The organism is Pseudoalteromonas sp. CO342X (assembly GCF_004208915.1).
Lineage (GTDB): Bacteria > Pseudomonadota > Gammaproteobacteria > Enterobacterales > Alteromonadaceae > Pseudoalteromonas > Pseudoalteromonas maricaloris.
Genome location: NZ_SGPH01000020.1, coordinates 1 through 57,671, shown reverse-complemented (window position 1 = coordinate 57,671; position 57,671 = coordinate 1). Strand labels below are relative to the sequence as shown.

Sequence of the window (57,671 nt, the reverse complement as noted above, 5' to 3'; positions counted from 1 at the left end):
CAACGCCATTGGTCGCGGTAAGAACCGTCGAGTCGTGATCCAAATTTCAAGACCTTGATGTTGGGGTTGGGGTTTTTGTAGTTGGTTGTCGGTTAGTTGGGTTGTGGGTTGTTGGGTTAAGTTGTCGGCTTAAAAGCCGACCTACAAGCCGACCTACAAGCCGAGACACGGTGCTGATGTTGGTTTTATTCTAATACCGTACTACATGACGCTTTTAATGCATCGGCATGACTGAGCTGATTGTGATATGTGATGGTAATGGGCTGTGCGGTGTTTATCTCATAAGCCAGTGCTAAATCTAATTCTACGCTTTTACTTTGCCCGGCATTTAGGGTCATAAACTCATTAGCTGAGGGCGCGAGTCGTTTCGCCATGGGTCCTTGATAATTAAGCGACTTACCATTTTGTGTTACCTCTAAAAATTGGCTCCACCAGCCTTCAAAAGGGGTATGCCAAATTAGAAACTTTTCATCATTATGGCCTGCGTTGGTAAAAGTGAAATTAATGGGGTAGGTCATACCTGAGTCAGAACCCTTACTCACACTGCATTGAATGTTACTTTGTGCATTCATCGTTGCCTCTGATTTGGTGGTTGGGGCGGTGTCGTTGCAAGCTTGGAGCAGCATCGCAGCGGTGATCATCATTAGGGGTTTCAACATACTGTTTTTGAGCCTGTTGCCACGCTCATTCCTTTTTTATTTTCAACGTAAATACTTTGCACTATGCTGAGTATTACAGTCGAATAACGAATCGCATACTCTCATGACCAAAAATAATAACAAAGAGTTCAATTCTTTTGCATCGTTTTACCCTTATTATCTCGCGGAGCACAAAAACAAAACCTGCCGTCGCTTACATTTTATCGGCTCAACCTTAGTGCTCTTTATTTTGCTCTTTGCGTTGGTTTTTGCACATTGGTCTTTATTATGGCTGCTGCCAATCGCGGGTTATGGTTTTGCTTGGGTAGGGCATTTCTTTTTTGAGAAAAATAAGCCTGCGACATTTCAATATCCGCTGTATAGCTTGATGGGTGACTGGGTCATGTACAAGGATATTATCCGTGGTAAAGTACCTTGGTAAAGGAGACTCAGTAGATAATAAAAATGAATGTAAAACAAAGTGTTATTGCTATGAGTTGTGCCGTTTTACTGGCTGGTTGCCAAAGTGTGTCGGCCACTGGCACACGCACGCTAGCAACTTTTAGTGTAGATAATACCCAGTGCTACGACCGCAAGGCGCAATCTAGTTATTTTGCCGTTGATTCCCATCACCATTTTCAGCCATTTCGGGGAGATGCGGTCCCGTTTGATAAGCTCGTTACTTGGGCAGAGCGTGTGGGAGTGGTGTTTATCAACGTTTATGGCATTGGTCAAACCTACGAGCGAAAGCCTGATTGCTTTGGTGAGCGTGGGTGCTACAGCCAGTTGATTTCACCCAGCATTCAAAATGACTTTAAAAATGCGAGCAATTATCTTAAATATGGCGCAGATAACGTGCATATTACCTTGTCTATGACCTTTGCTGACTTGCATAAACCAGAGACTATTTTGCCAAAAATGGCACTACTCGAAGACGAGTTTGGTGACTTATTTCGTTGGATGGGAGAAGTGAATTTAGTCAAAGCGGCGCATTTTGGTAACGGCCATCAAGCGGTAGATAAAGAGACTATCGCCAAGTGGCAGCCATTTATGGCTGTGCTAGAAGAAAAGCGTATTCCGCTTGCACTGCACGCTGACTTGGGCGATAACAACACGCCACTTAAATACTTACCTTTGCTTGAGGAAGTATTAAAGCGCTACCCAGAAAACGATATTATTTGGATGCACATGGGAATATCAAAAGAGTTAAGCCAAATTGACCCAGAGCTGCACATAAACACCATGGAGCGGTTATTCTCCCAATATAAAAACTTAAAGGCCGATCTGTCATGGCGGATTTTGTACGACTATTATTTTAGCGACCCGAAAATTCAGGGGCAGTATGTTGAATTTATTAATGCCCATGCTGAGCGCTTTTTGCCAGGCAGTGATTTCGTCGCCAGTAAAAGTAAACGCTTTTTCGATTATTTAGAAGAAGTCGATATCAATAGTCGAATTCTCGCCTCTCTTGACGACAATGCTTTTCGCCGGATCGCCTTAGGTCAAAACTACTTTTCGCTATTAGATTTACCTTATCGTGCGCCTGAGATTTGTATTATAACGTCTCCTTGAGCATGGATAGCACATCGTTTACGTCTAGCTTCATCACTTTATCGGTGTTCGCGAGCAATTGATCCGCGAGGTCTTTTTTATGGTGATGGAGCTCGACAATTTGTTCTTCAATCGTGCCTTTGGCAATTAAGCGATAAATAGTAACGGGGCGTGTTTGTCCCATTCTATGTGCGCGGTCTGACGCTTGCTCTTCAACCGCAGGATTCCACCAAGGATCCATGTGAATAACATAATCTGCAGCGGTAAGGTTCAGGCCAGAGCCGCCGGCTTTGAGGCTAATTAAAAATACCTCGCCTTCACCTTTTTGAAAGGCATTCACGGCCTGCTGACGTGCTTTGCTTGAGGTGCTGCCATCTAAATACTGAAACTGGATCCCGCGTTTTTCCAAGCGAGCTTTGATAAGTTGCAAATGGCCTACAAACTGACTGAATATAAGTGCCTTGTGATTGTTCTCTTGCAGCTCGGTCAGAAGCTCATCCAATGCCGCTAATTTTGAGCTGGTTATCTGACTTTCTGCCATTAACAGTTTTGGATGACAACAGGCTTGGCGCAAGCGGGTTAGTGCTGCCAGCATTTTAAAGCGCTGTTCGTTGGCACTGTCTTGCTGTGTTGACTGTGAAATTTCGTCAATGGCGTTTTGGCGCAGCGCTTCGTAAAAGGTTTGTTCTTCTTGGCTCAATTGAATTGGTACATTGATCTCAGTACGTGGTGGCAATTCGGTTAATACCTGATGCTTCATACGGCGCAGAATAAAAGGCTGGATCAGGTGTTTGAGGCCTTTACGGGCACGGTGTGCTGCGAGCTTATCTTCATTGGCGTTTTCAATGGGGGCGGAAAACTTTTCGCTAAAGCGTTTGAGGTTACCGAGCAATCCCGGGTTTACAAAACGAAAGAGTGACCAAAGCTCTGTGAGGTTATTTTCTATTGGGGTCCCAGTGGTGATCAGCTTAAACTTGCCTTTGAGCGCGCAGGCGGCTTGAGTACGTTTTGCTAAAGGATTTTTTAGCGCTTGGGCTTCATCGGCGACAATGGTTTCAAAAGCGATAGGCTTTAAGATATCAACTTCGCGCTGTAGCAGGCCATAGCTTAATATCACACAATCCAGTGGTTGCAAGTTGCTCAGCATCTCAGCTCTGGCATCAGAATGTGGATAGTCAGAAAAGAGTTTCACCGACAAGGTTGGAGTGAACTTTTGGATTTCCTGTTGCCAGTTGAAGCAGACAGATGTTGGCGCGATGACAAGCGTTGGGCCGACATTGGCTCGGGCCAATATCATCGCCAGCGCTTGGATGGTTTTACCCAATCCCATATCATCGGCAAGGCACGCACCTGCACCCCAATGGGCAAGTCGCATTGCCCAGTCAAATCCCGCCTGCTGGTAGTCGCGCAGCTCGGCTTGTAATGTTGAAGGAAGCGTTGGAGTCAATGCGACGGCTTGCTGCATTTTTTCGTTTTGCTCTTCCCAAGCCGGCAAGGTTTTCATCCGCATTCCAGTGGTGGCTTCAGCAATTAACGGCGCAGCTAGCGGGTGAAATTTTCCGCCTTCGGTCGCGTTATTGAGCTGGTCAAGTTGCGCTTTTAAGTCACTTGAAAGGGCGAGTACTTGCTCACCGTCCAGCGCAATAAATCGGCCATTGCTGGTGGCAACCATTTTGAGAAGCTGTTTAAGTTCGATAACTTGGTCATTACTTACTTGTAGCTCGCCGGTCATGTCGAACCATTCATTTTTCTTGCTCATGGCAAGTTGCAAATGTTGGCTTTCGAGCTTGCTACTGAGCTTAACCTTTTTGCCTTTAGGCCATCTGAGTTTTAGTGCCATAGGGCAAGGCTCTTGATTAATCACCAGCTCGAGTTCTTGCAACACCTCTAGCGCTGCATCCATTTCAGCTAAACTTAAGCGATTATCCGTCATCTCCAAAAATAGCGGGCAGTGCGTATCTAACTCATCCAATCTTTGCTGCTCAAGTAACAAGTTCCGGGTGGTGGATAAGCGTTTACCATCGATTTCGGCGCTGACAGTGGCAATACCGTGTCCCGGATGAAAAATCGGCCCTTTTTCGCCAAAGGGCATGACCACACAGTGAAAATCGAGGCCTTGATGATAAGGCTGAATGTTAATAACAAGCGCCGATTGCGCCTCGATACTATCCAGCCCAGTATCTATATCTGCTAAATCAGACTGTACATTGAGATAAGGTGCGATGGCTTTAATACTCGACAGCACTTTTTGTTTTGCACTGGCAGGCACAGTTAATCCGGATTCACCAATAATCTCAGCGACCTGTATATGTGATTGGTTAAACACAATAAACTCGTAGTGATGCTCAGCTTGCTGAATAAATGAGTAGGTTTGCGGTTGACCAAAATAGCTGGGTAAATTTGGAATAGAGAGTAGCAGATCATCGCCATGTTGACGGATGTGTAACTCGGGAGATTTCTCGGCAATGGTAATGGCTTGTTTTAAGTCTTCTTCATGGTATAGGTTGGTGGCGCCGACTGCGGCTTTTAACGCGGGAATTCCAGCAAGGGCGTAGTCCGCACGACTATTGTAGCCATTACCTGACTGTGGTGCGATGGCATCGATCAGCTTTTTATCAGACTGGCTGATATAACTAAATTGTTCCGGGTGCTGTTTCAGTTGTTTGCAGGAAATCGGCTTACCTTTTCCCCAGCCTGTTTTACCCCGTTTTTGCTCGCGTGCTAAAAACTCAATATCAAAGCGACCTTGCCTAATTTGCCAAATCAGGCGAAATTGTTCGTCAACTTCTTGGCTGGTATTTGCGTTCGGGTTTAGCGCGATAAGCTTGTCCAGTGCCAGATCCCACGCCGTCTTTTTGGCAACGAGATGACTAACATTCAGCTCGGGATTAAACGCAAGCGGGTATTGCTCACCGTGCTGCGCTAGCATCAACTGCTTTGCAAGCCCAGTAAACAGAGGTAAAGAGAGCCGCTCAAACGTTGCGATGCAGTCGTCGAGACTGGTAAGTGTTTTGGCATCTAAGCTTTGATTACACCAGAAGTGTGCAAAGCAGTCGAGTAAGCGACCTAAGTAATAGTCAAAAACATGAGATTTCTTCAGACTTGAATAATTTAAATGGGCGCTGCTGTAGCTACTGTTTTGCGACAAGCTCTCCGCGCAGTATAACAGCACGTTATTGGCAAAGAAGTTGTTATAAGGTGCTTTGCTGTCTTGGCTTTCAAACTCAAGCTGTTGCGAGAGGGTGTCAAATAATGCGGCATCATGGCTATTGGCTTGTTGCAATAACGCCAACTTATGAAACAAACCCAGTGTTCTACCTAGGTACTGTTTTTTACGTTTGGTGATTTTGTCTTTTGCTTTTAGTGCTTGTTCAAAACAAACGATAAGGTTGTCGTGTTGTTGTAAAAAAGCAATGCTCGCCATAATTTGTGCACTATAAGCGGTTTGGATATTGGCTACCAACGCCTGAGCCTTATCCAATTGCAGGGTATAGATTTGATATTCTGCTAATAAACAGGTCAGTAGCGGGCTCTGTGTCTTGGCTTGAACCTGTGTGAGTATTTCAAGTGCATAGCTAATGCTGTGACCACTTTGTTGTAAGGTATAGAGCAAGGTTGCAAAAGCTTGATATTGCAAGTCATCAGCAAGCGCCGAAAATCCTTCAACTGAAAAAGGATAAAAATACAATGGTAATAACACTTGGTTGGTCTTATGGCACACCGCCTGTGGGTCTTTCGCCAGTCCTAAATGATTGCGGGCTTTTGGTAGTTGATTGATAAATAAAAAGTCTCGAATGAGTCGCTGTTCATCGGCAAATTGGCGCTCCCATTCATAAGCATTCAATACAGGGATAAACTCTTCAGCAGCGTTAAGGATTGCTAAAAACTGGCCGTCAGCCATGACTCGTTGGCTTAAACTGGTCGCGAGTTTTAGATTTATTTGCACTCCATCTTCGTTAAAAGTCACCAACCCGTCTGAGCGCCATTTCATAATTTGGCTATGACTTACACCTTGTTCAAAGTCATTTTCAGGGATGATCTCTTTTGCCACGAGTGCTTGAACTAGGCGTTTGAGTTTGATTGCTGAAACTGGTTTATAGACGACCGCCAGCACACTCAACAGCGTTTGCTCGTGCACAGGTAGGTTATGCACTTGATTGATTAGCGCTGTGATTTCTTTGTTAATTGCTGGTGGAAAGTCAAAATTCATCGTTTGGTTGTAGTATTCAATTTAAGACACTGAAAACTACCATAATTTAGTCTGAACTGCCATGAAGATAAACAAAGTCAAAGTTCATTTTTCGGTTATGGTGGTTCATTCAATACACTGAAAACTAGTACTATATTTAGTCTGAACAGCCATGAGGATAAGCAACAAGAAAGACTGAGAGGTGAGGGAGGCGATGCCTCCCTATTGGTTAGCCTAGCATGTTATAGAGTAATGCAGAAACCGCCAGCAAGCCGACAAATAGCACAAAATAAGTGCCAATGTGGCTTTTGTATTTTTGTAGTGCCGGTACTTTAAACACGGCAATGGTTGGCATGATAAACAAAATCATCGCAATGATTGGACCTGAGATAGCCCCCATCATGTCCAAAATACTTGGGTTTAATACGGCGCATACCCAAATAGCAACAAACATAAATACCACGCCTAGCTTGTCAGCAAGCTTATAGCTCATGCTCGTTTGCTTGGTTGCAAGGCCGTTAAAGCTTTCACGTGCACCAAGGAAATGGCCTAGGAAAGACGAAGTAATCGCGATAAATGCCACAAGAGGGCCAAGCATTTCAATAAATGGATTGTTATACACGTTAGCTAAATAGGATAAAACAGACACGTTCGCCGATTTTGCTTCTTCCATTTGCTCTGGTGTTAAAGAGAATACGCAGGAGAATACGAATAGCAAAACAAACACTATCAACATAATGGAGGTCGTACGAAGAATCGCTTCTGATTTTTGAACTGCCTCACTTTTGTAGTGACGACGCTGTACGTTAGCAAAGCTAGAAATGGCGGCTGCATGGCTAAATGAAAATACTACGATAGGAACGGATAGCCAAAGTAACTCGGTTAAGCTCGCAACATCAGGCGTGCTTACCACTGGCATTTGCCAGTTAGGCACTAAATAGAGTGACAAAAATAGTAATACCCCAACCAGCGGGTAAACCAAAATAGCAAAAGCACGCAGTAGCAGTTTTTCGCCGCCTAGCATAATGGCAATCATCCCGGCAACGAGCACACCAGAGAGTAAAATACGAGACGGTGACTCAAAGCCAAGTTGATTGACGATAAAGCTGTCGACGGTATTGGTTAGGCCAACACCATAAATAAGCAAAATAGGAAAAATAGAGAAAAAGTAAAGTAAGGAAATTAAACGGCCAGCACCTGCGCCGAAGTGCTCTTCTACTACATCCGTAAAATCGGCATCTTTTTGCTTTGATGAAAGGACGAACCGGGCCAATCCTCGGTGTGCTAAAAAGGTCATAGGGAAGGCAAGCACGGTCATGATTAGTAGTGGCCAAAAACCACCAATACCAATGTTAATTGGCAAGAATAAAATACCTGCGCCGACCGCAGTGCCAAATAAACTTAACACCCAATGGGTGTCATGTTGGGTCCAGCGCCCATCACTGACGGTATTCATCTCCATCGTCGCTTCAGAGGAATTACTCATATACTTGTTGTCCTGGATTTAGAATTATAATCGGGCGCATCATATAAAAAATGACGAAGTGTTGCATGTATAAACCGTCTACTCCGAGGAGTTATGCGGTGAAATTCGTTTGTTTGACTAAAGCTTGCTCAAGATGTGGTGGGTTCCTAACCGGTTTTTGTAAATCTAAGTCTGCAAATGTTCTTAATTGTTACCACTGGCAATGAATTGCTAGCCGACTTATAAATAAATTTTTATTCTAGTTTGCAAAGAGAATTAAAATAACCAAGTGGAAAAGTATGTTCAAGCTAAACTCTCTATTGCTCGCTTCAACTTTGTTGGGCAGCTTCGCTGCTAATGCAACGATTGTCGAATTTCAAACTTCTCATGGTAGCTTTCAGGTCAATCTATTTGATGAAAGCACGCCTAAAACCGTGGAAAACTTTTTGAAATACGTAGATAACGGGCGTTATTCTGATACCGTAATTCACCGCGTTATTCCAGATTTTGTTGTGCAAGGTGGCGGCTTCAAATATGAAGGAGACGTGCCTCTTGACGCCATCGCTACTTACGATGCTGTAAAAAATGAACCTGAGTGGTCTAACGTAAAAGGCACTATTGCAATGGCAAAGGTAGCAAATAGACCTGACAGTGCGACAAGCCAATGGTTCTTTAATTTGGTAGACAACAGTAAAAATTTGGACGTTGACAACGGTGGCTTCACAGTTTTTGGTCAAGTGACTGGTGATGGCATGGAAATATTAGAAGCGATAGCAAAAATTCCTCGTTGTGGTAATGTGCCATTAGTTAACTTCACTGATGAACAGTGTAAAGATAGCAATAGTGAGCCGGGGGCAGCTAACTTTGTGACCATAAACGCAGTTACTGTGCTGGATGATGACCCCAAATCAGCTCAAGGCTTAAGCCCAAAAGCAAATACCTTGATTGATCAAGTGCCTGATAAGCCTTCAACTGACTCTGATTCATCTGGCGGTTCAATGTTTGCCGGCCTTATGTTACTTGCTGGTATTTTCGGATTTAGACGTAGATTTCATAGGTAACCAAATCAGTTTGGTTGCAGATGCTAACGATAGCATCACAGTCCCTAGTTAACCTGATCTCAGGTTAATAACTTGGAAGCGCACTTCGGTGCGCTTATTTCTGTGTTATTAAGTTATTGTTTTCGTTATTCGTCTTCGCCAAACAGTGCAATCGCTTTTGTCGTTAAACTATACTGATCACGGCCATCCGCTTGGATAAGCCCTTCATTGAGGTGAGTGGTTACAACATCTTCGAGTAGTTGTTGATCCACATGCGGGAGTGAAAAAGTGTGGTGATTGATATCGCACGATTCTGGAAAGCTTGCTTTCAGCTTAGACAGCAACATTATCGAATACATATTCTGTAAACGTTCCATAGCCGACCCTTTTATTATTCCAATTTTTGCGAGAACAATCCTAACAGTAAAATTGCGGGTTTGTCTATTTTTTGTGCTAGTTTGTGAGGGGGAAAAGATCCGATGTGCTTAAGAAAATACAAAGGGCCAATTTGGCCCTTTACAGTCTAATCTTATACGGCTTCAGCCGCTTTCTTCGCGAGGTATTCGTCGTACGTACCATGGAAGTCGGTGATCTTACCGTCTTTTATTTCCCAAATGCGCGTTGCAAGTGATGAGACAAACTGGCGGTCGTGCGATACGAAGAATAACGTACCTTCGTATTGTTCAAGTGCCAAGTTGAGAGACTCGATTGATTCCATATCCATGTGGTTTGTTGGTTCGTCCATTAGTAGGATATTTGGCTTATGCATCATGATCTTACCAAATAGCATACGGCCTTGTTCACCACCTGAGATCACCTTAACTGACTTTTTGATGTCGTTTTGAGAGAACAGCATACGGCCAAGGAAGCCGCGTACGACTTGCTCATCATCGCCTGGCTGTTGCCACTGTTCCATCCATTGGAAAAGATCCAGATCTTTTTCAAATTCGTCAGCATGGTCTTGCGCATAGTAACCAATATTGGCGTTTTCTGACCATTTATACTCACCTGCTTGCGGCGCTTTACGGCCTGCTAAGGTGTTGAGTAGTGTCGTTTTACCGGCACCATTTTCACCGATGATGGCAACTTTCTCGCCAACTTCAACAAGGCCATTTAGGTCAGAGAATAGGGTGTCGTCATAACCTTGTGATAGCGAGATAAGCTCAAGTGCGTTACGGAATAGCGGCTTTTCCTGCTCAAAGCGAATAAATGGATTTTGACGACTTGATGCTTTAACTTCTTCCAGTTGGATCTTGTCAATTTGCTTAGCACGAGATGTCGCTTGCTTCGCTTTTGAGGCGTTTGCAGAGAAGCGCGAAACGAACTGCTGTAGCTCAGCGATTTGCGCCTTTTTCTTAGCATTGTCTGACAACAGGCGCTCGCGAGCTTGCGTCGCAGCAAACATGTATTCATCATAATTACCTGAGTAAATACGCAGATCGCCATAGTCGATATCCGCCATGTGTGTACACACTGAGTTTAAGAAGTGGCGGTCGTGCGAGATGATGATCATAGTACAATCACGTTGATTCAATACGTCTTCCAACCACTTGATAGTATAGATATCCAAGTTGTTGGTTGGTTCGTCTAGGAGCATGATATCTGGCTCTGCAAATAATACCTGTGCAAGTAGTACACGCAATTTCCAGCCCGGAGCAACTTCTGACATCAAGCCATAATGTTGCTCGGTTGGAATACCCACACCGAGGAGTAATTCACCCGCTTTTGCTTCTGCGGAATAGCCATCCATTTCAGCAAATTGCGTTTCAAGGTCGGCAACACGCATGCCGTCTTCTTCGCTCATTTCTGGTAATGAGTAAATGCGATCGCGCTCTTGCTTGATTTCCCACAGCTCTTTATGACCCATGATCACTGTGTCTACAACCGTATATTGCTCGTAGGCAAATTGATCCTGATTTAGCTTAGCAATGCGCTCGTTTGGATCGTAGTTTACGTTACCTGCACTTGGTTCTAGCTCTTTGCTTAGGATTTTCATAAAGGTGGATTTACCGCAGCCGTTAGCGCCTATTAGGCCGTAGCGGTTGCCGTCACCAAACTTAACGGAAATATTCTCAAACAGTGGTTTTGCACCAAACTGCATAGTGATGTTGTTACACGAAAGCATAAATTTGACTCATTACTGACAATTGCGGCGATCCTATCATTTATGGGTGACAAATGATGTAAAAAGTTTGGCTAACTCACACATTACTTTTGCGGCTGATATAGCAAAGACCTAGACGTTGAAAACTTATCGCCATAAGACGTTTTGTTTACGATTTTATTAAGTTTTATTTACTAATTGGGTGGTTAAATGTTAGCCTGTTTTAATGCGAAAGGATGATATAAAAAACTAACTCTGGTGAACAAGGATGAAAATAGTTGAAGAAAAACATAATTGGTTGATTGACCAACAAATCGATGAGCTGGAAGTCTTACCACCCCATACCACAACCGCTCATTTACCGTCAGAAATTAGAACGCAACTAAAGCCTCATGCCAGTGATTGGATTGTATTGCAACAAAGACATAATTGGCGCCATGTTAAGCGTGACGAATTTACTCGTGTTTTTATAAAGACCAAAAAGGGCTTACAAAGTGTAAGGTCTGGCAGTGCTGCCGGTTCTAGAGAGCAGCTAATCATCGTTAAACGCAAGTCTTATTTCAAAGCAGAGATTAGAAACAATGCCTTTACAAGCAGTGGTGGGATTGATCCTAATCAGCCCATTGGCGCAAGCCAATTAGACCCGTTAACACCGGTTGAACAGGTATTGGCCTCGATTAACGTCGATAAATCACCTGAGGTGGCTGAAAAGCGCATATTGGTGTCGCTGGAAGGGGAGTTGGCGGTGAGTTTTGTGATCCAAGGTGCTAATACTCCCACATTGTCCAGAGCCTCTGAAGGGGCAACACAAACGCCTCTGATATTCGGCAAGTTGAGTGAAGATGGTCGCTATAGCCTAAAAGCAAAAATCTTAGGTGTGCCGGAGCAGGTGCTTTTTAAAAATGTGCCATATGCAGACCTACTTGATATAGAAAAAGTAAAAGCACTTAAGATTGGCGCTGAGGGCGGAGTGCAGCTGATTAAACACAGAGTGTCAGGTGAGGGTAATATACACCTATATTTTATTAGCGAGCCTCCGAGTATCGGGATTTTCTTTGATGGTACAGGCAACAACAAGTACAACGATATTTTGGACCCCTTTGATGATAAAGAGCCGACGAATATCGCTAAGCTCCACGAGTTGTATGAAAATGAAGGTAAGTTTACCACTTCTTCATATATTGAAGGAGTTGGCACTTCGGCTGGAAAGAAAGATTCGACCATCGATCTGGCAATTGCATACTCTTTTGACGAAAGGCTAGTTGAAGCGGTGTCAGACTTGGATAAGTTCATAAATAACAATGGATTAATTGAGCTTTGTAACACTCTATTGGTTGATTGTTTTGGCTTTAGCCGTGGCGCAGCGGCAGCACGAGCGTTTGTTAATCTGATTAATGAAATGAGAGAAAAGCAAGATACTAAATTAGCGAATAAAGAGGTGGTATTTCGCTTTGTTGGTATTTTCGATACCGTTGCGTCTATTGGAGGGGATGGAGATAATGATCATGGTGAGCTGTATGCCAGAGATGAGTTAGACGATGCAGCTAGACTCGATCTCAATCAGGCCAGCGCAGGGGCTGTATATCACTTAACGGCTTGGGATGAGCGACGTGATAAATTCCCACTAAGCTCATTAAAAAATAAAGGCGGTAGTTTGTTTGCTAATCATAAGGAAGATTATCTGCCAGGCGTTCATTCTGATATTGGGGGCGGGTATGCCCCTATCAGTATTGATATTGAGTATCCTTTAAAGCGTATTCGTGGTATTCCCGGAAATAAAGAGCATGAAGCAAAAGTACAACAGGCAAAATTGGCAATTGAACATAAATATCAGTGGCCTGGCATTAATGTGGATATGGTCTACCGCTTTAAAAGGCTAAGATATGGCGCAAGTCGCTCGGGAAGAGACAAGGATTTTTACACCACATACCGGCCTGTTTGGAGACGTAAAATAGATAATACCCTTGCCCATTATGGACTGCACCAAATGTATAACGAGGCGATTCAACATGGCGTCCCGCTAAAAGAAATGACGCGTCTTCAAAGTATCTATCCTTATGAACTTAGCAACGAGGTCGCAACTTTGGTACCTAAAGCTCTTAAAGCTGGGCCAGCAAGCCAAGCTTGGCAGAAGTTATACGAGCATTATATTCATATTAGTTCTCGGTTTTCGGGAGCTGTGGATAAAATGGCTCATGGTGCTGAAAGAAAGGCAAAATACGCCACTGAAAATGGACAAAGGGAAATGTTTTACAATAATGCAAAAGCGCTACCGCAGGTACAAATTTGGAAAGCGTATAAAAATGGAAATAAATCAATTTGGAGGAAAGGATGATTAATAGGCTCTATACCGTTTTACTGGCAGTAATACTGCTTTGCAGTTGCTCTTCACATTCCGAGCTAGAAAAATTACATATAGGTATTTCCGCTTATGAAAACAGTGACCTGATGGTAAAGCTGATATTTGACGATAGATTTTCCCCTCCCGCTGGTGCTATAGGCTGTTGCTGGGGTAACGCTCAAAAGAAAGGTGTGTTTTGGGGAGCTGAGATTCCACATAAAGTTCAAGCAGAATGGTGGGATTATAAGCAAGGCAGGCATTATCGTGCTGTGTTTATAGTACAGCGAGACAAGGCATACAAAATCGCGGGTAATTTACCGAGTGTGACTTATTACACAGGCAAAACGGAGACCGATGTTGATCCTTATATCATCTTTGGGTTTGGTGAAAAGGGAGAAGTAAAAATGTGGATTTCTAATTCTCAGTTTGCTAGTGGAGTTAAAGGACGCATTTTAGAAGAAATTGGTTCAGCACAGGCGACTTGGGAGCCCTTTGAATTAACCGATGAGATGTTTAATTAGATAAGCGCCCACAATCCAAAGTTAAGATAAAAACAAATAAGACAAGGGATGTTCGACTTAGAGGAAAGGATGAACAATAAGTTCTATACCGTTTTACTGGCAGTAATGTTACTTTGCAGTTGCTCTTCACATACCGAGCTAGAAAAATTACATATAGGTATTTCTTCGTACGAAAAAAGCGATTTGATGGTGAAATTGATATTTGACGAACAATTTTCTCCCCCTGCCGGTGCGGTAGGCGGTGGTTGGGGAAATGCCGTAGGAAGTGGGACATTTTGGGGAGCCGAAATCCCATATAAAGTAAAAGCGCAGTGGTGGGATTATAAGCAGGGAAAACACTATCGTGCAGCGTTAACTGTACAGCGTGACAAGGCGTACAAAATCGCGGGTAATTTACCTAGCATTACCCATTACACAGGCGAAACAGAAACCGATGTTGAGCCCTATATTATCTTCGGTTTTGGTGAAAAGGGTGAAGTAAAAATGTGGATTTCTAATGCACCGTTTGATGGCGTGGAAGGACGCATTTTAGAAGAAATTGGTTCAGCGCAAGCGACTTGGGAGCCCTTTGAATTAACGGATGAGATGTTTAATTAGCTGAAGCAAATTCCCGCTGTTTAAGCATATGATAGTAAGGTAGGAGATCACGGTAACGAACCGTTTTTTGGGCGTTTCGCTTGTGAGAGGGAAGTTTATCACTCTTCGTCCGCCCGGTATGTTAAGCAAAGTGGTCGCATCAAGTTAAATTGTCGTTCTATTTCCTGTACTAGTTCGCTTGCGTGGCTTGTGCAGGAAAGCGGTTCGCCGACGATGACATCGCAATTAAATGGTACAAATAGGGCTTCTCCTTTGGGTAAGGAGCGGCCAAGTCCATGCATCATAACGGGGTAAACGAGCACCGACTTATAATCACTAATGAGATGAAAAATGCCTTTCTTTAACTGCGCCATTTTTTCAGGTTCGCCACGAGAACCTTCAGGAAAAAAAATTAAGATTTCATGCTTTTTTAACGCTTCATGGCATTGTTCAAATAGCTGTGCTTTGCGTGTCACTTGTTTTCGATTTAAGGGAATGATGCCAATGACATGGAGTGCAAACCAAGCAATAATTCTATTGGCGAGAAAATAATCGGCAGCGGCTACGGGTCGAACTTTATGTATCATCCTTAACGGAAACAAACTCATTAACACCATGGTATCCAAATGGCTGTTGTGGTTTGGCGCGAGGATCGCAGGCCCATGCGTTGGTAACTTATTGCGATTAACAACGTTTAGCCCAAGCGCGATTAACACGACCGGTTTTATTATCAATCCAAAGAAAAGTATTTTTACAATACGTGCAAACATAGTCTAATAATGCAAATAGTATAGGTAATGGAAGAATAGTGGTGAAGTGTAAAGTAGGCTGTCCATCCTATCTAAAATACCACCATGACCGGGGATCATGACCCCTGTATCTTTAATTTGTAAATCGCGCTTCACACTTGAAATAACTAAATCACCAAAAAAGCCAGTAACGGCTATGAGGATCCCAGCGCCTGCGCCTTGCAAAGTCGATAGTGGGGTAAGTGCTGGTGCTACAAAACAAGATAATGTGGCAGTAGTAAATACGCCACCAATAAAACCTTGCCATGTTTTGTTGGGGCTCACTTTTGGGATGATTTTATGTTTGCCGAGTAGCTTTCCCCAAACGTATTGGCAAACGTCGTTAAATTGAGTCGTAAACAGTAAATACAATACCAGACCAATGGCACCCGCCTCACTGTTTTTGACCGGCAAAACTAACAAGTAGCCAAGGTGACTAATAGAGAAAACACACAACATGACGGCCCAGTTAAGGATCCCAGCTGACTTTATGAATCCTTTTGTATCACCGATGAGCACCATTCTAATAGGGATAAATAGAAAGATATAAACAGGAATAAAGATAATAAACATGCCATACCACTGAGTTGCAACCCAATAATATTGCAGTGGGATACTCAAATATAGCCAAAAAATAGCGCGTCTATCGGTTTGCCGTCTTGGCACAATGGACAAAAACTCTTTTAATGCGAGAAAACTTAAAAAGCCAATAAAGGCAAGTGCGAAATGTGTGTTGGAGGCTAGTACGACAAAAAAAGCGCCAATTATCCACCACCAAGATTGGATCCTGAGTTTTAATTCTTGATGATCCGTATCTCGTTGTATTTGGCTAATAACTAAATAAGCAAGCGTTGCGGTGATTAAAATGAGTCCCACCAACGCCATGGCATACAAAGAATGATCAGGGACATTAAACATCGTGTTTGTCCTCAAGATATTGGTAGGCAAGGATAGCTCGTTTACATACCGTGATGAATGAACCGACGCTAATGATAAGTAGTGACGTGTATAACACAGCCCCTTGTTGCCAGAATAGAGGCTCTATCGCTGTAAAAATACATGCAAATGTAAGTAAAGCCATTCGATGTTGTTTTGCCATAGGTCCACAAAAATTGGCAGGTGCTCCTGTACTCGTTGCCAAGGTTCTGACGTAAGCAGTCATAATCGCAAGTATTGCCGCACACCAAGCAATATCGACTGCGTAACTAAACTGTGGGAGTGCATAGCCCACAGCAACAATGACAAAAGCATCGGCAAACCTGTCTGGCATATCGTTAAAAAGTTCACCAGATGCGGTACTTTTCCCACCTTCCATAGCGACCATGCCATCGAACAAATTACACAATAAGCGAAATTGAATACATGTGGCAGCAAGCAGAGGCAAAAGCCAAATGAGTGGTCCAGAAGACAGTGGTAACAACACAAGACAGATTGCTGAGCAGGCTGCAAATAGCACGCTGAGTAATGAAATAGTGTTAGGAGTGATATTTTTATTGCTAAGCCATTTGGCAACGCGCTGAGCATATGTGCTTGAGCGTACCTTGAGTGGACGCCGACTTGATTTGTCTTCCACGATTTCCTTTTCCTTAGAATACGTATTCTTCAACTCTTTTGAAGAATGGATGATCTTTGCCTTTGTTTCGAGCCAGTATAAATGATCTATGGCAGGCCAACAAGATACCCTGAGAGGGGGTTACCTTTAGCACTTGAGACGATGTAAAGTGGATAGTCTGAGGAAGAATATTTACATTGGTTTATTAAATTCCACCGAAATAAATTGCTATTTGGCGCTATCTTGGGTCACATTACTGACCGCAATTAAAATAATATAACATTTAGGATTGGAATATGCGTATTAAAGCTATCTCCGCGGCCATGGTGTTGGCCTTTTCTCAGTATGTTGCTGCCGATGAAGGCATGTGGCAACCACATCAGCTACCTGAACTTGAATCTATTTTAAAGTCTAAAGGGCTAGAGATAGATGCTAAGTCAATTTCAAAACTCACTGAGTTCCCGATGAATGCGGTGCTTAGCTTAGGTGGTTGTACGGCGTCATTTGTCTCTCCTAAAGGTCTGGTGGTGACAAACCATCACTGTGCATACGGCTCTATTCAATACAATTCAACAACAGATAACAATATTCTTGAGAATGGCTTTTTAGCAAAACAGCCAAGTGAAGACTTGCCGGCGGCACCGGGCTCACGCGTTTATGTGACTAAAGAAGTGTCGAACGTAACGGATAAAGTTAATGCTGGGACGGACTCACTGACTGGTAAAGCACGTTTTGATGCCATTGACAGTAAGCGCAAGCAACTTGTTGCTGAGTGTGAGCAAGATGAAAGCTATCGCTGTAACGTTTACACCTTTCATGGTGGATTGGAATATTACCTCATTAAATCGCTAGAGATAAAAGACGTTCGTTTGGCATATACACCTGCGATGGGCGTGGGCAAATATGGTGGCGATATAGATAACTGGATGTGGCCTCGTCACACTGGCGACTTTGCTTTTTACCGTGCATATGTGGGTAAAGATGGTAAGCCAGCTGAGTTTTCTAAGGATAACGTACCTTATAACCCAGAGTCGTTTTTGAGTGTGAGTGCAAAAGGCGTGCAAGAGGGCGACTTTGTGATGGTAACGGGTTATCCGGGTCGTACCAACCGTTATCGTATTGCTTCTGAAGTAGATTATGTGTTTAACACGGTTTACCCCATGGTACGTAAACATAACTCTAAGTATGTGGCACTGATTGAAGAAAATGCGCCAGAAGGGTCGCAAGCTCGTATCGCTTATGAAAGCACCATTGCAGGTTACAACAATTATATCAAAAACTTTGGCTCTATGATTGAGAGCTTCAAAAAAGGCAGTATGTACAACCGCAAGCAGCAATTTGAGCGCGATCTGAGTGCATGGATTAATGCCGATGCAGACCGTAAAGCAAAGTATGGCGCTGTGCTAAATGAATTGAGCGAGTTGGTTGCTCAATCTCAAGCCCATTATGAGCGTGATATGATGGTTGGCTATATCCATCGCTCACAAATGATGTCTACTGCGCGTAAGCTTTATCGCTTGGCGGTTGAAAAGCAAAAGCCTGATGCTGAGCGTGAGAGTGGTTATCAAGAACGCGATATGCCAAAAATCAAAGCGGGGCTTCAGCGTATGACGCGCCGCTATGATGAAACAGTTGATAAAGCGATTATGCTTTACTTCATGGAGCTTTATGCAGCCTTGCCAAAAGAAGCGCGTTTAGCTGAAGTCGATAAGCAGCTTCAACTCGAAAGCGGCTTCAATAAAGCAAAGCACCAAGCGCTGCTAGATGAGATGTATGCTAACTCTAAGCTTGCTGATGAAAAAGCCCGTCTTTGGATGTTAGATTTAGAGCTTGAGCAGTTAAATCAGAGCTCTGATCCATTTATTCAATATGCAAAAGCGATTTTTGCAGTGATGAAGCAAATCGAAGATGAAGAAAAAGAATTGGCTGGTAAGCAGCAATCTGCACGTCCTGCCTTAATGGAAGCTATTATTGCTTACAACAAGTCGCAAAATAAGCCAGTTTATGCAGATGCTAACAGCACACTCCGTGTCACTTACGGTACGGTAGGTGGCTACTCACCGCAAGATGGCTTAGTGGCAACGCCATTTACTTCGCTTGAAGGGTTACTGGCTAAAAATACCGATGTTGAACCATTTAACGCGCCGAAAAAGCAACAGCAATTGATCCGCGAAAAAGTATATGGTCAATATACAGGGGGCATGAATACTGTACCGGTGAATTTCCTTTCTAACGTGGATACCACAGGTGGTAACTCTGGCTCGCCGACCTTAAACGGGAAAGCGGAGTTAGTAGGTTTACTGTTTGATGGTGTATATGAAAGCATTATTGGTGACTGGGATTACGATAAAAACCTAAACCGCTCAATCCATGTTGATTCGCGTTACATGTTATGGGTAATGGATAAGGTTGATAATGCGCAAAACCTGCTAGATGAAATGAAGATAGTAAAGTAGGTCGACAATCCCCCTTACGTTTAAAGGGTAGCCTTTAGGTTTATAGGGTACCCTCTAGATTAAAACGTTAGTCGGCCTAAAGGCCGACCTACGGGAGATATCAATTTTTCGAAAAAACAATGCCGGCCATAAAGCTGGCATTATTGTGTTACTTCGCCATTAACTGGCGGATATATTTCACCGGAGCACTACCAAAGCTTAAGAATTTTTCATGAAATGCTTTTAAGTCAAATTCCTTTCCTAGCTTTTGCTTTTGTGTTTCACGGAAGTCGTAAATTTCTCGATAACCAGAGTAATAGCTGGTTAATTGTACTTGGCTCAAGGTTGCACGGCGCCATTTACCTTCGGCTTCTGCACGCTCTTGGAAAGCTCCATTCATCAGCAGATCTAAGCCTTCTTCTTTGCTTATTCCTTTTACTTGGATACCGTAATCTAGGATGGTGTTACAGATCACACGTAGATTCCACTTGTAGTACATTAACCACATTTCAGGCTCAAAGTTACCATAGCCTTCTTCTAGCATCATGCGCTCAGTGTATACTGCCCAGCCTTCAATCATCGCGCCATTGCTTAAGATACTCTTCACCAAAGACGGGGATTCGTTAGAGTAAACCAACTGAGTGTAATGACCTGGCACGGCTTCGTGAATATTTAGGATCTGCAGGATCCAGTGGTTGTATTCACGTAGATACGATTCAGCTTGCTCGTCGCTCATTGAGTCCAGTGGAGAGACGTTATAATAGGTGTTCTCTTTTTTGTCGTATGGGCCCGGAGCACTGATTGAAGCACCAGCAAAGCCACGCATATATTCAGGCGTCTCGCGAACAACTAGTGGCTTTTCTGGGTCTAGCGTGATGAGATCTTTTTCCATCACAAACTTTTCAAGTTCTGGTATTTGCGCCTTGATTTCGCTCACAAAGTTTTCACGCTTTACGTGTTTGACCGAAAGGTGCTTGATAAGCGTGGCAATCGCATCAATGTCAGATTTTGGGCGTGGCTTGTCAGCAAAATACTTTGGCCAGAGTTGATCAACAATCTTAACCATTTCATTGGTAACACGGGCTTTGTCGGCCATTGCCTTTTCATACATTTGCTTGGCGGTGTAGCCAGACTGAATATCAAAGGCAAATTTTTCTTCGTACAGCTTCTCACCAATTCTAAATGAGCGCGCATTACCGTTTTCGCTTAACTCTTTTTCAAGGTTGCTAAGGTAAGATACATATCCATTGATGGCAGATTTCGCGGCAGCGAAGCGTTGCTTGAATAGGGCTTTTTCCTCGGCTGTTAATAATGAAGTCGCGAGTTTATCAAGCAACTCGTCGTTTAATACACTAAATGCGCCTTGGTTTTGTGCAATCGCAAGCTGAGTATATTCAAGCGTTGGATTGTTAATATTGTTTTGTGCTGCTTCATAATACGCTGGCACATATTGAAGACGTGCTAAAACGAGCTTGAGCTTTTCGTCATCCGTTTTAAAGCGGCTGTTGAGTATCGTCGCAAAGCCATAAGAAACATTGTAGTTTGACGGATTCCACTGCCAGCTTTTGAAGGTTTCAATATGCCAGATATCGCGTTTTAAGCGATTTTCAATTAAGTGATAATCGATTTTTTGACTATTGCTTAAGTTAGCAAGGTCGAACTGTTGTAACTTAGCCAGTTGCGCCTGAGAGAAGGCAACACTTGCATCACGAGTCGCTTGGGTTGGTACCGTGATAATATCGTCGTACTTGCCAAAGCCTGCCCAGAGCGACGCTTCTGGGTACTGTTTCCATAAGTCATTGATAAATTGCTGAGAAAAGTCAGCGAATTGTGCATTTGTTGCTACTGTTTGCTGTGAAGCTGAAGGCGTCGTCTCGACAGACGAAGGAGAAAGTGAGCAGCCAGTCAGGCCCATTGCCATGGCTAGCGCCATGCACAAGGCAGTCTTTTTCATTATTGTGTCCTATTTAATGGTTTTCGCTATCATAACAAGATTTTGCTTTATTTGCTTTGTCTGGCTCATCCAACCACACCGCACCGTTAGCCTCTTTGGCAACGATGTCATCGGGGTTGTAGATAGGGCATGATTTCATTGACAAACAGCCACAGCCAATGCAACCATCGACATAGTCTCTTAAACGTTGCATGTAAGCGATTTTTTCGTCTAGCTTTGCTTGCCAGGCTGTAGAAAGTTTGGCCCAGTCCGCTTTGGTTGGTGTTCTTGAGTCTGGCAGTGTATCAAGGGTTTCTTTTATCTCCCCTAGGGTTATCCCCATTTTTTGGCCAGCTTTAATAATGGCAATTCGACGCAACACATCCTTTTTATAACGGCGTTGATTACCGTTATTACGCCAACTGCGAATAAGCCCTTTGTTCTCATAGAAATGCAGTGCAGACACCGCTACGTCAGCTCTTTGGGCAACCTTACCGACACTGAGGTTCGGCTCGTCTCTTAATAATTTTTCAGTTTTCATAAATTAGTACTTTACCTTAACTTAAGGTGAGGTTTTAAGGTAGCACCCAATTTATTATTAGTGCAACTGGAATTGAAGATTATGAAAACAGTCGTTATTTACTCAAGCTCAAACCCCAATGGAAATACCTACCAATCTGCAAAGGCACTAGCAGCAGAAAAAAGAGCTGAGCTCATCTATTTAGACCGCTACAAAATTGGTGAGTATTGCTACAAACACTCTCACAGTGATGATGACTTTGTTAACCTTTTTAGATGGGTACTTGGTTTTGAGCACATCATTTTTGCATCCCCCGTTTATTGGTATGCAGTGACACCAAGAATGAAGGCATTTATCGACAGAATAACCGACTTTATGGACATAGAAGCGTTAAAGCCTGAGCTTAGAGCACTACGTGAAAAGCAGTTTTCTATCTTGTCGACCTCATGCCAAGAAAAAGCACCGGCACCATTTACTGAGATGCTGGTGGGGACCTTTGAATATTTGGGTATGAAATTACAAGAGCAGCGTCACGTCCATTATCCTTATGCTGATTAATCGCTGTGGATTTTGTTGGGTGGTTTATCCACTGAGAAGCTTTGTAACTGGTGTGTATTTAGAGGTGGGAAAGGGCTTTAAAGATCGCTGCATGAAGCAGCTCCTACTCTGGAGTAAAACCAGTCTGATATAACAGTGGTTTACCCGCCGAGCACTTTGTGACTGGCGCGCTAAACCCCTTGCTACCCAACATTTCTCAGCGGAAGTACGCACTTCCGCCTATGCGAATAGGTGCAAGGTCACACCTTAAATTCATTTACCATTTGTGAGAGTCGTTGTGACATTTCGCTTAATTGCTGGCTCGACGCTTTGGTGTGTTCAGCGCCAAGGGCGGTTTGGTTTGCCACTGTTGCGATACCACTGATGTTGTCAGTCATGTCAATAAGATCTTCGGATTGCTTTTCACTCCAGGTGGCGATATTAACGTTAATATCATTCACGGTTGCGATGGAGAGGTTGATTTGCTCTAGTGCGTGCTTACATTCTTGGCTCACTTTGAGGCTTTGCTCGGATGCTGCACGGCAGCTCTCCATTTCTTCAACGGTTGTGGCGACGCCATTGTGAAGTTTATCAATGATCGCTTGAATATCATCGGTAGATTGTTGCGTCCGCTGAGCTAGTGTTCTTACCTCATCGGCCACCACGGCAAAACCGCGACCTTGTTCTCCTGCTCTCGCAGCCTCGATGGCCGCATTCAATGCTAATAAATTAGTTTGATCTGCCACTTTTTTAATGACGTCAAGTACTGCACCAATCTCGGTTGATGAGCGTTGTAGTTCGAGCACAGCTTGTTGCGCTGAGTCGACGCTACGAGAGGCATGCGCTATGACTGCCACATTTTCGTCTACATGCGTCAGCCCTTGGGTCGTCAATGTGGTTGTCTCTGTCACTTTATCAAGCGCACGCTTTGACTCATTATTGACAGCTTGCGCCACTTGATTAAGCGATTGCATGCGGTTTTGCACTGATTCTGTTTCACTGTTTTGTTGTCCAATACCAGCTTGGATCTGCTCGGTAATACAGGATAACTCCTCTGCTTGGGAAGCCAAAGAATGGGTGTTTTCGTTGATATCATGCAGTACATCACGAAAATGCGAGTTCATTTTATTAAATGCGATAGCCATTTGGGCAAGCTCGTCTTTACCGTGGCTTTTCAGTGCAATGGTGAGGTCTTTTTGCGCTGAAATGAGTCCCATAGTGCGGGTGAGCTTATCCAGTGGCTTGGTAATATTTTTACTGATCAAGCTCGAGAGGAAAATAAGTAATATCGCATAGCCGAGCGTTTCAGCAGTCATCAACAAGAGTCGGTCATAAAACTGTTCTTCAACGTCTTGAAGGTAAATGCCTGTCCCAATTGCCCAGTTATAGTGCCCTAAGTTAACAATATAAGAAAGCTTGCCCTCAAGCTCCTTTGTCCCCGGTTTTGGCCATTCATATCGGGCAAAGCCTTGTTGATTTTGATTAGCAATGACGACGAACTGGCTGAATGCCTCGCGAATAAAGCGTTCATGATGGTGAGTCATTGAGGTGCCATTGAGTAGTGGCTTAATGGGATGCGTTACCATATTTCCGTGTAAGTCAAATAAGAAGAAGTAGCCAGCATCACCATAGCGTGCGGCATCAATGAGTTTTTTTATTTTTTCTTGTCTTTGTTGTGGGGAGAGTGAGGTCTCGGTGGCAACCATATTAAGTTGTGCAACTGTGGTTTCCATTAGGTTTTTTGCATTAATACGTCTTTCTTGCGTTAAGCTGTCTCGTAAAACGAGTGCTGATGAGAGTTGCACAAGGGCAATGATCACGACAGACAAAAGCAGACTGAGTCTGAGTTTATTGGGCACTTTCATCAAACCTAGGAGTTTATTCAGCTGCTTCATGAGTTCCTCTAGTAACAAAGAATTAGTTAAAATGACAGCGATGTCAGTTGGCGTGGATCATACTTAGAACGAACCAAAAATAAATAGCATGAACAAGAGATGAATAAGGCGTTAAGCCGTGCAGACGGCTATCTAATTGATAGTTAATAAAAATGTTAATATTTACGTTTTGTAAATTATTGTGAATGAGAACTATTGTTAATAAGTGTGTTTGAGAGTTTTGTCTTAGGGAAGGATGGGGGTTAGGGATAGATCAAGAAAATTTGATATAGATCATTGCAGATATCGCTTGAATCGAATAGCGACTTTGTTATACTCGCTGCGAATTTTCAGTTTAGACTGAAAGTTCTGAACTAATCAATTCTATCAAGATAAAAACATCAGGATAATCTGTGCCACTGTTAAGCTATGTTCGACATACTGCTACTACTGACGACACAACCTATCAAGGTTGTACGATCACGCGTGCGCAGTTATTCGGTCGTATTTTCAGTGTGCTAAGCGCATTGATGATGTTTAACACGGCATTATTATTCACTGGCATGCTAGGTGATGTAGCTGAATTAGAAGCACTTTTTGCAGATAATTCACTACCTGACTCTGTTTTGGTGATGCTTGGAGAGTTTTGGGCTCAGCCTATCTTGTCATTACAATTATTGATAGGTCTTTATTGGTTAGTTTTCCATACTATTTTGCCTACACGCGCTAGCGTTATCCTGCGTAAAACGGCATTCGCCTCTACTGAGGCTATTCAACCTCAACCGGTGCCTAGCGCACATGGTTGTCGTGCTCCTCCTTTTGGGTACCGCTGTCTGTTTGCGTAATCGCAATATTTGAGTCCAGTGCGTTTGATTTACGCGATTTGGATCTGCAGTCAGCAATTCAGTTTCAATTACATTAATCGGCTACTTACAGTCCTTTTAGGGCGAATTGTAAGCTTAGTAAATGTGATTGTCCGTTTACTGTATCGATTATTTGGTAAATGGTTAGTGACTGGTATCAAAGGAGCTTTTCCCTTCACTAATACATTTTCCCTGATGGATACAGTGCAATTCGAACTTGTGCAGCATAGCTTGCACAACTAGATACTCAGCGCGCTTGATAAATAAGCCGCAGCTTATCGTTGAAGGGTAATCAATTGAATAAACGTAGTGTTGTGAATTATGCGTTCGCTTCATTGGGGCTTATGCTCACCGGCTGTAGTGGTGGCATTTTAGATCCCAAGGGGCAAATTGGCATGGATGAGAAGTCCTTGATCATCATTGCCACTGTACTGATGTTACTCGTTGTAGTACCAGTTATTATTCTTACCTTATATTTTGCGTGGAAGTACCGAGACGGTCGTGACCACGAGATTTATGCACCTAAATGGGCTCACTCTAACAAAATAGAAGCCGTGGTTTGGACCATTCCGATTGTGATTATTATTGTACTTGGGGTGATCACTTGGCGCTCTACACAATCACTTGATCCGTATAAGCCGTTGGAAGGTAAAGGTGAACACCTCACAGTTCAGGTGGTATCGCTAAACTGGAAGTGGTTATTTATCTATCCTGAGCAAGGCATTGCTACAGTGAATGAGCTGGTGTTTCCAGCGAATGTACCAGTGGAGTACAAAATCACTTCCGAAAGCACCATGAACTCTTTCTTTATTCCACAGCTTGGCAGCCAAATCTACTCGATGGCTGGGATGGAAACGCAGCTTCACCTGATTGCTAACGAGCCGGGGACGTTCAAAGGCTTTTCTGCTAACTACAGCGGAGCGGGCTTTACGGGTATGAAGTTCGATGCCATTGCGACCAAAGATCAAGCAAGTTTTGATAACTGGGTTGCCGATGTCAAAGCAAACGGCGAAGCCTTAACCGCAGGTCGTTATACGAAACTGGCTGAGCCTTCGGAATATCACCCCGTTGAATATTTTGGCTCGGTAGAGCAGGGCTTATTCCACACCATAGTTATGAAGTACATGCAGGGCCATGGCGAAATGAGTTATTACGCCAAGCCAGAGCATGCTGCGCATCCACATCACGGCAAGGCTGAGGAGTAATTATGTCGTTGTTTGGTAAATTATCCATAGAGGCAATCCCTTATCACGAACCCATCATTATGGTGACGTTAGCTGTGGTGGCGGTTGTTGGTCTAATTGTGGCGGCAATGGTCACAAAACACAAAAAATGGGGCGTACTGTGGCACGATTGGATCACTTCAATCGATCATAAACGCCTAGGCGTGATGTACATTATCTTGGCATTAATTATGTTAATGCGTGGTTTTGCCGACGCCATCATGATGCGCACACAGCTGGCGATGGCAACAAGCGGCGCTGCCGGTTACTTACCTCCAGAACATTATGACCAAATCTTTACGGCACATGGGGTGATCATGATCATCTTTATGGCGATGCCATTTATGATTGGTTTGATGAATATCATCTTGCCACTGCAAATTGGTGCTAGAGATGTTGCCTTTCCGTTTTTGAATAATCTCAGTTTTTGGCTGACGGCGGGAGGGGCAATTCTGATCAACTTGTCCTTGGCATTTGGTGAGTTTGCAAAAACCGGTTGGGTGGCGTATCCGCCATTGTCTGAGTTGTCGTTTAGCCCAGGTGTTGGGGTGGATTACTATATTTGGGCACTGCAAATATCCGGGCTTGGGACATTGCTCACCGCCGTGAATTTCTTGGTAACCGTATTTAAGATGCGTGCACCTGGCATGACGCTAATGAAAATGCCTATTTTTACTTGGACTTGTACTTGGGCAAATATTCTAGTTGCGGCATCTTTCCCAATTCTTACTGCGGTGCTGGCGATGCTAACGCTTGACCGTTATATGGACTTCCACTTCTTCACCAATGAAGCCGGTGGTAATGCCATGATGTATATCAACCTGTTCTGGGCATGGGGTCACCCTGAAGTTTATATTTTGATCTTGCCTGCGTTTGGGATTTTCTCAGAAATTATTTCAACCTTTACAGGTAAACGCCTGTTTGGCTATAAGTCGATGGTGTATGCCAGCGGTGCGATTTCTATTTTGGGCTTTATTGTTTGGCTACATCACTTCTTTACTATGGGTTCAAGCGCCAATGTTAATGCTTTCTTTGGGGTCATGACGATGGTCATTGCGGTCCCGACGGGAGTAAAACTCTTTAACTGGTTATTTACCATGTATCGCGGTCGTTTGCGGATCACGGTGCCGGTCCTTTGGACGTTAGGGTTTATGGTGACCTTTACCGTAGGTGGGATGACTGGCGTACTGCTTGCAATTCCTGGCGCGGACTATGTGCTGCACAACAGTCTTTTCCTAATTGCACATTTCCATAACACCATTATCGGTGGGGCAGTGTTTGGTTATCTAGCGGGTTTTGCTTACTGGTTCCCTAAAGTAATGGGTTACAAGCTTGATGAGCGTTGGGGTAAAGCCTCATTCTGGTGCTGGCTGGTTGGCTTTTTTGTGGCCTTTATGCCGCTTTATGTGCTCGGCTTCTTGGGCATGACACGTCGTCTTAATCATACCAACACACCAGAGTGGAACATTTGGCTATACATCGCGTGCATTGGTGCCTTTATCATTATGTTTGGGATAGTTTTCCAAGTGGTACAGCTAGTGGTGAGCTACAAAAATCGCGAGCAATTGCAAGACACCACAGGCGATCCGTGGAATGGGCATACGCTAGAATGGTCAACGGACTCTCCTCCGCAGTACTACAACTTCGCGAAAACCCCTGTGGTTGACGATATTGACGCTTGGACAGAAATGAAAGAGCAGGGACAGGCATATCAAAAGCCTGCACATTATCAGCCTATTCACATGCCAAAAAATACCCCGGCTGGAGTGCTTATCAGCGCGTCATTGGCCGTGTTTTGCTTTGCCATGATTTGGCATATTTGGTGGTTAGCTGCGGTGGGTTTTGTCAGTGCTATCGCGGTATTTATTAAGCGTTGTTACACCAGCGACGTTGATTATTATGTTCAGGTTGACGAGATTGAGCAGATTGAGTCTGCCCACCTTTCTCGCGCATTACAGGAGGGTTAATTCATGAGTGCAATTACTCCCGCTACGCTGCATGCGTTAGAAGATGCTCACGAGCATGCAGATCATGACACAGGTTCAAATACCGTATTCGGTTTTTGGCTATATCTGATGACGGACTGTTTGTTGTTTGCTTCTTTCTTTGCCACTTATGCTGTGTTGTACATGAACACGGCAGGTGGGGTGTCTGGCAAAGACATATTCGAACTGGGTTTTGTTGCGGTTGAAACTGCGGCCTTACTGTTAAGTAGTATTACCTTTGGTTTTGCCATGATAGCGGCAAACAAACAGAAAAAGTCGCAAACCTTATCTTGGCTTGCGGTGACATTTGCCTTTGGTGCTGTGTTTATTGGTATGGAAGTATATGAATTCCATCACTTAATAGTACATGGTCATGGACCGCAGCATAGTGCTTTTCTGACTTCTTTCTTCTCATTGGTGGGTCTGCACGGCATGCACGTGACGGCAGGCTTGATTTGGATGACTGTGATGATGATTGAAGTGACACGCCGTGGTCTTAAACCACAAACGGTAACGCGTTTGAGCTGCTTAAGCTTGTTCTGGCACTTTTTAGATATCGTGTGGATCTGTGTATTTACCGTTGTTTATTTAATGGGGGCAATGTAATGAGCCATAGTGAATCTCAAGCGTTAGCACAGATGGATGTTCATGAGCATGAACACGATAGCCACGGTAGTGTGAAGTCGTATCTAATTGGCTTTGTGCTATCCGTTATTTTGACAGCCATTCCTTTTGCTGCCGTGATGAGTGGCAGCTTGTCATCTAGCACGACATTTTGGACGTTAGTGACAACGGCGTTAGTGCAAATTTGGGTGCACCTGAAGTACTTTTTACACCTGAACTTTGTTACGGAAGAAGGCAAGGCAAGCACGCTTTCCTTTATCTTTAGTGCGTTGATTATTGTGATGGTAGTGGGGCTGTCGGTCTGGATCATCTACGAATCGAACGCCATGATGATGTATTAACAGGAGAGTAGTCATGCTGCGTCGTTATTTTCAGGTGACAAAACCTGGGATCATTATGGGAAACTTGATTTCAGTCGCAGGAGGCTTTTTATTGGCCTCTCGAGGTGAAGTTGATTGGCTGCTATTTGCCTTGACTCTACTGGGGCTATCTTTAGTCGTTGCGTCAGGTTGTGTAGTCAACAATGTCATCGACAGGGATATCGATGCGGCAATGGCTCGCACTAAAACTCGCGTGACAGTAACTGGGGAAATTTCCTCAGTTGCTGCACTGTTACATAGTCTGGTACTCGGATTATCTGGCTTTGGGCTCTTAGCCTATTTCACCAATTGGATTGCGCTGGGTTTTGCCGCATTTGGGTTTTTTATTTATGTCGGTGTTTACAGCTTATACATGAAACGAAACTCAGTGTATGGCACGGTGGTTGGTAGCCTGTCTGGGGCAGTGCCTCCTGTAGTTGGTTACTGCGCAGTAAGCGGGGTGTTTGACTCTGGCGCTGCCATTTTATTATTGATGTTTTGTCTTTGGCAAATGCCGCACTCTTATGCCATTGCGATTTTCCGTTTTGAAGATTACCGGGCCGCGAATATTCCGGTGTTACCAGTCGCGCAAGGTGTTGAAAAGGCTAAGCATCACATTGTTTTGTATATCGCCATTTATGCACTGGTGGTGATGTTACTACCGCTTAGCGGTTATACCGGCATAGCATTTATGGCGGTGGCCTGTACAACCAGTTTTTGGTGGTTATTGATGGCGCTAAAAGGATACCAAAGAGACTTAGATTTACATGGTTGGGCGAGGCAAGTATTTGCATTCTCAATAGTTAATATCACAGTCCTAAGTATCGCGATGGCAATTGATAATCACAGCACAGTTTCTGCGATGCTGTACTGATCGCAGATTATCCCAAAGTAACTAAAATCCAAAGGCCCACGGGGCCTTTTTTCGTTCTTATCTTATTTGTTTTACGTCGCTTGCTTTTTACCCATTTTATCTCCATATCCAGCTTATTGAATAGATGAGAAGATAATAATGGATATAGGGATCACAGAAGTATTGTTGTTATTTACGGCGATTTTTATGGCGTCCTTTTTACTTTTTAAGGTCGTGCTATGGGCCAAAAAAATGCCAAAAGGCGCCTATCTATTTTTGGCTTTAATGCCGCTCATTTCGCTTTTCCCTATTCCACCACCCGTTTTTAAAAATGTCGCGAAAGCCAAACAAGAACAACGTAAAAAAGCACCCAAATCAGAACCATAATCTCACAGGAAAATAGTTTAATGTCAGCTTCAATATTTATTGTTAATCTTACTTATGTTACCGAAATTGAACAGGTAGAGCCGCTGCTCGCCCCTCACATCGCGTTTTTAGATCGCTTCTATGCCAATGGTACTTTTATCGCCTCTGGCAGAAAAATCCCACGAACTGGTGGGGTTATTTTGGCAAAGGCGAGTAGTGAAGCTGAGCTACTTGATATTGTTCGTCAAGATCCCTTTTATGTCGCCGAAGTGGCTCAGTATGACATTATCGAGTTTGTGCCAAGCAAGTTTGCATCTTGCTTTACAGAAGTAGAGAAATATCTTAATTCTTGAGTGCCCGCTTGGCCACGTCCATATCGTGACAGGTATAGGCCGTTGAAATAATCCCTTCGCTCAATAGAAACAAGCGCTCGACAGCGGCATCATCAGCGTCGTTGAGCGCTTGTTTAAGTAACGTTTTTACCGCAAGTTTGTGCCGCTGGCATAGTTGATTTATTGGATTGGTAAGCTCACCAAATTCTGCCGCCGTGTTGATAAAGTAACAACCACGGAAATCGCCCAGCATCGCCACTTTATTATTAATCCACTGATCTAGTGCTGAAAATAGCTGCTCTGTGAGCTGTTCATTCGTTTGAGCATTTTCAAGGCAACGAGATAACCAAGATATAAATAGGTGATGCCGCTGCTCAAGTGTTGCAAGCACCAGCGCCTCTTTACTCTCAAAATGGTTGTACAGGGTTTTTTTAGCAATGCCAGATGACTTTAATACTTCGTTAATGCCAATGGCATGAATGCCATGTTGATAAAACAGTCCCATTGCGCAATCGATCAGTTGTTGTCTTTTTGTACTCATCAGTCAGTCATGTTTATTAGCGTGATTATAGGTTGACAGAAGTAGACCAACTTGTCTACCATTTGCGTGGTAGACAAGTTGGTCTACTTTTTGGAAAGGGAAAGAATACAATGAGAGAAATACAGCTTGCTTTAATTGCTGGAGCAGGGGCGTTTATCGCAATTGCAATATTGGCGTTTAGTCAAACGATAAGTGCTGAGCATATTTTTTTAATGGCACCTTTGGGCGCAACGGCAGTGCTGGTATTTGGTGTGCCTGAAAGTCCACTTGCGCAGCCTAAAAATGTCATCTTTGGACATATCATTACCGCTACAATCGGGATTATTTTTGCGCAGTATATCGGTGTTAACGAATTCACTTTGGCATTAGCAACGGGGCTTGGCGTATTTAGTATGTTAGTAACAAAAACCACCCACCCACCGGCTGGCGCGAATCCAATACTGATCATGTTGGCACTAGAGGGCTGGAGCTTTTTATTTACGCCTGTGATTATTGGTGCAGTGGTGCTCGTGCTGGTTGGTAAAGCAACGTTAGCGGCTAAAATAAAGCTAACTACAATAACAGCTGCTTGATACTAATCACGCAATTTTCACTTTATTTAATATGCAGACTGCAATGGTCTGCTGTCCTCATAATACCAATCAAATTCACTTTCCAACCAATTTAAAAGGCTAAATACTCTATTCTATGTGTCAAAAGCTTCGCAACGAAATAACCTAAGGTTTAGGTAAAAAAATGGATTAACGTATTATTTTTTATCACATTAAATTATTTTTTTATCCAGCTGGAAAGGCATTAGTTATCCGAAGAGTAGTTACCATAGTAAAGTTTTTGCTGGGCCTATTTAGAGGTAACCGTATTGGTGGTTGCAAAGGGTGGAAGCCTTGCTAAGAGGCCATTTCCTCGTTGCAAAAGGGCTCGTTTACTTAATGTAATTGTTATAGACTAAGCTTTAGCAAACACTTTAACGATTCAAATATTTTTTAATTATTTGACGCCAAACAAACTTATAGTGTCGGTTGGTAAATAAGAATAACAATAAGCCTTACATGGAGTAGATGTAGTTTGGAGCGTATTCAATTTGGCGAGTTTCAGTTTGATACTGGAGCCTATGAATTAACATATCACGGGCAAGTTGTCGCACTTGATCCGAGAATGGTCGCATTGCTGGTTTTTTGCCTCGACAATCCCAATCGAATAATTACTCGGGATGAGTTACAAGATGCGATTTGGCAAGGTGTGATTGTAACCGATAACGCTATCAACAAATTGGTTGCTAATTTACGAAAAATCCTAAATGACGACCCTAAATCTCCACAATATATTCAAACTGTGCCTAAACTGGGCTATCGCTTTATTGCTTCAATAAGTAAGGTCGGTGATGTTAAAGGTCCTAATTATCAAAGATATTTGAAAAGCAGCTCTAATTATAATAATAAGGTACTTGGTGGCGCGTTGATCGGTTTACTCGTTATTGCTGTTTTCGTTTGGAACAGTATTGAAGATACTGAGCTGAGCTATGGTGAAAACAGCGTATTGACTCGGGTTTTGGGTGCCAAGCGTAGTTTGGTTGTCGCCCCAAAAGGGAATTCAGTGAGTTTTATCAATGATACTAGAGGTCATGGGAATACACTTTGGATGAAACATCTCGGTAATAATCACGATGATGTTGGTACTGAAGTGAGCAGTGGAGAGTACTACATTGAGTCTTTAATTGCGCAAACGTCGACGAGTCTTATTTTTAATGGTTATAACGAAGGTCAGTGCGGTTGGTTCAAAGCTCCTTTTACTGAACAGACAAACAGCATTGAGCGAGCACATGTTCAGCGGTTAGGCTGTGACAATCTCGTTGCTCACCGGCTTACCTATGCTACCAAGCAAGAGGCGATATGGTTGTTGGGACATGCCAGAAATCATGAGCATAGAAATACATTATATAAAGTTAATTTTGAAAGCGGGGTTGAGCTAGTCAACATTGCTTTGCCTCAAGATTGGCATTTTGTCTCTGTGGATTTAAAACCCGATTCAAATGATTTGTTATTAATAGCTCATAATAGCCAAGGCATCAGCCGCTTATTTGACTTTGATATCGAGTCGCAAACTTTATCCATGCTAGCTGATATCCAGCAACAAATTGAGTTTGGAATTTGGGGGCAAGGTGGTGATGATGTTGTCTATGTGTCGGCCTCCAAACCGACCCAATTACAACTGTTTAATACGCGAAATAACAAGGAACAAACGCTTGTAAGTTTGGGGGATCGAATTTGTTGTGAGTTAGCGCGCCATCCCAATGAAAAAGATTACATTTACTCAACTTACGACAAAAACATTGATCTAAATTGGCAAACAGCAGGTTTTGAGTTAGATAATAGCAACGGCAATGAGCGATTACCTGCATTTGCAAACGATCAAGTCGGGATCTACTTTGCTTCCAATCGTGCTGGTCATAGTTACATCTATTTTCAAGCTCCAGAACAACGAGCTACACCCATTTTTCCTATTGCAGAACATGCAGTATTGAGAGGCCTTTCTGTCTCTCCCGATGATAGGTTTGTGCTACTTAATCACGATAATCACCAATTGTGGTTGCTTGACAATGAAGAGAGAAAGGTAACACAGCAAACCTACTTAGACGGTTATGGCTTTGCCCAATCTTGGATTAATTCTACGTTATTTGCTATTACAGTGAAGCAAAATAAGACGCGTAAAGTTAGAGTCTACAACCGTCAACTACAATTAGTTGCAGAGCTCCCTTCATCATGGGTAAGGCTAATGGTTGATAAAACAGATAAAAAGTCTGTGTATGTGTACAATCAGCAAAGCGAACTTTATCGGTTCAACTTAGCTGATGTTCTCAATGGTCAGATGAAAAATGGGGCTTTACTTGGTGAAATAGCGCATTTTCACCAAGGTGTTATAGAAAAAGGCGTGCTTTATGCCGGTAACGATAAAGAGACAACACTCACTACCTATAAGATTCATGATGACTCGCTACAGCGATTAAGCCAAAAGCGTTTTGATGGTTATTACGGATTTGATGTTAGAGATGGTCAAATTATTTATGCCAGTGCTCGGGCATTTAGTAGTGATTTATACACTACCCGAGCACAGTAGAGAAAATAATATGTGATCCTTACCATCTATATGTGTAAGCTAGTTTTATCGCCGTCTCATCGGTGGTTTCTACACGTTCATGCCAGCCAGATCCTAAGTCGTAACCGCGATTGATGCTAGCGATATAGACAGCATTTGGAGATGGCTCGTAACGTAACCGACTAAATAGCGAGAAATTGTTAGTTTGGTTATTGTGTTGTAATAACGTATTCCAAGACCACTCAGTGTTAAATGCAACGTTAATTTTGAGCTGAGTGTTGAATAGCTGATCATTAATACCATCTCTTTCATAGTAATACATATTACGACTCAAGTTTAAAAATAGATGTCTGTTCGGGCGGTAGTTTAGGTCAAGACTGACTCGCTCTAGCTCAGCATCATAAAATTCTCCCTTAGTGATGCGGGAAGTGAAATAAATAGGTCTGCTATTGGCACTACTGAAGTAAATTTCGTTTTGGTTGTAATTATATTCCTTAGGCACAAAAGTGAGTTTATTCGTAAAGCTAAAGGGTTTTGTTAACATCCTTTGATAGCGATTGTGCGTGAAGAAGAAAAAATCATCACTTTTAAAATCGATTTGTAGCGGTCTTATAAAAATGCTTTGTCCTTCACGCTTACCTTGCGTGTCCTCCCATAAATAATAAAAGCCGGTAAATTGGTAGTAATTAACCTGCTCACCTAACCAACCTGATTGTGGTCGTATTCTGTAGTGACTCACCGTTTCATAGTATTTTAGATCTTTCCTGTTCACAAAACCTAAAGTAGGATTAAAGTTCTTTCCTACATACTGAAAACGGTTGCGCATGTAAAATGTATCATTGAGCAGGCGCATCGACGCACCGTAAGACTTATTATCTTCATTAGAAATAGCATTGTGTGACGCCGATTCCGCTTCCTGATAATAGGCATGTGCATCAACAGGAAACTGTTCAAATATATTTCCTTGATAACGATAGTCTGCACCGAATAGCGTGCTATCTGATTGGTCATTGGGGCTACCGTGCGTCACTATTGCGCCTATTTGATGTTTGTCTACAACTTGGTGAATGATACGGGCAACACTTAATTGAGTATCTTCTGACTGCATGGCATCTTGCTCTTGGTTTACGCTCAATATGCCTAGGCGGGTGTTACCAATCTGCCCGGTAAGCTTAGTACCCCAGTTGATGTCTAACAGACCGGATTGGCGACCTTGCCCAATGCGCCTTGAATAGAAAGGCATGCCATTTGAATAGGTATCATCCATGCCACCAAAGCGGAAAATTTGACTATCTTGCAGGAAAAAATCACGTTTTTCAGTAAAGTACTGACTAAACCTAGTGGTATTTAAAGGGACTTCGTCCACTTCTGTGCCAGAAAAATCAGTGTTGATAGTCAGCATGGCTGATAGGTTTGGAGTGAGCTTGTATAACACATCAAGTGCAGGAGTGAGCTCGCTTTTTTCATTATTAGTGCTTTTTAGTGCTAGGCTTGGTTTTAGCTCTAGGCCGATACCTTGCTTCAAGTTGCGAAGACCGCTGATTGGTGCCAGTTGATTAGTGTGCCAAGCATAATTGTTGGGGTTATTGACGTTCCAGTAAATCTGCGTGTTCGGGCTTGCTGTTCTATGCCTTAACTGCAACCCCCATAGTGCGGCATTTTGCTCAAATGAGATGGATTGCATTGGGATCGCAATCTCAACTGACCAACTGTTTGCTTCTACGGAAGTTTTGGCATGCCAAAGTGTTTTCCACTGTGCGATATAGCTGGTGCCATCAACAAGGCCATCCTCTTTTACTCCGGAGGGAGTGACGTGAAATAAATATGCATCGGATTTATCGAAATTTGTGTCGAGCACTAGACCAAAGTAATCTTCGTCCCACATATATTCACCTTGGGAGAGTACTCTGTCGGTCAATGTATGTTTTGGTTGGTAAATTTTTGCTGCCACGTAAAAGAATTCACTGTCATAGCTGACATATGCTTCGATATTATGAGTGGGCTGGTCTCCAACATTGGGTCTAAATACCACAAAATCCTCAATCAGCCTCGCATCTTGCCATTCATCTTTAGATAACTTGCCATCAATAATGGGCTTGATATTGGTTTTAGGTATATGTGTTTCGGGCTGAGTGAACTGTTGCCAATTTGCTTCACTATAAGAGGAAGTAATGCAGGATAAGACGCAAAGCGCAATCAAGTGGGGTTTCTGGCTAAAAGTACTTTTCATATTGTTTTTCTCATTACGATGGATAGATAAATGATGCAGCAGTCGCTGTATAAAGAAGTGATAAAGGCGAGAATTGTGATGACAAAAAGGTGATTTATGGTGATGAAAAGGTGTCTAGTTAATTGAAATCAATGGTAATAAATAGCAATGACAAAATTTCATTAAGCGCGTTTTTGGGTTTCGTGCTAGCATGGCTGCAACGGAATTACTTTGTCTGATTGACCAATTGATAGCATTACATCTCTTTAGTCGGCTGTTTTATGGGGTACGTAGTGCCAAATGTACGAAAGAAGGCCTCCACCTTAAGTCGAAATCTGCTGACAGTTTCATCCCCTTTAGCGCTATGACGGTTCCGCCAGCACCTCAGCGAGGTTGGCTTGCTCAAAAAGTCCTGATCAAACAGGGTCACGAGACCTATGTGTTAGGTGTTAAAAATCAAGGTGCAGATGAGTTAGTGCAACAATTGCAACGACTGTGGATCTTACACCATGGCAAGCACTTGCAAGTCAAAATTCGTAAAATTGAGCAGTTATTAACGCGTCGATATCTCAGCCATCATAATCAAACTCTAGTACGTCATGTTTGCAGTGCCTTATGGTCCAGCTGGCAGCACCTAGATGACAATATCGTGCCAAGTTCGTTAAAGTCTCAAGTGGCAACTGTACGAGAAATTGCACTTTGGAATGAGCGTGATATTGCTGAGTTTCAGTCTGCTTTTGTCGAACACTACTTGGCAAAAGACGCTAACTATTTTGACAGCGTTGAATCAAATCCCCTTACAGTAGCTCAGCGTAAGGCTTGTGTGATCCAGGATGACAGGCAGTTACTGCTTGCTGGCGCAGGCACGGGTAAGACAAGCGTTATCAAGGCCAAAGTTGGGTATCTTTTGCATCGTAAATTAGCTCAGGCGAATGAGCTGTTATTGCTTGCGTATGGTAATGATGCCGCGACGGAGATGCGTCAACGCTGTCAGCCTCTCTGTAATACCTTAAATTGCTCTACCTTTCATTCGCTTGGCATGCAGATCATCGAAGCGGTTACCGGGGCAAAGCCGACAATTTCAACTCTAGCAACGGATAAAAAACTATTTAAACAATTTATTGCAGACACCGTGCAGTCGTTGCGACAAGAAAGCCACTTTGAGCGAGACTTTGCGCTATTTCTGAAAAGTTCGAGCACACAGCAAGCGTCACAGGCGATAGACCTGATAAGTCAGGTATTACCTTTGATGAAGCATGCTCAAATAATGGGTGAGGTTGAGCAACTGCTGACGCAATTTAGCAATCAAATGAGTGTGATCATGCCAGTTCTTGCGGAATATCAGCTGTATTTAAGCAATGAGTCTAGCATCGATTTCGATGACATGCTGGAGCGGGCTATTTATTACGTAGAGTCTGGTCAGTTTATTTCACCGTGGAAGTTCATCTTGGTCGACGAATTTCAAGACATCTCCCGTGTACGTGCAAAGCTCATTCAGGTGCTGCTAGATAAAAAAGCTGGCTCGCAATTGTTCGCCGTTGGTGATGATTGGCAGGCTATTTATCGCTTTAGTGGTGGCGATATGCGCCTAACTACCGAATTTACTCGCTATTTTGGTAAGTCGACGACCACATATTTGGATAAAACATTCCGTTATCCTCAAACCATTTTAGATACGGCGAGTGAGTTTATTTGCCGCAACCCAGAACAAATAACCAAGCATATCACTTCTCATACCACCGGCGTAGCGGGGCAGGGTGTGGTAAAAGTTATGGTGGATGACGAATTGTCGCAGGCGCAACAACTGCTTAATCTTATCGAGCAGCGCAACGAAGGAAAAGCTTCCGTTGCCCTACTGGCAAGAAATCACAGAGCATTACCTGATAAATCAAAGATTGCGCAGTGGCGACAGCTCTATCCAGAACTTATTATTTCACATAACACCTTTCACGGTGCTAAAGGGACTGAAGCAGACTTTACGATAGTATTTGGTCTCAAGCATCGAAATTTTCCGTCACAGGTAAAAACGCCAGCATTTGTCGATGCGCTTTTACCTGCACAAGGGGCATTTCCCGACGCAGAAGAGCGGCGCTTATTCTACGTGGCGTTAACCAGAGCGAAGAAACAATGCTTTTTACTAGCGCCAAACGATGCACCTTCCTACTTTTTAGAGGAAATCGCATAATTATTAATCCCATGTTGATGGACTTGATCTTTTTGCGCCATGCACTCATACAATTACTTGTTGAATTAAAAAATAAGCGAGGAAAGGATGAGTACGGATCTACTAAAAGACGCGTTGAAAAGATTAAACCATATAGTCGAAAAAACAGGAATTAACGAGTCTACCTATCAAGCGTTAGCCCAGCCTCAAAGAACGCTGTCGAGCAACATTTCAATTCGTCGTGACAACGGTAAGCTTGATTATTTTAAGGCGTATCGTTGTCAATACAATGATTTGCTAGGCCCAACAAAAGGCGGAATACGCTTTCACCAAGAGTCTGATATGAGTGAGGTGCAAGCTTTAGCCCTTTGGATGACACTAAAGTGTGCGGCGGTTGGCGTGCCATTTGGCGGTGGTAAAGGTGCCGTAACCGTTGACCCTAAATCACTGAGTCCGATGGAGCTTGAGCGCCTTGCTCGAGCATATATTAGAGCTAATGCTGATTTTATTGGACCCGATCAAGATATTCCCGCACCGGATGTGTACACCAATGCCAGAGTCATGGGTTGGATGATGGATGAATACGAGAAAATCGTCCGTAAAAAAAGTCCAGCCGTGATCACTGGTAAACCGCTTATTTTTGGAGGGAGTGAAGGGCGAGAGTCCGCCACGGGTCGCGGTGCATTTTTAATGATAGAGCGGCTTAGTGAAAAAAATAATTGGAATAAAGCGGAACAAACAGTAGCTATTCAAGGCTTTGGTAATGGTGGCTATCACTGTGCAAGGCTGTTGCAGCAAGCGGGCTATAAAGTCGTTGCAGTAAGCGATTCAAAAGGCGGGATTTACTGTAAAGATGGCTTAGATATAGAAAGCATTTATCAAGAAAAGCTGCGCAATAAGGCGCTTAAAGCCGTGTACTGTGATGATTCGGTCTGTGAAAGCGTTGAACATAAAGTGCTGAGTAATGAAGAGCTGCTTGCGCTGGATGTGGACATTTTGGTGCCCGCAGCACTATCCGGCGCAATCACCCGAGATAACGCCAAAGCAGTATCGGCAAAGTATATTGTCGAAATTGCCAATGGACCGATTGAGGCGGACGCCGACGAAATCTTGCATGAACAGGGCGTGATAGTGATCCCTGATATTTTAGCTAATGCCGGCGGCGTTATCGTAAGCTATTTTGAGTGGTGTCAGAATCGCCAAGGTGAAGCTTGGGACGAACATACTGTGCAAGATAAATTGGCGCAATATTTATCGAATGCATTTGAAGCGGCGTGGCAGCTGCGAAGTGATGAAGGGCTTGAGATGCGAGATGCCGTATACAAACTGGCGTTAAAACGGATTGAGAGCGCCTTGGAAGCTCACGGGACACAATCTTACTTTGAAAATCGTGAGTAGTTTTTTAGATTGTGTCGATAAATTTTTTTTGCTGTACTGTTTTCGGGTGAGTCCACATAATCGCGCTTTTGTTTGGGGGCCGGTGATACACGAACCTGCTTAGGTGTTTTCACTTAACAATTCGTGTCAACAGCGACCCTCTTATTCCGCTACTCAAGGGGCAATTCGTATGCGCGGTTGGATCATTTACAAAGACTCTGCCAGTTTGTTAAAACCTGAAATTTATGAAATAGATAGATTGATGGCGGTGGCAAAGGAAGAAGGTATTGATCTTCAAGTTTACTCACCTGATCAATTCGATCTATTGGTAACCAGAGAAGATGAAGAAAGTATTCTAATCGATGGCCAGCCGGTTGCGTTACCTGACTTTGTTCTGCCGCGTATGGGGGCAGGCACGACTTACTTTACGCTTGCGATTATTCGTCACCTTGAGCGTTTAGGCGTACATTGTTTTAACTCTTCACAGTCTATCGAAACTGTAAAAGATAAGCTGTATGCGCAGCAGATCCTTGCAGAGCAAAACTTACCAACACCAAAAACCATGTTGGTTAAGTTCCCTGTAAATATTGAACTGGTAGAGAAGCAAATTGGTTTCCCGGTGGTGATTAAAACGCTATCAGGCTCGCAGGGCAGCGGCGTATTTTTGTCTAAATCACGCGGTGAATTTGATGATTTGATGCAACTCATTGAAGCGACAAATCCAAAAGCAAATATCATTTTGCAGCGTTTTGTAAAGTCGAGTCATGGTCGAGACTTACGTGTATTGACCATTGGTGGTCGTGCTGTCGCTTGTATGGAGCGTAATTCTGGCGGTAAGAACTTTAAGGCCAACGTAAGTTTAGGTGCAAAAGGTAGCCCACACCCGATCACCCCTGAAATCGAATGGCTAGCAACACAAACCGCTAATATCCTGAATCTAGATGTTGCTGGCATCGACTTATTATTCGATGAAGAGCATTTTAAAATTTGTGAAGCAAACTCAAGTCCAGGTTTTGAAGGGCTAGAACAGGCTGTAGACATTGATGTGGCGAGAGAGATTTTACACTTTATTCGAATTCGCTTAGGGATCTTTAATCGCACTGGTCAATCAAAGAAGAGCAGTAACGGCACTAAAGCGAGCAAAGAAAAAGCAGCGGAATAATACCGTTACGTCATAACACGAAAGGAGCTAGGTCAAGCTCCTTTTTTATTGCGTGAAGGGCTCAAGCGCGCTTCTTAGTGCGTCAAGCTGAATAGGTTTAGACAGAAAGTTATTCATGCCGGCTTCATAACAGGCTGCCTTATCGGACTCTGAAGTATTGGCGGTCAACGCAACAATATGTGGTCCTTGGTGTTTATCTTTAGCAAGCCGACGAATACTGCGAGTGGCTTCAAAGCCATCCATAATCGGCATGACGCAATCCATAAACACAATATCAAAGGCTTTGTTTTGGCATGATTTTACGGCTTGCTCGCCGTTATAAACTTTGTCGATGTGAGTTGCACCAAACTGATTCAGTAACTTTTCCATCACCAGTACGTTGATTTGATTATCATCTACAAGCAGGATTTTACATTCTGATAAGGAAATATGCTGCTCTTCAGTCTTTTGCTCTTGTACGTCGTTGGCCTCGTCTGCAAACTCTATTGGGAAGGTAACGATAAAGGTACTTCCTTTACCTAACTCACTTTCTACCTGTACTTCGCCTTGTAACAAATTACAAAGCTCAAATACGATTGAAAGGCCAAGACCAGTACCACCAAAATGCCGACTTACACTGGCATCGCCTTGGCTAAATGGCTGAAAAAGATGTACTTGATTGGTCTTAGCAATCCCTATGCCTGTGTCTGAGACACTTAATTGTAGAACCGGTGAAGTTTCACTTCCCAGCACGTCGGCATAAATATCGATACTACCCGTTGGTGTAAATTTGATGGCGTTACTCACGAGGTTTGCAATAATTTGTTTAACTCGAGTCGGGTCTGAATAGAGCCAATTTGTGCCTTGTTTATGAATATGGAAGTTGATTGCAAGCCCTTTTTCGCGACAGGCTGGACTGTACAGGCCAACAACTTGTTCGACTAACTGATGAAGATCAAACGCGGTATTGTCTAGCTTCAGGTTGTTACTATTTAACTTACTAAAGTCTAATACGTCGTTTATCAATGTGATCAACATATCTGCACTGTTGACTGCGACGCTCAGGTTACTCTTGATTTCTTTTATGTCGGTTTCTTTTCGGCACGCTTGCAGCATGCCGACTAAGCCATTCAGCGGGGTTCTTAATTCATGGCTGATTTTGGCGATAAATTCACTTCGAGTCTTAAGAAGTTGCTCCGCTTCTTCGCGCTTTTGCTCTAATGCAATACGCATTTTGACTTGTTCATCGATATCTTGAATGGCACCAAAAACCCTAACGCATTCACCATTTTCATATTCACCTTGACCGTGAGAGGCGACCCACTTTTCGTTGCCGTTGGCATCAATAATAATGGACTCTATGTCCCATTTGGTTTTGGAGGTGATGGCGTCGTCTATGGCTTGTTTAATGTTTCCTTGGTGAACGCCGGGTTTGTAGAAGCTGATGGCATTGTCGAGTGTTGGTGTAAAATTATCATCAACGCCATGAATGAATCGCGTTTGTTGGCTCCAATACACTTTGTTCTTTTTAAAGTCGACTTCCCATGAGCCAATATCAGCAAGACGACTCATCGCTGCTAATGCTTGTGATCGGTGTTGTATTTTTTTTAACGCCTTTTGCCGAGAAATTTCAACACCAATCCATTGACCTAATAAACTCACATAATCTAAGTGTTCTTGACTGAACGCTTGGGCTTTGGCGCTTGATGCGGAAAAGTTGACGGTACCATAGCGTTTACCATCAACAATAATCGGCGCACCAATGTAGCTTTCTAGGCCAAAGTTTGCGTAGCAAGGGTGAGTGGCAATTTCGCTGGTACCAGCGTGATGAAAAGACAGTGCGCTGTCAGCTTGTAAAGTGTGCCAGCAATAGGTGTTTGCCAGTTCAAAATCCGTACCTACCAACAAAGAATTATCTGGAGTGATCACATGCCTTACTGTGTATACATCAGCTTGGATTTCACTGACGATTGCAATATCAAGCTCAAATACATCGAGGCCAAGAGTCAGCAGCGCCGTCACTTTTTCTTCAAATGTGGTGTCTTGGTTTGTGGTGATGAGGTGTAATCGTTTTAAAATACTCACAAATTTCACATTGGCAGTACAAGGCAGTTAATCATTTAACTTTAACCGCTCTTTGCTAACTTGCCAACATTAAATCGTTTGAGTCTGTCGAGATAATTTCCGTTTTTCAAAGGATTATGAATAAAATAGTCATCGCGGGATTTATCACAATTTTTTAAGGCAAGTCTATGAAATACGTAGGTCTACTTTTTTTATTAATGACAACGGTCGTAAGTGCACAAACACTTCGTGTTGCTACCTTTAATGTCAGTATGGAAGCAACGAACTATCAACAAAAAGGGCAAGCACTGGACTCTCAAAAGCTCAGTAAGTTGCTACAGAATGGTCAACATCAACAAATCAAGAATATTGCAGAAATCATTCAGCGTGTTCGTCCAGATGTGATTCTGCTCAATGAATTTGATTACATCGCTGAACCAAATAAAGGTGTACAGGCATTTGTAAATAACTATCTAGCACAACCTCAAGCGGATCAGCAGCCGATATCGTACTCTTACTTTTATATTGCGCCAGTCAATACTGGATTACCAACACCGTTTGATTTAGATAATGACGGTAAGCAATCTAACTATGGCGGTGATGCCCAAGGGTTTGGGCTATATGAGGGGCAATATGGGATGGTTGTGCTGTCAAAGTACCCGATTAAAAAAGAGCAGGCCCGAACTCTGCAGGCATTTCTTTGGAAAGATATGCCAAACCATATGGTGACAATAGATCCGACGACGAGACAGCCTTGGTATAGTGAGCAAGAGTGGCAAAGCTTGAGGCTAAGCTCAAAATCTCACTGGGATCTGCCAATTGAAGTGAATGGTAAATTGTTTCACCTGTTGGCTATGCACCCAACTCCCCCTGTCTTTGATGGTGAAGAGGATAGAAACGGCAACAGAAATCACGATGAGATCCGCTTAATGGCTGATTATATCGACCCTAAACGTAGCCAGTACATTTATGATGACAATGGTGTTAAAGGTGGCCTTAAAAATGATACACGATTTATCATCGTCGGTGATTTAAACGCTGCTGATAAAGGCGATAAACATAGACCAGACGTGATAGAACAATTATTAGATAACCCTAAAGTATGCTCGAACTTTACGCCAAAAAGCAGAGGGGGAAGTGAACATAGCAAGGAAAGTGAGAGTCGCAGTTATACCGCACATTGGGGGGCACGCGTAGATTACGTATTGCCATCCAAGTTCGGTTTTCGAGTGATTAGCAGCGGGGTTTTCTGGCCAAGCAAAGAAGATGAATTATTCCGTTTAGTGGAAAGTCGTCATGCCAGCTCCGATCACCGTTTAGTTTGGGTAGACGTGGAAGTTAAGTGACCGCAGTGATTGGTCAATTGTGTCGCTTATTACAAATTTAAACAATGACTAACGGAACTAAACCGAAATAACCCTTAAGCTTGCACTTAATGAATAGGAGAGTGTGATGAAAAGAATTCTATTAAGTGTTGGTTTAGCGGTTTGGTTATCCGGGTGTGCTCATCATGATGATGTGCGTCCATCGTCTGATGGTGTGCATAATATTATGTTATTTTCCGACAGCCGTGATGCTGGTAGTAAAGAGGCATTAAAGCAGGCCAGACACTATTGCAAACAAGCTGATATGGTCGCGTATGTTGTGAATCTAGATATCATTTATAACAGTGATACGCCTGAGAGTACTTATATCACGCAAAAAGGCGTAGCTAACGCCGTTGAGGCTGCCGGTATGGCGATGTGGATTTTTGGTCGAAATAGTGTCGATGATGCAGGTGCTGCAATGACCATAGGTGGAGGAATAGCCGATGGTGCGCTCGGTAATCCTTATGATGTGCGATTAAATTTCAAATGTGGATGAATGATTAGTCAGCACGTCTAACGTCGCAACATGCTTCAATCTTCATCCTTTTTTGGATTATTTTGAGGCGTGTTGTTTTTGGGCGTTACCTTATCTTTGTCAAAAGGCGCCGTTTGCTCGTCTATTTTCTTTTTCATTTCAAATTTGGCGGAATATTTTAACAACGCAATATTGCTCCAAATCACCCCTAACACACCAGCAATGATCAAGATCACTTGCCATGTTTCTAATTGATTGCCCATTCTAGCTCCTCAAAAAAGCCCTATTTTTTAAATTTGTCCTGAAATAGGTGAGCATTTTAGCGCGACTGTTGATATTATTCACCACCTAGTCATTTCGCGATAATTATGCTGCATATATTTACATTCTGAGGATAATAGCGCATTCATGGAACAAGTGTTAATTTGGCCTGCCCAGTATCCCATGCTGTTAAAGGGGTTAATCGAACAAAACGGTGCTTACATTCTAGATGCCATAGAGGCATGGCCGAATTGCCAACAAATGAAAGATGAGCAGGGCGTAACGACCACTGTTCTACCTCCTTTATTTTACCTCGCTTGGCTACGACCGCTAGAGCCGTTCGAAGCCTGTTATTTTCAGCATATTGATGACTATGACGATAAACAGCGTCAATACGTTAATAGCGTAATTCAACACATTGAGGAAAATGATACTGATCAGGATGAGCTAATAAAAACTCTTATTCAGCGTCTTGGTCAGTACTCTAACATTCAAGCTCAGGTACAAGAGCAAAGTTTATCGTTTGTAGAGTTGCTCTATGACAAAAATTATGAAAAGACGCTGATATGGCTATTGGAGAAAGGACTTAAGTTTAGCGCGAAAGAAATTGTTGCTCTGTGGTGCAACAGCTCGGAGGCAACACAGACGGTACTATTGACTCATATTGATACTTGTCTGCTTGACCGAGCCGCTACTGCTAAACTAGCAACGGATAGTTTGCTGGATGGACAGCAGACCTTTGAGCTGCTTTGCGCGATGTGTGACAAAGATGAAGTGACGGGTCTTTTGGAACAAGCGCTATTGTTCCAGCTAACCCAACAACAGGTGAAGCAATCAGCGATTATTACGCTGGTAACGCAGGGCGCGAAAGGAACGGCAAGAGATAGCAGCGGGCGCTCTGCCATTATGTTAGCGGTTGAAAATGGTTTTGTGAGTGCGGTTGAAACTATGTTGCCGCACCATAAAGTAAATGAGTTGGACGAATCGGGCAGGAACTTAATGCATTATGCGGCGGCATCGAACTCTGCTGCTATGATCGAAATGATTTTTGAACATGGTGATGACCCGACGCTTGCGGATATTCATGGCGACACCCCTTACCGTGTTGCTATGAAAAATCAGGCACTTACTTCTAAGCAAACATTTGAACAGCGCGGTATTATCGAGCTTTCTAACGAAGCAAAGTATCAAAAAATAAAAACCGTCCATATTCTTTATGCCTTTGCTGCGATTTTGCTACCACTTCAGTTATTTTTATTTTTTACTGATGAGGTTGATGAAAAAACCATTGCAACACTTGTCACTACGGCCGCTTCTATCGCAATTTTTGTTTTTGCGAGACGAAAACGCAGTAATCCCCTCTATCCGAGCAGCTCAACACCTTGGTCACTCATCGGGGTAAATGCGTTAGCTTGGCTCAGTATTGGTGTGCAGGTATTGTTTTCAGTATTGGTGTTGATAGCCGTACTCTCGTTGCAGTAGCTTACCATATCGAATAATACCAAGGCATGAATACGAAAAAAGCGCAGCTACTTCATTGAAGACTGCGCTTTTTTAATGGAGTTACGCAAGCGAGATTATGACTCTTTATGTTCGTGAGCTGCCTTTTCGTCGGCAAGGTCTTCTTTTAACTTGCGGATCTTCAATCCTAACTCTTGGCCTCTGTGTCTTGCATAGTAAGTGCAACCAATAAACATGGACGTTGCAAAGCCAATCTCAAGCAGGACTAACAATAGCTCGTCTGGAGATGTCCATAAAAGGGTAAAGCCGTGGATAAAATAAAACATTACGACAAAGTTTGCCCACGCATAAGTGTATGGCTTATCTTGTAAAATACCTTTAAGCGGGAGTAATAAAGGTAAAACGTACACCACAAAGACAAAGCCCAAGCTGTAACCTTCTCTTGGTGCAAGCACGAAGAGCCACAGTGGCATCAGGATCAAAAGACCAAAATACCCGACTAGCGCAAAGCGTTGAAAGCGTCTAGTGATGGGCTTTTTTGCAATTTCATTCATGTTAACTTTTCCGCGACGCGTAGCAGTCGACTCGCTGCTGCACGACAAATTTTGATTTCTGTTTGAGTGAGTGAAGCATTGTTTTGGCTGCCCGCAACATGTGTTGCACCGTAAGGCGTCCCGCCCATTTCGGTTGCTAAAAGCTCTGGAACATCATAGGGGATACCTAACAACATCATGCCGTGGTGTAATAACGGTAAGGAGAGGTTGAGTAGAGTAGCCTCGTTGCCACCGTGCATACTGCTTGAAGAAGAAAATACGCAGGCTGGTTTATCGATGAGCGCGCCTTTAAGCCACAGATCGCTGGTGGTTTCCCAAAACGCTTTCGCTTGGGCTGCCATCATGCCAAAGCGTGTTGGTGTACCGAACGCTAACCCGTCGCATGCTACTAAGTCTTGCTTTGTTACGATCACATCATGGTCTTGGCGCTTCTCAAATACGCGCACTATGGCTTCACCACCTTGTGACACTATGGTGTCTGCAAATTCGTGCGCCATATTCGCCACAGAGCCATGACTGGAGTGGTATAAAATAAGAATTTTACTCATTACAGGATATCAAGCACTGACTCTGGGGGTCTACCAATCGCTGCCTTATCACCTTTGACAACGATAGGACGTTCAATCAGTTTAGGGTTTTCAAGCATGGCTGTGCGCAGTGTCGCTTCGTCCGAGTCATTCGATAGTCCAAGCTCTTTGTAGAGCGTCTCTTTGCTGCGGACGAGCTGGTGAGCAGAACTAAATCCAAGTTTAGAAAGTAAATTAGCCAAAGTGTCACTATCAATTGGCGTCTTTAGGTATTCAATAACGGTAGGATTAACGCCATTGGACTCTAGTAAAGCTAGGGTTTCACGTGATTTTGAACAGCGCGGGTTGTGATAGATTTCTACTGACATGATTTCGCTCTATTTTGCTCTAAGTCGTAATGTAAGCGGATCATAGCTTAATGTAGAGATGACGAAAAGCGATGTGCGAGAAAATTGGCTTAAATACGTTTTTACTATTGCTGTAAGAAATCGCTAAGCCTACAGCTTAGCGATTTCTTTTTGCATATTACGGTATTGGCTAAGTAGTGCCTTTAACCTTGTACGCTTGATATCTTCTTTGTCTTCAACATGATTGAGTGCACGTTGTACTTCGTCTGCTGCCTTATTAAATGCACCGTACTGGGCATAGACACTCGCTTTTGACTCATGGTAAGCCGCCTTGTTTTCTTGGGCTTCGTAGGCTTGTGTGAGTAAATCACGAGCGAGGATATGATCTGGTTTCTCAAGCAAAAAGATCTTAAGCAATTGCTCTGCAACTTCATACTGTTTTGCTTTTATGGCGGCATTAGCATAATTCAGTGTGATAACTTGGTTATTGGGCCTAAGTTGATGTTGAGCTTGAAGCATCTCAACGGCTTTGTCTGAGTGCTCTGTCGCAATTAAATAATCGGTATACACATCAAGATAAAACAGGTTATTTGGATCTTTTTCTAACAACTCATCCAATAGTTTGCCAGCTTCCTCGTATTTTTTTTGATCGAGTAACGTGATTGCTAATCCGTATTGTAGGGCGCGCTTGTCGAGCTCTGCTGAGCGCTTTAAAGCGTTTCTGAAAAAGGCTTCCCCAGCATCTTCGGAATAATAGTATCGAGCAAGCACACGGCTTTTAGCCAACGCGTAGGAAAGGCTTGAGGGGTAATGCTTTTTCTCGAATTGTTGTGCTCTAAGTCTAACGTCCGATACTCGACTGTCGGGTAACGGGTGCGTAAGCAAAAATGCGGGTGGCTTATTTTTAAAGCGAATTTGATCCGAGAGCTTAGTTAAAAATTCACTGGCCGCATAGGGGTCAAAGCCTGCTTTATGTAATGTATTCATACCAAATCGGTCGGCTTCTTGCTCCGCTTTTCGGCTATGCGTTAGTTGGTTCAACGATGATTGCGTTTGGCTTGCGGATAAAATGGCGATACCTGCATCTGGGGCAACAACGGTTGCCAAAATACCAGTAATAAGCCCCGCTATGGTCAAGGCGCTGTTGTCTTTTGCGTTTTGTACGCGGCGTGCTAAATGACGTTGGGTAACGTGCGCAATTTCGTGGCCAATAACGGATGCTAATTGACTCTCGTTATCGGATTGCGCAATGAGTCCCGTATGTACACCAACGTGGCCCCCGTAAAAAGCGAAGGCATTAATATCTTTGTTATTTATCCAAAAAAAAGTAAATGGAAAGCGTACGTCATTAGCATTGGCGACGAGGCGATTGCCCAGGCTAGTTAAGTACTCTTCAAGTACCGGATCGCCAACCACAGGGGAGCGCGAGCGTAGCTGCATCATCATGACTTCGCCGATCGCTTGCTCTTTTTCAATAGGTAGTACTTGGAGAGCTGAAGTGCCTAAATCTGGTAATTTCAGCTCTGTTTGTGCAATAGCGCTGCTTGATGCAGCGAGCACAAATGTTAAAACGATTGAATTTAATAGGGGTTTTAACCGCATTTTAATCCCTTTTAAGGTCTTCTCCGAGCATGATCCTAGCTAAGTCGACTTCATCATTGCATGCTCGAGCATCTTTTTCGCAAAGTTGGTAAAAATCTTTTATTGAGACCCCATCAACACCTGTGATGTTCAATTCTTTTTGCAAAAACGTCACTGTCATATGTAGCACTTTGTGCGCATGAAGTATTAAAGCTTTGTCGGCTATATCACCACGTTCAAAGTAAAACGCAATGAATTTATGGAGCTGGTTGATGCGCAGTAAGTTTTTCATCGTGTGCGGATCCCACACTCGGAATTCTAAAAAACGATTATCTTTAACATAGGCATCAATCTTGGTGCCTTTGGCTATTGGGTAAGCCCAAAGCTCAAAGCCTCTATCAGTAAATGCTTGATGTAATGCTATTTGAGGTTTATTGTCACAGTGAATTATGCCACTGTCATCTTCATAACCACCTAACAGTTCTATATTCCAGTTTCGCTTATCTAGTAAACGCTTTACCGCATTATCAAAGCCGTGATGGAGCAGACCTTCACATTCACTTACCGCTGAGGCGACAAGGTGATAAAAAGGCGGAAGTTCACCCCAATTAATTTGCTTTTTGTACCAATTTATTTCTTTTAGTGTTGGATTGGCTGGCAATCGGGCCTTATTATTAACGCCTGGCATTAAGATTCCCAAGAAGTAGAGTATGCTATTAAGAATAAACCATCAACGCCTTGAGGGCTACCGCATTGAGTGATTTGTGTGGAGACAAGACAACAAAATTTGTGCATGATTTGCGAGAATTTACCTGTCCCGCATTATTTGTTCAGTTTAAGTGGCGGTTAAAGCGCCATGACTATACTCTAGGCAAACTAAAGTTGCTGATGAGTCAGGATCAAAGCTTGTTAGACATAAAAAAATATTTGGATGGTAACTCGGTGAGTTACCAAATTATTGAAATTGAAAGCGGTGAAGTGTGTTTGGAGATCATGGATGTTTGAGTTAGTAAAAGCGTGGTATATCAAAAAGTTTTCAGATCCACATTCCGTTACTCTATTGCTGATGCTAGTTGCTACGGTTGCTTTGCTGTACTTTTTTGGCAGTTATGTCATGCCGGTACTGGTCGCAATTGTCATAGCTTATTTACTAGAATGGCCAGTGAACAAGCTTACCCGAGTGACTGGCAGTAGGATGTTATCAGCAGTAGTGGTAATGGCGGTATTTGTGGGGGTCGCTTTGGGGCTGGTATTTGGTATCGTTCCCGTTTTGTGGCAACAGTTAAGTAACCTGCTCCAAGAAAGTCCAACCATGGTCGAAGAGGGTAAGGACTTCCTTTTACATTTACCTGAATACTATCCGACGCTGATCTCTACAACTCAGGTACAGGCAATTGTGAGTTCTGTGGAAAGCAAACTGTTAGAGCTTGGCGAAGTCATTGTGTCAGCCTCATTAACTTCATTAAAAGACGTTGTCGCTTGGATGATTTATTTAGTCTTAGTGCCGCTGCTTGCTTTTTTCATGTTGAAAGACAAGTCAGAGCTTACATCTGGAGTTTCAAAAATTATACCCAAGGACAGAAAGCTCATTTCACAAGTGTGGCATGAGATGGACCAACAAATCATGAATTATATTCGTGGTAAAGTTTTTGAGATTGTCATCGTTGGAGTAGTGAGCTTTGTGACCTTTTCCATTTTGGATTTACGTTATGCCGCACTACTGGGAACGTTGGTTGGACTCTCTGTACTTATCCCATTTATTGGTGCTGCACTCGTTACCTTACCCGTTGCTGCAGTTGCTTTGTTTCAATTTGGTCTAGCGCCAGAATTTTGGACCATTCTCATCGCGTACGGCATTATTCAAGCATTAGATGGTAATGTTTTAGTGCCGTTATTGTTTTCAGAAGCAGTGGATCTCAACCCTGTTTATATCATTGTTGCAGTGTTATTTTTTGGTGGTTTATGGGGATTTTGGGGCGTATTCTTTGCGATTCCACTTGCATCTCTGGTCAAGGCGCTGATCAATGCATGGTCGAGTAAGAGTGAAGAACTGTTGGCGAAATAGTGAGAATTTTTGATGTTAGTCGGCTCAAGAGCCGACTAAATAGCTATTGTGTGATCCTACCCGTGCTTTCACGAACCACCATACTCGGTGTGAACACATGTGAGACTTCTTTATCATTTTTTCGATGTCCCCGTGTTTTAGAAAACAATAAACGCGCAGCATGTTCAGAAATAATGTTGTTAGCCTGATGTGCAGTCGTAAGCTTTGGCCAAGTTTGGCGGGAGAATGGAGAGTCTTCGAAGCCACTGATAGACAATTGACCCGGGATCTCTATATTCATCAGCCGCGCAGCAAATAAAGCTCCAGCGGCTACCTCATCGTTACCACCTAAAATCGCAGTGATTTGGTTTGGATTACCATCGGCCAGCAGCGCTTTAGCGCCTTTTACCCCTGATTCAAATGAGTAAGTACCGTGATAGAGCAGTGTATCGTCTTGTTTTATATCGTGTGCTTTTAGGGCATCGCGATATCCGGCTAACCGTTCCGTCGTTGATTTGTGTTCTTCATCCCCAAGTACAAACGCAATTTTTTTATGTCCAAGTTGGATCAGATGCTCAGTAATTTCATAGGCTGCAGCGTAGTCGTCAACAAAGATACAGTTATTTGCGCTATTTTTCGCTTCTTGCGCTCGACCAGAAAGTAGACGCACGTAATGTATGCCCAGCTCATCTAGCATATCAATAATGGATTGTTGCTCGGATAGAGGAGGAGTCAAGACTAAACCTGCAAGACGTGAGCGTTTGATCATAGTGACGAATTCTTCGGCCATATTTTCCGAATTTGATTCACAGGGGTGGATGACGAGTTCATATCCTTCATCTCTACAGCGAGATAACACCCCGTTTTGCATATCAATGACATAATACGCATTGGGATTGTCGTAGACCAAGCCAATTGCAAATGAAGAAGTACCAGCTAAGTTTCTCGCAGCGATATTAGGCTGATAATTAAGCTCTTTGACAGCCAGCATTACTTGATCGTAGGTTTTTTTTCTAACCGAAGGTTCTTTATTGATTACCCGCGATACGGTTTTCATAGATACGCCAGCTAGCTTGGCAACATCATTAATAGTGACTTTCATGTAGTTGTTCTTCTATTTACAGGTCTGTATCGATCATTATTAAGCACAGAGGAATAGTAGCGCTTTATGTATGCAGAAGCTAGCGCCCAATTTCTGAGATATTTAGCCGCTAAGGCGACCATCGGCTTAATAAAAGGATCATCTGTTTTTCTTAGTCTATCTAATAAGTACAGAATTTAGCACTACAATTCGCAGAAATAAATGAATGATACCGGTGTCAAAAATTTTATTTTAGGTTATTATTCGCAATGTAAAATTGAAAAGAAGCGATTTGACAGCGTTGTCATTTTGGCATAATGTGCTTGTTTAATAATGTTTCTTTGTTGTTACTACCTGAAAAGTAAGGTAACTAACAATCACTTACGTCTTAGGGGAATATGTAATGGGTGGTCGTGTAGATTTGGATAGTTGGCAAAAGCTCAGTGGTTCTGCGCAGCGAGTAGAGCAACAGCATTTAAAAACGATGTTTGCAAACGATGCACAAAGATTTGAAAAGTTCTCTCGTCAAATCTCAGGTGTGTTGTTCGACTTTTCCAAGCAACGCATTGACGACCAAACATTCTCTGAAATGATGCAGCTCGCAAAAGAGAGCGATATCGCGCTTTGGCGAGAAAAGATGTTTTCTGGTGAAAAAATAAATATCACCGAAGACCGAGCGGTTTTACATACGGCGCTGCGTAACCGAGCTAATACACCTATTTACGTGGATGGTGTAAATGTTACTGAACAAGTCAATGCAGAATTAGAAAAACTACAAGTATTTAGTAACCGAGTTCGTTCAGGCGAGTGGCAAGGGTATACAGGCAAAGCTGTAAAAGATGTGGTTGCGATTGGTGTTGGCGGATCTAACTTAGGCCCGCAAATGGTAACTGATGCGCTTGCTGCGTATGCAGATGACACGCTAAATGTGCATTATGTTTCGAATGTTGACGGTGTACAGATTGCTTCAGTACTAAAAGGTTTGGACGCAGAAACAACCCTGTTTGTTGTGTCATCAAAAACCTTCACAACCTCTGAAACTATGACCAATGCAAAGACTGCCGTTGAGTGGTTTTTGAATGCTGCAAATGATAGAGCGGCAATCGCCAAGCATTTTGTTGCGGTGAGCACTAACCTTGAGAAGACCAGAGCGTTTGGTATTAGCGATGACAACGTGTTTACGATGTGGGACTGGGTTGGCGGTCGTTTCTCGCTTTGGAGCGCGATAGGATTACCAATCGCACTTTATGTAGGCTTCGATAAGTTTGTCGAAGTACTTGAAGGTGCGTTTGAAATTGATGAGCACTTTAAAACGGCAAACAACGAAGACAATATTCCACTGTTGATGGCGTTACTTAGTGTATGGAATACCAGCTTCTTAGGGTATCAAGCACAAGCGATTTTGCCTTATGATCAGGCGCTTCATATGCTGCCTGCGTATTTACAACAAGGTGAAATGGAAAGTAATGGTAAGCATGTTACTTTTGCAGGAGAGCAGGTAAACTATACGACTGTGCCAATTATTTGGGGCATGACAGGGATAAATGGCCAGCATGCTTTTTATCAGTGTTTACACCAAGGTAATGTGATTGTACCGGCTGATTTTATCGCTTCGATTGAACCGCAAAACAAAGTAGGCCAGCATCACGATATTTTACTGTCTAACTTCTTCGCGCAAACGGAAGCGATGATGGCGGGTGTAGATGCACAGCAGGTTCGTGAAGATTTAACGGCTAAAGGTAAGTCGGATGCGGAAATCGACAAGTTGATCCCGCATAAAATACACCAAGGTAACCGTCCAACCTCTTCATTTATCTTAGATAAGGTAGATGCAAAAGCTGTGGGCCGACTAATTGCCTTGTATGAACACAAGATTTTCTGCCAAGGTATTATTTTGGATGTGTGTTCATTTGACCAGTGGGGTGTTGAGCTTGGTAAAGGGCTTGCTTCAAATATTGAAGCCGAGCTAACGCAAGAAGGCGTTACTAACCCGCATGATAGCTCAACGGCGGGTCTAATCGCTTATTACAAGCAAAAGAGAACAAATTAATACTTCGAGTGGAACTGGAAGTAAACAGAATACCTTTGAACGGGTAGCGCTGGAGTACTTAGAACCTGTATTTTTGTGAGAGGAAATACAGGTTTCTAAGACTCATTTATACCAACTTACTTAATCTCTCAAATTGAGCAGGTCTTAAGTCGAATTGATATTACTAGTGCATTGCAATCGAAATCATCACCCGTTACACAATGAGTTTGGTAGGCTTTGGAGTGGCTCCAAATCGAATAAACACTGCGTGCTTGTAGTGCACGCCTAACCTAATGAGAGTGAATTATGCTTAATCCTTTTGACATCGTAATTTTTGGTGGGGGAGGCGATTTAGCACTTCGCAAACTCCTACCTGCCTTGTATCGTGCATATCAAGAAGGTAACTTACCTGAAGGCACTCGCATCTTACCGACCGTTCGTGAACAAAACAAACAACAAGAATTTATCGAAACGGCACATATCGCATTACAAACTCACCTTGGCAAAGGCGAATACAACAAGAAAGATTGGTCTGCATTTGAACAGTTTTTAGTGCCTGTGGTAGTCAACGTTACTGAAGAAGATGAACACTGGGATACGCTAAAGAATATTTTGGCTGATGGGGAAGATAAGTCTCGTGTATTCTACTTGTCACTTCCTCCAGCGGTTTATGGCCGTTGTTGTGAGCTATTGTCAATCAAAGGGCTAATCACTGAGCAATCACGTGTAGTTGTTGAAAAGCCTATTGGTTATTGCGGCAAATCTGCAGAAGAAATTAATGCCAAAATCGGTGAGTTCTTCTCGGAAGAGCAAGTATTCCGTATCGATCATTATCTAGGTAAAGAAACGGTTCAAAACCTGATGGCACTTAGATTCTCAAACGCACTGTTCGAGAATTTATGGGATGCTAAAGCCATAGATAATATTCAGATCAGTATCTCTGAAACAGTCGGTCTTGAAAGCAGAGCTGGCTTCTACGACAAAGCGGGTGCACTTCGTGATATGGTACAAAATCACTTATTGCAACTACTTTGCTTGGTTGCGATGGAGTCACCACATAAACTTAATGCCAACAGCATTCGCACTGAAAAGCTTAAAGTATTAGAAGCGCTTAGACCGCTAATTGACTCAGATGTAGATAATAATGTTGTGCGTGGTCAATATGTGCCAGGCGACCTTGAAGGTAAGCTGGTACCTGGCTACCTAGAAGAGTTGGGCGAAGGGTCGAGTAAAACAGAAACATTTGTTGCTATTCGTGCTCACATTGATAACTGGCGTTGGTCTGGCGTGCCTTTCTATTTAAGAACAGGGAAGCGTATGAAAAAGCGTTGTGCTGAAATTGTGGTTGAATACAAGCCTGTTTCTCACAATGTTTATGGTGATGCGGCGGGTCCAATTCAGCCAAACCGTCTGGTAATAAGATTACAACCTGAAGAAAGTATTCAGTTAACGCTAATGTCTAAGCGTCTAGATAACCTTGAAATGCAGCTAGAGCCAGTGACGCTAAATATCTCATTGAGTGAAAAGTATAACAATGGCTATCATTCAGACGCATATAAGCGCTTAATGCTAGACGCCGCTGCAAATAACCCTGCTTTATTTATTCACCGTGACGAAGTGCGCCAAGCGTGGCAGTGGGTTGATCCAATCATTGAGCGTTGGCAGAGTAAAGGGGCTCCGTCACTTTATCGTGCTGGCTCTTGGGGTCCTGAAGACGCCGATGAACTGCTAGAAGAAAACAAACATGTTTGGTTCAACGCGGGAGAGCAAGCGTAATGGCACAGTTAACAGAAAGAAATTTCAACTCGAAAGATGAAATGACAGCAGCGCTTGCAGAGCTACTTCAAGCTGGGCTCAGTCAAGGTATTGAGCAGGACGGTGAAGCTGTGCTGTTAGTATCTGGTGGTTCATCACCGGCTCCAGCGTATCGTTACCTTTCTGGTGTTGAACTAGGCTGGGACAAAATTACGGTTGCTATGGTTGATGAACGCTGGGTCGAACCGGAACACGAAAAGTCTAACGAAGCATTTATCAAGTCGACATTACTGCAAGACAAAGCGGCAAATGCTCGATTTGTGACGATGAAGAATGCGACAGTGTCAGCAGAAGAGGGCGCTGATTTATGTGAGTCTGCTTATGCAGCGTTGAAAAAACCGTTCGATGTTACTATTTTGGGAATGGGACCTGATGGTCATACCGCCAGTTTATTTCCAAATGCAAAGGGCCTAGAGCACGCGTTAACGACCACAAACACTGTGTGCGCAATTAATGCTCATCAAAGCGAAGTGACAGGTGAGATCACCGAGCGCATGAGTTTGTCTTTGGCGGGAATAGCTAACTCTAAGGCGGCTGTTTTATTGATCTCTGGTGATGAAAAAAAGGCGGTGTATGAAGCGGCAAAACAACCCGGCTCAGAGTATGAAGTACCACTGCGCGCTGTATTGAATCACCCTGATATTAATTTGACCGTATTTTGGTGCCCGTAACCCGAGTGCATCTACTAGAAATAGTAAAATGTAAGGCTGGCGTGATAGCTGGCCTTACCTTGATTACTTGAGTCAACTGATTGAATATCTCTGGACATTCAGCTCGGAGCGACAACACTTCTTACTTCTTACTTCTTACTTCTTACTTCTTACTTCTTACTTCTTACTTCTTACTTCTTACTTCTTACTTCTTACTTCTT

At 43.1% G+C, this 57,671-nt stretch carries 50 protein-coding genes (1 of these 50 running past the window's edge); 29 read left to right on the top strand and 21 right to left on the bottom strand.

What is annotated here, in order from left to right:
• A protein-coding gene (locus tag EXT47_RS10435; protein WP_130126550.1) for an OmpA family protein crosses the window boundary here: on the top strand, positions 1-58 show its final stretch. Its footprint begins 848 nt before the window's first position; the window shows 58 of its 906 coding nt (coding positions 849-906); its start codon lies off the left edge, out of view; it ends in the stop codon at positions 56-58.
• Between the two features lie 127 nt (positions 59-185).
• On the opposite strand, the gene EXT47_RS10430 is transcribed toward EXT47_RS10435, so the two are convergent.
• Entirely contained in the window at positions 186-659 is a 474-nt protein-coding gene (locus EXT47_RS10430; RefSeq protein WP_039492389.1) for a hypothetical protein, read from the bottom strand.
• Between the two features lie 103 nt (positions 660-762).
• Between EXT47_RS10430 and EXT47_RS10425 the strand changes: the two genes are divergently transcribed.
• Positions 763-1,080 carry a DUF962 domain-containing protein gene (locus EXT47_RS10425; RefSeq protein ID WP_039492386.1) on the top strand — a complete coding sequence of 106 codons (318 nt, stop codon included), beginning with the start codon at positions 763-765 and terminating at the stop codon, positions 1,078-1,080.
• A gap of 50 nt (positions 1,081-1,130) precedes the next feature.
• Positions 1,131-2,210 (top strand): amidohydrolase family protein, encoded by a 1,080-nt coding sequence (locus EXT47_RS10420; protein WP_226898984.1) that lies wholly within the window; start codon positions 1,131-1,133, stop codon positions 2,208-2,210.
• On the opposite strand, the gene EXT47_RS10415 is transcribed toward EXT47_RS10420, so the two are convergent.
• On the bottom strand, positions 2,194-6,399 hold the full coding sequence (locus EXT47_RS10415) for a DEAD/DEAH box helicase (RefSeq protein ID WP_130126548.1): 4,206 nt from the start codon (positions 6,397-6,399) through the stop codon (positions 2,194-2,196). The two genes, EXT47_RS10420 and EXT47_RS10415, sit on opposite strands and share 17 nt — an antisense overlap.
• Positions 6,400-6,607: 208 nt before the next feature.
• Positions 6,608-7,864 (bottom strand): aromatic amino acid transport family protein, encoded by a 1,257-nt coding sequence (locus EXT47_RS10410; RefSeq protein ID WP_039492380.1) that lies wholly within the window; start codon positions 7,862-7,864, stop codon positions 6,608-6,610.
• A gap of 278 nt (positions 7,865-8,142) precedes the next feature.
• Between EXT47_RS10410 and EXT47_RS10405 the strand changes: the two genes are divergently transcribed.
• Positions 8,143-8,904, top strand: a complete 762-nt coding sequence (locus EXT47_RS10405; RefSeq protein ID WP_039492377.1) for a peptidylprolyl isomerase — start codon at positions 8,143-8,145, stop codon at positions 8,902-8,904.
• A gap of 125 nt (positions 8,905-9,029) precedes the next feature.
• On the opposite strand, the gene EXT47_RS10400 is transcribed toward EXT47_RS10405, so the two are convergent.
• A complete protein-coding gene (locus EXT47_RS10400) occupies positions 9,030-9,260 on the bottom strand; it encodes a hypothetical protein (protein ID WP_039492375.1) in 231 nt (76 codons plus the stop codon).
• A 152-nt stretch (positions 9,261-9,412) separates the two neighbouring features.
• Entirely contained in the window at positions 9,413-11,008 is a 1,596-nt protein-coding gene (locus tag EXT47_RS10395) for an ABC-F family ATPase (RefSeq protein ID WP_010375453.1), read from the bottom strand.
• 247 nt (positions 11,009-11,255) lie between these two features.
• Between EXT47_RS10395 and EXT47_RS10390 the strand changes: the two genes are divergently transcribed.
• The 3 genes from EXT47_RS10390 (at position 11,256) to EXT47_RS10380 (ending at position 14,446) form a co-directional block, all read left to right on the top strand.
• Positions 11,256-13,322 (top strand): DUF2235 domain-containing protein, encoded by a 2,067-nt coding sequence (locus EXT47_RS10390; protein WP_130126547.1) that lies wholly within the window; start codon positions 11,256-11,258, stop codon positions 13,320-13,322.
• Positions 13,319-13,849: a hypothetical protein gene (locus tag EXT47_RS10385; protein WP_039492370.1), complete on the top strand. Its 531-nt coding sequence runs from the start codon at positions 13,319-13,321 to the stop codon at positions 13,847-13,849. Before EXT47_RS10390 ends, EXT47_RS10385 begins: the two co-directional genes overlap by 4 nt.
• A 69-nt stretch (positions 13,850-13,918) precedes the next feature.
• Entirely contained in the window at positions 13,919-14,446 is a 528-nt protein-coding gene (locus tag EXT47_RS10380; RefSeq protein WP_130126546.1) for a DUF2931 family protein, read from the top strand.
• A gap of 98 nt (positions 14,447-14,544) precedes the next feature.
• Here the strand turns inward: EXT47_RS10380 and EXT47_RS10375 are convergent, their stop codons facing one another.
• The 3 genes from EXT47_RS10375 to EXT47_RS10365 are packed head-to-tail and all read right to left on the bottom strand — an operon-like array spanning position 14,545 to position 16,786.
• Complete coding sequence (locus EXT47_RS10375; RefSeq protein WP_130126545.1) at positions 14,545-15,195, bottom strand: lysophospholipid acyltransferase family protein; 651 nt, start codon at positions 15,193-15,195, stop codon at positions 14,545-14,547.
• 3 nt (positions 15,196-15,198) lie between these two features.
• Entirely contained in the window at positions 15,199-16,131 is a 933-nt protein-coding gene (locus EXT47_RS10370) for a phosphatidate cytidylyltransferase (RefSeq protein WP_130126544.1), read from the bottom strand.
• On the bottom strand, positions 16,124-16,786 hold the full coding sequence (locus EXT47_RS10365) for a CDP-alcohol phosphatidyltransferase family protein (RefSeq protein ID WP_193521521.1): 663 nt from the start codon (positions 16,784-16,786) through the stop codon (positions 16,124-16,126). Before EXT47_RS10365 ends, EXT47_RS10370 begins: the two co-directional genes overlap by 8 nt.
• A gap of 275 nt (positions 16,787-17,061) precedes the next feature.
• On the opposite strand from EXT47_RS10365, the gene EXT47_RS10360 reads away from it, so the two are divergent.
• Positions 17,062-19,221 carry a S46 family peptidase gene (locus EXT47_RS10360; protein ID WP_130126543.1) on the top strand — a complete coding sequence of 720 codons (2,160 nt, stop codon included), beginning with the start codon at positions 17,062-17,064 and terminating at the stop codon, positions 19,219-19,221.
• A gap of 148 nt (positions 19,222-19,369) precedes the next feature.
• Here the strand turns inward: EXT47_RS10360 and EXT47_RS10355 are convergent, their stop codons facing one another.
• Both EXT47_RS10355 and soxR read right to left on the bottom strand, forming a co-directional pair.
• Positions 19,370-21,154 carry a DUF885 domain-containing protein gene (locus EXT47_RS10355; protein WP_039492359.1) on the bottom strand — a complete coding sequence of 595 codons (1,785 nt, stop codon included), beginning with the start codon at positions 21,152-21,154 and terminating at the stop codon, positions 19,370-19,372.
• 13 nt (positions 21,155-21,167) lie between these two features.
• Entirely contained in the window at positions 21,168-21,674 is a 507-nt protein-coding gene (gene soxR / locus EXT47_RS10350; protein WP_010375466.1) for a redox-sensitive transcriptional activator SoxR, read from the bottom strand.
• Between the two features lie 81 nt (positions 21,675-21,755).
• Between soxR and EXT47_RS10345 the strand changes: the two genes are divergently transcribed.
• On the top strand, positions 21,756-22,211 hold the full coding sequence (locus tag EXT47_RS10345) for a flavodoxin family protein (protein WP_039492356.1): 456 nt from the start codon (positions 21,756-21,758) through the stop codon (positions 22,209-22,211).
• Positions 22,212-22,450: 239 nt separating this feature from the next.
• Here EXT47_RS10345 and EXT47_RS10340 read toward each other — a convergent pair whose 3' ends face one another.
• Positions 22,451-24,085, bottom strand: a complete 1,635-nt coding sequence (locus tag EXT47_RS10340) for a methyl-accepting chemotaxis protein (protein ID WP_039492354.1) — start codon at positions 24,083-24,085, stop codon at positions 22,451-22,453.
• A gap of 392 nt (positions 24,086-24,477) precedes the next feature.
• Here EXT47_RS10340 and EXT47_RS10335 point away from each other — a divergent pair, with 392 nt between their 5' ends.
• From EXT47_RS10335 to EXT47_RS10300, 8 genes are all read left to right on the top strand, one after another.
• Positions 24,478-24,909: a hypothetical protein gene (locus EXT47_RS10335; RefSeq protein WP_130126542.1), complete on the top strand. Its 432-nt coding sequence runs from the start codon at positions 24,478-24,480 to the stop codon at positions 24,907-24,909.
• Between the two features lie 314 nt (positions 24,910-25,223).
• Complete coding sequence (gene cyoA, locus EXT47_RS10330) at positions 25,224-26,132, top strand: ubiquinol oxidase subunit II (protein ID WP_130126541.1); 909 nt, start codon at positions 25,224-25,226, stop codon at positions 26,130-26,132.
• Between the two features lie 2 nt (positions 26,133-26,134).
• Positions 26,135-28,117 (top strand): cytochrome o ubiquinol oxidase subunit I, encoded by a 1,983-nt coding sequence (gene cyoB / locus EXT47_RS10325; protein ID WP_130126540.1) that lies wholly within the window; start codon positions 26,135-26,137, stop codon positions 28,115-28,117.
• Positions 28,118-28,120: 3 nt separating this feature from the next.
• A complete protein-coding gene (cyoC, locus tag EXT47_RS10320; RefSeq protein WP_010606488.1) occupies positions 28,121-28,741 on the top strand; it encodes a cytochrome o ubiquinol oxidase subunit III in 621 nt (206 codons plus the stop codon).
• Positions 28,741-29,100: a cytochrome o ubiquinol oxidase subunit IV gene (gene cyoD / locus EXT47_RS10315; protein ID WP_017218861.1), complete on the top strand. Its 360-nt coding sequence runs from the start codon at positions 28,741-28,743 to the stop codon at positions 29,098-29,100. The genes cyoC and cyoD overlap by 1 nt, the downstream gene beginning before the upstream one ends.
• Before the next feature lie 13 nt (positions 29,101-29,113).
• Positions 29,114-29,992 carry a heme o synthase gene (gene cyoE, locus EXT47_RS10310; protein WP_130126539.1) on the top strand — a complete coding sequence of 293 codons (879 nt, stop codon included), beginning with the start codon at positions 29,114-29,116 and terminating at the stop codon, positions 29,990-29,992.
• 138 nt (positions 29,993-30,130) lie between these two features.
• Positions 30,131-30,358 (top strand): hypothetical protein, encoded by a 228-nt coding sequence (locus EXT47_RS10305; RefSeq protein ID WP_130126538.1) that lies wholly within the window; start codon positions 30,131-30,133, stop codon positions 30,356-30,358.
• 20 nt (positions 30,359-30,378) lie between these two features.
• Positions 30,379-30,690 (top strand): YciI family protein, encoded by a 312-nt coding sequence (locus tag EXT47_RS10300; RefSeq protein ID WP_039492340.1) that lies wholly within the window; start codon positions 30,379-30,381, stop codon positions 30,688-30,690.
• On the opposite strand, the gene EXT47_RS10295 is transcribed toward EXT47_RS10300, so the two are convergent.
• Positions 30,680-31,210 (bottom strand): TetR/AcrR family transcriptional regulator, encoded by a 531-nt coding sequence (locus EXT47_RS10295; protein WP_039492338.1) that lies wholly within the window; start codon positions 31,208-31,210, stop codon positions 30,680-30,682. The genes EXT47_RS10300 and EXT47_RS10295 overlap by 11 nt on opposite strands.
• 110 nt (positions 31,211-31,320) lie before the next feature.
• Between EXT47_RS10295 and EXT47_RS10290 the strand changes: the two genes are divergently transcribed.
• Together EXT47_RS10290 and EXT47_RS10285 are read left to right on the top strand one after the other, a co-directional pair.
• Positions 31,321-31,782 carry an HPP family protein gene (locus tag EXT47_RS10290; protein ID WP_039492336.1) on the top strand — a complete coding sequence of 154 codons (462 nt, stop codon included), beginning with the start codon at positions 31,321-31,323 and terminating at the stop codon, positions 31,780-31,782.
• A 493-nt stretch (positions 31,783-32,275) separates the two neighbouring features.
• A complete protein-coding gene (locus tag EXT47_RS10285; protein ID WP_039492334.1) occupies positions 32,276-34,324 on the top strand; it encodes a winged helix-turn-helix domain-containing protein in 2,049 nt (682 codons plus the stop codon).
• A gap of 19 nt (positions 34,325-34,343) precedes the next feature.
• On the opposite strand, the gene EXT47_RS10280 is transcribed toward EXT47_RS10285, so the two are convergent.
• Positions 34,344-36,533: a carbohydrate binding family 9 domain-containing protein gene (locus tag EXT47_RS10280; RefSeq protein WP_039492332.1), complete on the bottom strand. Its 2,190-nt coding sequence runs from the start codon at positions 36,531-36,533 to the stop codon at positions 34,344-34,346.
• A 190-nt stretch (positions 36,534-36,723) separates the two neighbouring features.
• On the opposite strand from EXT47_RS10280, the gene EXT47_RS10275 reads away from it, so the two are divergent.
• The 3 genes from EXT47_RS10275 to EXT47_RS10265 all read left to right on the top strand — a co-directional run bounded on the left by EXT47_RS10275 (position 36,724) and on the right by EXT47_RS10265 (position 41,215).
• The gene (locus EXT47_RS10275) at positions 36,724-38,697 is read left to right on the top strand and encodes a UvrD-helicase domain-containing protein (protein WP_039492330.1); all 1,974 of its coding nucleotides are present in this window, start codon (positions 36,724-36,726) and stop codon (positions 38,695-38,697) included.
• Between the two features lie 87 nt (positions 38,698-38,784).
• Positions 38,785-40,074 (top strand): Glu/Leu/Phe/Val dehydrogenase, encoded by a 1,290-nt coding sequence (locus EXT47_RS10270; RefSeq protein WP_130126537.1) that lies wholly within the window; start codon positions 38,785-38,787, stop codon positions 40,072-40,074.
• A gap of 169 nt (positions 40,075-40,243) precedes the next feature.
• Entirely contained in the window at positions 40,244-41,215 is a 972-nt protein-coding gene (locus EXT47_RS10265) for a RimK family alpha-L-glutamate ligase (protein WP_010375495.1), read from the top strand.
• Positions 41,216-41,260: 45 nt separating this feature from the next.
• On the opposite strand, the gene EXT47_RS10260 is transcribed toward EXT47_RS10265, so the two are convergent.
• On the bottom strand, positions 41,261-43,279 hold the full coding sequence (locus EXT47_RS10260) for an ATP-binding protein (RefSeq protein WP_130126536.1): 2,019 nt from the start codon (positions 43,277-43,279) through the stop codon (positions 41,261-41,263).
• Positions 43,280-43,446: 167 nt separating this feature from the next.
• Between EXT47_RS10260 and EXT47_RS10255 the strand changes: the two genes are divergently transcribed.
• Together EXT47_RS10255 and EXT47_RS10250 are read left to right on the top strand one after the other, a co-directional pair.
• Positions 43,447-44,604, top strand: coding sequence for an endonuclease/exonuclease/phosphatase family protein (locus EXT47_RS10255; RefSeq protein WP_130126535.1), 1,158 nt, complete (start codon positions 43,447-43,449; stop codon positions 44,602-44,604).
• A gap of 106 nt (positions 44,605-44,710) precedes the next feature.
• Positions 44,711-45,121: a hypothetical protein gene (locus EXT47_RS10250; protein WP_039492321.1), complete on the top strand. Its 411-nt coding sequence runs from the start codon at positions 44,711-44,713 to the stop codon at positions 45,119-45,121.
• Positions 45,122-45,156: 35 nt separating this feature from the next.
• Here the strand turns inward: EXT47_RS10250 and EXT47_RS10245 are convergent, their stop codons facing one another.
• On the bottom strand, positions 45,157-45,363 hold the full coding sequence (locus tag EXT47_RS10245) for a DUF2897 family protein (RefSeq protein ID WP_039492319.1): 207 nt from the start codon (positions 45,361-45,363) through the stop codon (positions 45,157-45,159).
• Positions 45,364-45,508: 145 nt separating this feature from the next.
• Between EXT47_RS10245 and EXT47_RS10240 the strand changes: the two genes are divergently transcribed.
• Entirely contained in the window at positions 45,509-46,843 is a 1,335-nt protein-coding gene (locus EXT47_RS10240) for an ankyrin repeat domain-containing protein (RefSeq protein ID WP_039492317.1), read from the top strand.
• A 95-nt stretch (positions 46,844-46,938) separates the two neighbouring features.
• Here EXT47_RS10240 and EXT47_RS10235 read toward each other — a convergent pair whose 3' ends face one another.
• The 5 genes from EXT47_RS10235 to EXT47_RS10215 form a co-directional block, all read right to left on the bottom strand.
• The gene (locus EXT47_RS10235; protein WP_010606502.1) at positions 46,939-47,376 is read right to left on the bottom strand and encodes a DUF2069 domain-containing protein; all 438 of its coding nucleotides are present in this window, start codon (positions 47,374-47,376) and stop codon (positions 46,939-46,941) included.
• Positions 47,373-47,924 (bottom strand): NAD(P)H:quinone oxidoreductase, encoded by a 552-nt coding sequence (gene wrbA / locus EXT47_RS10230; protein WP_130126534.1) that lies wholly within the window; start codon positions 47,922-47,924, stop codon positions 47,373-47,375. Before wrbA ends, EXT47_RS10235 begins: the two co-directional genes overlap by 4 nt.
• Positions 47,924-48,271 (bottom strand): arsenate reductase (glutaredoxin), encoded by a 348-nt coding sequence (gene arsC, locus EXT47_RS10225; RefSeq protein ID WP_130126533.1) that lies wholly within the window; start codon positions 48,269-48,271, stop codon positions 47,924-47,926. Before arsC ends, wrbA begins: the two co-directional genes overlap by 1 nt.
• Before the next feature lie 129 nt (positions 48,272-48,400).
• The gene (locus EXT47_RS10220) at positions 48,401-49,852 is read right to left on the bottom strand and encodes a M48 family metalloprotease (protein ID WP_130126532.1); all 1,452 of its coding nucleotides are present in this window, start codon (positions 49,850-49,852) and stop codon (positions 48,401-48,403) included.
• A 1-nt stretch (position 49,853) separates the two neighbouring features.
• The gene (locus EXT47_RS10215) at positions 49,854-50,519 is read right to left on the bottom strand and encodes a hypothetical protein (protein ID WP_045989077.1); all 666 of its coding nucleotides are present in this window, start codon (positions 50,517-50,519) and stop codon (positions 49,854-49,856) included.
• A 309-nt stretch (positions 50,520-50,828) separates the two neighbouring features.
• Here EXT47_RS10215 and EXT47_RS10205 point away from each other — a divergent pair, with 309 nt between their 5' ends.
• Positions 50,829-51,896, top strand: coding sequence for an AI-2E family transporter (locus tag EXT47_RS10205; RefSeq protein WP_045989076.1), 1,068 nt, complete (start codon positions 50,829-50,831; stop codon positions 51,894-51,896).
• Between the two features lie 43 nt (positions 51,897-51,939).
• Here EXT47_RS10205 and EXT47_RS10200 read toward each other — a convergent pair whose 3' ends face one another.
• Entirely contained in the window at positions 51,940-52,977 is a 1,038-nt protein-coding gene (locus EXT47_RS10200; protein WP_039492300.1) for a LacI family DNA-binding transcriptional regulator, read from the bottom strand.
• Between the two features lie 382 nt (positions 52,978-53,359).
• Here EXT47_RS10200 and pgi point away from each other — a divergent pair, with 382 nt between their 5' ends.
• The 3 genes from pgi (at position 53,360) to pgl (ending at position 57,471) form a co-directional block, all read left to right on the top strand.
• Entirely contained in the window at positions 53,360-55,006 is a 1,647-nt protein-coding gene (pgi, locus tag EXT47_RS10195) for a glucose-6-phosphate isomerase (protein ID WP_130126531.1), read from the top strand.
• Positions 55,007-55,291: 285 nt separating this feature from the next.
• On the top strand, positions 55,292-56,761 hold the full coding sequence (gene zwf / locus EXT47_RS10190) for a glucose-6-phosphate dehydrogenase (protein WP_039492296.1): 1,470 nt from the start codon (positions 55,292-55,294) through the stop codon (positions 56,759-56,761).
• Positions 56,761-57,471 carry a 6-phosphogluconolactonase gene (gene pgl / locus EXT47_RS10185; protein ID WP_039492293.1) on the top strand — a complete coding sequence of 237 codons (711 nt, stop codon included), beginning with the start codon at positions 56,761-56,763 and terminating at the stop codon, positions 57,469-57,471. The genes zwf and pgl overlap by 1 nt, the downstream gene beginning before the upstream one ends.
• Positions 57,472-57,671: the final 200 nt, after the last annotated feature.

What these genes read in the sequence shown, in the direction of transcription:
- EXT47_RS10220 (WP_130126532.1), bottom strand. Translation starts at nt 49,852, where the DNA reads ATGCGGTTAAAACCCCTATTAAATTCAATCGTTTTAACATTTGTGCTC.
- EXT47_RS10280 (WP_039492332.1), bottom strand. Translation starts at nt 36,533, where the DNA reads ATGAAAAGTACTTTTAGCCAGAAACCCCACTTGATTGCGCTTTGCGTC.
- EXT47_RS10430 (WP_039492389.1), bottom strand. Translation starts at nt 659, where the DNA reads ATGTTGAAACCCCTAATGATGATCACCGCTGCGATGCTGCTCCAAGCT.
- EXT47_RS10215 (WP_045989077.1), bottom strand. Translation starts at nt 50,519, where the DNA reads ATGCCAGGCGTTAATAATAAGGCCCGATTGCCAGCCAATCCAACACTA.
- soxR (WP_010375466.1), bottom strand. Translation starts at nt 21,674, where the DNA reads ATGAAAACTGAAAAATTATTAAGAGACGAGCCGAACCTCAGTGTCGGT.
- EXT47_RS10425 (WP_039492386.1), top strand. Translation starts at nt 763, where the DNA reads ATGACCAAAAATAATAACAAAGAGTTCAATTCTTTTGCATCGTTTTAC.
- EXT47_RS10380 (WP_130126546.1), top strand. Translation starts at nt 13,919, where the DNA reads ATGAACAATAAGTTCTATACCGTTTTACTGGCAGTAATGTTACTTTGC.
- EXT47_RS10270 (WP_130126537.1), top strand. Translation starts at nt 38,785, where the DNA reads ATGAGTACGGATCTACTAAAAGACGCGTTGAAAAGATTAAACCATATA.
- EXT47_RS10305 (WP_130126538.1), top strand. Translation starts at nt 30,131, where the DNA reads ATGGATATAGGGATCACAGAAGTATTGTTGTTATTTACGGCGATTTTT.
- pgl (WP_039492293.1), top strand. Translation starts at nt 56,761, where the DNA reads ATGGCACAGTTAACAGAAAGAAATTTCAACTCGAAAGATGAAATGACA.
- EXT47_RS10275 (WP_039492330.1), top strand. Translation starts at nt 36,724, where the DNA reads ATGGCTGCAACGGAATTACTTTGTCTGATTGACCAATTGATAGCATTA.
- EXT47_RS10295 (WP_039492338.1), bottom strand. Translation starts at nt 31,210, where the DNA reads ATGAGTACAAAAAGACAACAACTGATCGATTGCGCAATGGGACTGTTT.
- EXT47_RS10345 (WP_039492356.1), top strand. Translation starts at nt 21,756, where the DNA reads ATGAAAACAGTCGTTATTTACTCAAGCTCAAACCCCAATGGAAATACC.
- EXT47_RS10255 (WP_130126535.1), top strand. Translation starts at nt 43,447, where the DNA reads ATGAAATACGTAGGTCTACTTTTTTTATTAATGACAACGGTCGTAAGT.
- EXT47_RS10395 (WP_010375453.1), bottom strand. Translation starts at nt 11,008, where the DNA reads ATGCTTTCGTGTAACAACATCACTATGCAGTTTGGTGCAAAACCACTG.
- EXT47_RS10420 (WP_226898984.1), top strand. Translation starts at nt 1,131, where the DNA reads ATGAGTTGTGCCGTTTTACTGGCTGGTTGCCAAAGTGTGTCGGCCACT.
- cyoB (WP_130126540.1), top strand. Translation starts at nt 26,135, where the DNA reads ATGTCGTTGTTTGGTAAATTATCCATAGAGGCAATCCCTTATCACGAA.
- EXT47_RS10370 (WP_130126544.1), bottom strand. Translation starts at nt 16,131, where the DNA reads ATGTTTAATGTCCCTGATCATTCTTTGTATGCCATGGCGTTGGTGGGA.
- wrbA (WP_130126534.1), bottom strand. Translation starts at nt 47,924, where the DNA reads ATGAGTAAAATTCTTATTTTATACCACTCCAGTCATGGCTCTGTGGCG.
- EXT47_RS10205 (WP_045989076.1), top strand. Translation starts at nt 50,829, where the DNA reads ATGTTTGAGTTAGTAAAAGCGTGGTATATCAAAAAGTTTTCAGATCCA.
- EXT47_RS10400 (WP_039492375.1), bottom strand. Translation starts at nt 9,260, where the DNA reads ATGGAACGTTTACAGAATATGTATTCGATAATGTTGCTGTCTAAGCTG.
- arsC (WP_130126533.1), bottom strand. Translation starts at nt 48,271, where the DNA reads ATGTCAGTAGAAATCTATCACAACCCGCGCTGTTCAAAATCACGTGAA.
- cyoC (WP_010606488.1), top strand. Translation starts at nt 28,121, where the DNA reads ATGAGTGCAATTACTCCCGCTACGCTGCATGCGTTAGAAGATGCTCAC.
- zwf (WP_039492296.1), top strand. Translation starts at nt 55,292, where the DNA reads ATGCTTAATCCTTTTGACATCGTAATTTTTGGTGGGGGAGGCGATTTA.
- pgi (WP_130126531.1), top strand. Translation starts at nt 53,360, where the DNA reads ATGGGTGGTCGTGTAGATTTGGATAGTTGGCAAAAGCTCAGTGGTTCT.
- cyoD (WP_017218861.1), top strand. Translation starts at nt 28,741, where the DNA reads ATGAGCCATAGTGAATCTCAAGCGTTAGCACAGATGGATGTTCATGAG.
- cyoE (WP_130126539.1), top strand. Translation starts at nt 29,114, where the DNA reads ATGCTGCGTCGTTATTTTCAGGTGACAAAACCTGGGATCATTATGGGA.
- EXT47_RS10360 (WP_130126543.1), top strand. Translation starts at nt 17,062, where the DNA reads ATGCGTATTAAAGCTATCTCCGCGGCCATGGTGTTGGCCTTTTCTCAG.
- EXT47_RS10385 (WP_039492370.1), top strand. Translation starts at nt 13,319, where the DNA reads ATGATTAATAGGCTCTATACCGTTTTACTGGCAGTAATACTGCTTTGC.
- EXT47_RS10405 (WP_039492377.1), top strand. Translation starts at nt 8,143, where the DNA reads ATGTTCAAGCTAAACTCTCTATTGCTCGCTTCAACTTTGTTGGGCAGC.
- EXT47_RS10375 (WP_130126545.1), bottom strand. Translation starts at nt 15,195, where the DNA reads ATGTTTGCACGTATTGTAAAAATACTTTTCTTTGGATTGATAATAAAA.
- EXT47_RS10340 (WP_039492354.1), bottom strand. Translation starts at nt 24,085, where the DNA reads ATGAAGCAGCTGAATAAACTCCTAGGTTTGATGAAAGTGCCCAATAAA.
- EXT47_RS10415 (WP_130126548.1), bottom strand. Translation starts at nt 6,399, where the DNA reads ATGAATTTTGACTTTCCACCAGCAATTAACAAAGAAATCACAGCGCTA.
- EXT47_RS10250 (WP_039492321.1), top strand. Translation starts at nt 44,711, where the DNA reads ATGAAAAGAATTCTATTAAGTGTTGGTTTAGCGGTTTGGTTATCCGGG.
- EXT47_RS10290 (WP_039492336.1), top strand. Translation starts at nt 31,321, where the DNA reads ATGAGAGAAATACAGCTTGCTTTAATTGCTGGAGCAGGGGCGTTTATC.
- EXT47_RS10390 (WP_130126547.1), top strand. Translation starts at nt 11,256, where the DNA reads ATGAAAATAGTTGAAGAAAAACATAATTGGTTGATTGACCAACAAATC.
- EXT47_RS10355 (WP_039492359.1), bottom strand. Translation starts at nt 21,154, where the DNA reads ATGAAAAAGACTGCCTTGTGCATGGCGCTAGCCATGGCAATGGGCCTG.
- EXT47_RS10245 (WP_039492319.1), bottom strand. Translation starts at nt 45,363, where the DNA reads ATGGGCAATCAATTAGAAACATGGCAAGTGATCTTGATCATTGCTGGT.
- EXT47_RS10200 (WP_039492300.1), bottom strand. Translation starts at nt 52,977, where the DNA reads ATGAAAGTCACTATTAATGATGTTGCCAAGCTAGCTGGCGTATCTATG.
- EXT47_RS10240 (WP_039492317.1), top strand. Translation starts at nt 45,509, where the DNA reads ATGGAACAAGTGTTAATTTGGCCTGCCCAGTATCCCATGCTGTTAAAG.
- EXT47_RS10235 (WP_010606502.1), bottom strand. Translation starts at nt 47,376, where the DNA reads ATGAATGAAATTGCAAAAAAGCCCATCACTAGACGCTTTCAACGCTTT.
- EXT47_RS10265 (WP_010375495.1), top strand. Translation starts at nt 40,244, where the DNA reads ATGCGCGGTTGGATCATTTACAAAGACTCTGCCAGTTTGTTAAAACCT.
- EXT47_RS10410 (WP_039492380.1), bottom strand. Translation starts at nt 7,864, where the DNA reads ATGAGTAATTCCTCTGAAGCGACGATGGAGATGAATACCGTCAGTGAT.
- EXT47_RS10300 (WP_039492340.1), top strand. Translation starts at nt 30,379, where the DNA reads ATGTCAGCTTCAATATTTATTGTTAATCTTACTTATGTTACCGAAATT.